Annotated in this window: 38 protein-coding genes, 3 tRNA genes, 1 other RNA gene, 2 pseudogenes and 1 riboswitch; of the genes and pseudogenes, 17 read left to right on the forward strand and 27 right to left on the reverse strand. The window is 31.8% G+C overall.

Features of this window, described 5'->3' with window-relative positions:
- From AC9UFV_RS04750 to AC9UFV_RS04770, 5 genes and pseudogenes are all read right to left on the reverse strand, one after another.
- Positions 1-67 (reverse strand): annotated as a pseudogene (locus AC9UFV_RS04750) (30S ribosomal protein S6); the annotation flags it as partial.
- A gap of 131 nt (positions 68-198) precedes the next feature.
- Positions 199-2,379, reverse strand: coding sequence for a TonB-dependent receptor (locus tag AC9UFV_RS04755; RefSeq protein WP_509573330.1), 2,181 nt, complete (start codon positions 2,377-2,379; stop codon positions 199-201).
- Between the two features lie 44 nt (positions 2,380-2,423).
- Positions 2,424-4,877 (reverse strand): replication restart helicase PriA, encoded by a 2,454-nt coding sequence (priA, locus tag AC9UFV_RS04760; RefSeq protein ID WP_509573332.1) that lies wholly within the window; start codon positions 4,875-4,877, stop codon positions 2,424-2,426.
- A 5-nt stretch (positions 4,878-4,882) separates the two neighbouring features.
- Positions 4,883-5,311, reverse strand: coding sequence for a DUF2147 domain-containing protein (locus AC9UFV_RS04765; RefSeq protein WP_509573335.1), 429 nt, complete (start codon positions 5,309-5,311; stop codon positions 4,883-4,885).
- Positions 5,312-5,399: 88 nt separating this feature from the next.
- Entirely contained in the window at positions 5,400-6,308 is a 909-nt protein-coding gene (locus AC9UFV_RS04770) for a YihY/virulence factor BrkB family protein (RefSeq protein WP_509573338.1), read from the reverse strand.
- A gap of 110 nt (positions 6,309-6,418) precedes the next feature.
- On the opposite strand from AC9UFV_RS04770, the gene AC9UFV_RS04775 reads away from it, so the two are divergent.
- Positions 6,419-6,916: a phosphoribosyltransferase domain-containing protein gene (locus AC9UFV_RS04775; protein WP_509573339.1), complete on the forward strand. Its 498-nt coding sequence runs from the start codon at positions 6,419-6,421 to the stop codon at positions 6,914-6,916.
- Here the strand turns inward: AC9UFV_RS04775 and AC9UFV_RS04780 are convergent.
- Positions 6,908-7,426, reverse strand: coding sequence for a shikimate kinase (locus AC9UFV_RS04780; RefSeq protein WP_509573341.1), 519 nt, complete (start codon positions 7,424-7,426; stop codon positions 6,908-6,910). The genes AC9UFV_RS04775 and AC9UFV_RS04780 overlap by 9 nt on opposite strands.
- Positions 7,427-7,555: 129 nt before the next feature.
- On the opposite strand from AC9UFV_RS04780, the gene AC9UFV_RS04785 reads away from it, so the two are divergent.
- The 3 genes from AC9UFV_RS04785 to AC9UFV_RS04795 all read left to right on the forward strand — a co-directional run bounded on the left by AC9UFV_RS04785 (position 7,556) and on the right by AC9UFV_RS04795 (position 7,862).
- Positions 7,556-7,628, forward strand: a tRNA-Lys gene (locus tag AC9UFV_RS04785).
- Between the two features lie 34 nt (positions 7,629-7,662).
- A tRNA-Lys gene (locus tag AC9UFV_RS04790) sits at positions 7,663-7,735 on the forward strand.
- A gap of 44 nt (positions 7,736-7,779) precedes the next feature.
- A tRNA-Leu gene (locus AC9UFV_RS04795) sits at positions 7,780-7,862 on the forward strand.
- A gap of 92 nt (positions 7,863-7,954) precedes the next feature.
- On the opposite strand, the gene AC9UFV_RS04800 is transcribed toward AC9UFV_RS04795, so the two are convergent.
- Both AC9UFV_RS04800 and AC9UFV_RS04805 read right to left on the reverse strand, forming a co-directional pair.
- Entirely contained in the window at positions 7,955-9,259 is a 1,305-nt protein-coding gene (locus tag AC9UFV_RS04800; protein ID WP_509573343.1) for an amidohydrolase family protein, read from the reverse strand.
- Between the two features lie 2 nt (positions 9,260-9,261).
- Complete coding sequence (locus tag AC9UFV_RS04805) at positions 9,262-12,252, reverse strand: amidohydrolase family protein (protein WP_509573345.1); 2,991 nt, start codon at positions 12,250-12,252, stop codon at positions 9,262-9,264.
- A 204-nt stretch (positions 12,253-12,456) separates the two neighbouring features.
- Between AC9UFV_RS04805 and AC9UFV_RS04810 the strand changes: the two genes are divergently transcribed.
- Genes AC9UFV_RS04810 through AC9UFV_RS04825 form a run of 4 tightly spaced genes read left to right on the forward strand, consistent with a single transcriptional unit; the run spans position 12,457 to position 16,172 of the window.
- The gene (locus AC9UFV_RS04810; RefSeq protein WP_509573347.1) at positions 12,457-13,356 is read left to right on the forward strand and encodes a MerR family transcriptional regulator; all 900 of its coding nucleotides are present in this window, start codon (positions 12,457-12,459) and stop codon (positions 13,354-13,356) included.
- 58 nt (positions 13,357-13,414) lie between these two features.
- Positions 13,415-14,875 (forward strand): bifunctional phytoene desaturase/3,4-desaturase, encoded by a 1,461-nt coding sequence (gene crtID, locus AC9UFV_RS04815; protein ID WP_509573350.1) that lies wholly within the window; start codon positions 13,415-13,417, stop codon positions 14,873-14,875.
- 2 nt (positions 14,876-14,877) lie between these two features.
- Complete coding sequence (locus tag AC9UFV_RS04820; protein ID WP_509573352.1) at positions 14,878-15,717, forward strand: phytoene/squalene synthase family protein; 840 nt, start codon at positions 14,878-14,880, stop codon at positions 15,715-15,717.
- Between the two features lie 11 nt (positions 15,718-15,728).
- Positions 15,729-16,172, forward strand: coding sequence for a sterol desaturase family protein (locus tag AC9UFV_RS04825; protein ID WP_509573354.1), 444 nt, complete (start codon positions 15,729-15,731; stop codon positions 16,170-16,172).
- Between the two features lie 51 nt (positions 16,173-16,223).
- Here the strand turns inward: AC9UFV_RS04825 and AC9UFV_RS04830 are convergent, their stop codons facing one another.
- The 5 genes from AC9UFV_RS04830 to AC9UFV_RS04850 form a co-directional block, all read right to left on the reverse strand.
- A complete protein-coding gene (locus AC9UFV_RS04830; RefSeq protein ID WP_509573356.1) occupies positions 16,224-16,760 on the reverse strand; it encodes a GFO_1091 family lipoprotein in 537 nt (178 codons plus the stop codon).
- Between the two features lie 2 nt (positions 16,761-16,762).
- On the reverse strand, positions 16,763-17,296 hold the full coding sequence (locus AC9UFV_RS04835) for a GFO_1090 family protein (protein ID WP_509573358.1): 534 nt from the start codon (positions 17,294-17,296) through the stop codon (positions 16,763-16,765).
- A 5-nt stretch (positions 17,297-17,301) separates the two neighbouring features.
- Complete coding sequence (locus tag AC9UFV_RS04840) at positions 17,302-17,751, reverse strand: PG0215 family putative anti-sigma factor (protein ID WP_509573360.1); 450 nt, start codon at positions 17,749-17,751, stop codon at positions 17,302-17,304.
- Positions 17,738-18,247 carry a GFO_1088 family ECF-type sigma factor gene (locus AC9UFV_RS04845; protein ID WP_509573362.1) on the reverse strand — a complete coding sequence of 170 codons (510 nt, stop codon included), beginning with the start codon at positions 18,245-18,247 and terminating at the stop codon, positions 17,738-17,740. Before AC9UFV_RS04845 ends, AC9UFV_RS04840 begins: the two co-directional genes overlap by 14 nt.
- Positions 18,248-18,417: 170 nt before the next feature.
- Positions 18,418-20,340 carry a TonB-dependent receptor plug domain-containing protein gene (locus AC9UFV_RS04850; protein WP_509573364.1) on the reverse strand — a complete coding sequence of 641 codons (1,923 nt, stop codon included), beginning with the start codon at positions 20,338-20,340 and terminating at the stop codon, positions 18,418-18,420.
- Between the two features lie 76 nt (positions 20,341-20,416).
- Positions 20,417-20,690, reverse strand: a riboswitch (cobalamin riboswitch).
- Positions 20,691-20,782: 92 nt separating this feature from the next.
- Here AC9UFV_RS04850 and AC9UFV_RS04855 point away from each other — a divergent pair.
- Positions 20,783-21,925: an ABC transporter substrate-binding protein gene (locus tag AC9UFV_RS04855; RefSeq protein WP_509573366.1), complete on the forward strand. Its 1,143-nt coding sequence runs from the start codon at positions 20,783-20,785 to the stop codon at positions 21,923-21,925.
- A gap of 1 nt (position 21,926) precedes the next feature.
- Positions 21,927-22,958, forward strand: coding sequence for an iron chelate uptake ABC transporter family permease subunit (locus AC9UFV_RS04860; RefSeq protein ID WP_509573368.1), 1,032 nt, complete (start codon positions 21,927-21,929; stop codon positions 22,956-22,958).
- Positions 22,959-23,077: 119 nt separating this feature from the next.
- Here AC9UFV_RS04860 and AC9UFV_RS04865 read toward each other — a convergent pair whose 3' ends face one another.
- A complete protein-coding gene (locus tag AC9UFV_RS04865) occupies positions 23,078-23,752 on the reverse strand; it encodes a TrmH family RNA methyltransferase (RefSeq protein WP_509573370.1) in 675 nt (224 codons plus the stop codon).
- Positions 23,753-23,910: 158 nt separating this feature from the next.
- On the opposite strand from AC9UFV_RS04865, the gene purB reads away from it, so the two are divergent.
- The 3 genes from purB (at position 23,911) to AC9UFV_RS04880 (ending at position 27,145) form a co-directional block, all read left to right on the forward strand.
- Positions 23,911-25,257 (forward strand): adenylosuccinate lyase, encoded by a 1,347-nt coding sequence (purB, locus tag AC9UFV_RS04870; RefSeq protein ID WP_509573373.1) that lies wholly within the window; start codon positions 23,911-23,913, stop codon positions 25,255-25,257.
- Between the two features lie 376 nt (positions 25,258-25,633).
- Positions 25,634-26,347 (forward strand): PrsW family glutamic-type intramembrane protease, encoded by a 714-nt coding sequence (locus AC9UFV_RS04875; RefSeq protein WP_509573375.1) that lies wholly within the window; start codon positions 25,634-25,636, stop codon positions 26,345-26,347.
- Between the two features lie 15 nt (positions 26,348-26,362).
- A complete protein-coding gene (locus tag AC9UFV_RS04880) occupies positions 26,363-27,145 on the forward strand; it encodes a hypothetical protein (RefSeq protein ID WP_509573377.1) in 783 nt (260 codons plus the stop codon).
- A gap of 39 nt (positions 27,146-27,184) precedes the next feature.
- Here the strand turns inward: AC9UFV_RS04880 and guaB are convergent, their stop codons facing one another.
- From guaB to AC9UFV_RS04895, 3 genes are all read right to left on the reverse strand, one after another.
- Positions 27,185-28,657: an IMP dehydrogenase gene (gene guaB, locus AC9UFV_RS04885; RefSeq protein ID WP_509573379.1), complete on the reverse strand. Its 1,473-nt coding sequence runs from the start codon at positions 28,655-28,657 to the stop codon at positions 27,185-27,187.
- A gap of 98 nt (positions 28,658-28,755) precedes the next feature.
- Complete coding sequence (locus tag AC9UFV_RS04890) at positions 28,756-29,619, reverse strand: hydroxymethylglutaryl-CoA lyase (protein ID WP_509573381.1); 864 nt, start codon at positions 29,617-29,619, stop codon at positions 28,756-28,758.
- Positions 29,620-29,671: 52 nt separating this feature from the next.
- Positions 29,672-30,697, reverse strand: a complete 1,026-nt coding sequence (locus AC9UFV_RS04895) for a quinone-dependent dihydroorotate dehydrogenase (protein WP_509573382.1) — start codon at positions 30,695-30,697, stop codon at positions 29,672-29,674.
- 138 nt (positions 30,698-30,835) lie between these two features.
- Here AC9UFV_RS04895 and AC9UFV_RS04900 point away from each other — a divergent pair, with 138 nt between their 5' ends.
- Complete coding sequence (locus AC9UFV_RS04900) at positions 30,836-33,331, forward strand: PIG-L family deacetylase (RefSeq protein WP_509573384.1); 2,496 nt, start codon at positions 30,836-30,838, stop codon at positions 33,329-33,331.
- A gap of 113 nt (positions 33,332-33,444) precedes the next feature.
- Positions 33,445-35,154: a sodium:solute symporter family protein gene (locus AC9UFV_RS04905; protein ID WP_509573386.1), complete on the forward strand. Its 1,710-nt coding sequence runs from the start codon at positions 33,445-33,447 to the stop codon at positions 35,152-35,154.
- A 7-nt stretch (positions 35,155-35,161) separates the two neighbouring features.
- Here AC9UFV_RS04905 and pdxH read toward each other — a convergent pair whose 3' ends face one another.
- From pdxH to AC9UFV_RS04935, 6 genes are all read right to left on the reverse strand, one after another.
- Positions 35,162-35,806 (reverse strand): pyridoxamine 5'-phosphate oxidase, encoded by a 645-nt coding sequence (gene pdxH, locus AC9UFV_RS04910; RefSeq protein WP_509573388.1) that lies wholly within the window; start codon positions 35,804-35,806, stop codon positions 35,162-35,164.
- 77 nt (positions 35,807-35,883) lie between these two features.
- On the reverse strand, positions 35,884-36,789 hold the full coding sequence (locus AC9UFV_RS04915; RefSeq protein WP_509573391.1) for a ribonuclease Z: 906 nt from the start codon (positions 36,787-36,789) through the stop codon (positions 35,884-35,886).
- Positions 36,790-36,873: 84 nt separating this feature from the next.
- Positions 36,874-37,206, reverse strand: coding sequence for a ribonuclease Z (locus AC9UFV_RS04920; protein WP_509573394.1), 333 nt, complete (start codon positions 37,204-37,206; stop codon positions 36,874-36,876).
- Positions 37,207-38,133, reverse strand: a complete 927-nt coding sequence (locus tag AC9UFV_RS04925; protein ID WP_509573396.1) for an aspartate carbamoyltransferase catalytic subunit — start codon at positions 38,131-38,133, stop codon at positions 37,207-37,209.
- A gap of 2 nt (positions 38,134-38,135) precedes the next feature.
- Positions 38,136-38,693, reverse strand: a complete 558-nt coding sequence (gene pyrR / locus AC9UFV_RS04930; protein WP_509573398.1) for a bifunctional pyr operon transcriptional regulator/uracil phosphoribosyltransferase PyrR — start codon at positions 38,691-38,693, stop codon at positions 38,136-38,138.
- A gap of 139 nt (positions 38,694-38,832) precedes the next feature.
- The gene (locus AC9UFV_RS04935) at positions 38,833-40,449 is read right to left on the reverse strand and encodes an ABC-F family ATP-binding cassette domain-containing protein (protein WP_509573400.1); all 1,617 of its coding nucleotides are present in this window, start codon (positions 40,447-40,449) and stop codon (positions 38,833-38,835) included.
- Positions 40,450-40,607: 158 nt separating this feature from the next.
- Between AC9UFV_RS04935 and AC9UFV_RS04940 the strand changes: the two genes are divergently transcribed.
- A complete protein-coding gene (locus AC9UFV_RS04940) occupies positions 40,608-42,011 on the forward strand; it encodes a TlpA family protein disulfide reductase (RefSeq protein ID WP_509573402.1) in 1,404 nt (467 codons plus the stop codon).
- Positions 42,012-42,076: 65 nt separating this feature from the next.
- Here AC9UFV_RS04940 and fsa read toward each other — a convergent pair whose 3' ends face one another.
- The 3 genes from fsa to ffs all read right to left on the reverse strand — a co-directional run bounded on the left by fsa (position 42,077) and on the right by ffs (position 43,873).
- Positions 42,077-42,733, reverse strand: a complete 657-nt coding sequence (gene fsa / locus AC9UFV_RS04945; RefSeq protein WP_509573404.1) for a fructose-6-phosphate aldolase — start codon at positions 42,731-42,733, stop codon at positions 42,077-42,079.
- A gap of 39 nt (positions 42,734-42,772) precedes the next feature.
- Positions 42,773-43,576: an SDR family oxidoreductase gene (locus tag AC9UFV_RS04950; protein ID WP_509573406.1), complete on the reverse strand. Its 804-nt coding sequence runs from the start codon at positions 43,574-43,576 to the stop codon at positions 42,773-42,775.
- Between the two features lie 199 nt (positions 43,577-43,775).
- An RNA gene (ffs, locus tag AC9UFV_RS04955) (signal recognition particle sRNA small type) lies at positions 43,776-43,873 on the reverse strand.
- Positions 43,874-43,958: 85 nt separating this feature from the next.
- On the opposite strand from ffs, the gene AC9UFV_RS04960 reads away from it, so the two are divergent.
- Complete coding sequence (locus tag AC9UFV_RS04960; RefSeq protein WP_509573409.1) at positions 43,959-45,008, forward strand: glutaminyl-peptide cyclotransferase; 1,050 nt, start codon at positions 43,959-43,961, stop codon at positions 45,006-45,008.
- Positions 45,009-45,072: 64 nt separating this feature from the next.
- Here the strand turns inward: AC9UFV_RS04960 and AC9UFV_RS04965 are convergent.
- A pseudogene (locus AC9UFV_RS04965) lies at positions 45,073-45,194 on the reverse strand (rhodopsin); the annotation flags it as partial.

Consider the following 45,194-nt stretch of genomic DNA (forward strand, 5'->3'; position numbering starts at 1 on the left):
CTGTTTCCTTTACCTGAACTTCAGATAAAACGGGATTTAAAATGAAAACAGTTTCATAATGATTCATAAAAATATATTTTATTGTTAAATTGGATGCAAAAGTAACTTATATTTTTGAATTGACAAACAAACTTCCTAAATTTCTTTATAGATCTACGAAGGTCAATGAAATAAGGATAAACTAAACTATTTTACTAATTAAAAGTGGTACTTTATATTAATTCCGTTCCAAAAATAGGCTTTGCTAGATCCTGGATTTACATCAGCTGACATTCCAGTAGGAAAACCATTTCCAGCATCAAAATCATTAATATTACCTCCTAAAAATAGGAATGTATAATTGGTTTGATTGGTTAAATTATTTCCAGCTAAGAAGAAATCTAAACTAACTTTTTTGTTGTTGCTGCTTATTTTATAACCTAATTTAGCATTTAGCAATCCGAAACCATTTACACTATTGGCATTTGCAAAATCAGAAAAAACCTCACTTAAATAATTAAATGTAGTGTTCATATATACTCCTTTTGGCGATTGAAAATCCAATCCTACTGAATATTTCTGCTTTGGCACCCCAACAACTTTTTTATTAGAAAAATCAGATAAAACTCCACCTACTCTTGTTGAAAAATCAGTGTATTTGAAATCAAAATAAGAAAAATTTACAAATGATGTTACTTTTGAAAGAATTGGATTTGATTTCATTTCGTGAACATATCCGATACTTGCCTCTAACCCTCTATTCAATTGATTTCCGGTATTTGCTGTATAAGCATAATTTCCACCTGCAGGATTTGGAGCACTTAATTGAGTTAGTTTATTATCGATATTCATATTAAAAAGTGAAAATTGATAATCAAATCTGGTATTAAACAATAATCCTTGAACTGAAAACTCGATCATTTTGGCTTTTTCTGCAACTAAGTCATCATTCGTCTTATTCAATGCTGCAATAAAAGAGGTTGCAGCTGTTGGTGCATTATAACCTTCACTATAACTAAGATTAAAAATTTGGTTTTTATATGTTTTTTGAATTGCAAAATGAGGATTATAGGAAGTCGTAAACGATTTACTAAACGAAGTATTTTTGGTATTTCCAATAATCAAACCTGGTAATGCCAATAAATCAACTCGGTCATAATCAATTTTATTTGCACTTAAACCTATAATTAATGATAAATCCAAATCTTTAAAATTGATTCGATCGTGAATGAATACGGATTGCTGATTGGTAGTGTATTTATAATAATTGCCAGGTGCAATTGGGGAAACTGTAAATGGATTATTTAAGTCGCCTGTAAATCTGAAATTAGATATCAACGACTTGCACTGTTGTATTTCTGTACCAAAATCCAATACATTTTCAATCGCATTTGAAATATCATTTGACTTTGTGAAAACAGAACGCAAGCCATAATTTGGAGAACTAAATTGTTCGGAAGCACCCGCAACCACCCTTTCAGATTCTGTTCCAGAATAAAAAAGTACAGTAGAATTTTTAAATGTATTGGTGAAATTATAATTATTTGTAACACCAAATCGAGAAGATTGCATATTCAAATGTGCGTTATTTCTAATGTAAGCATTGTTCCCAGGATCGTTATTTGCATAATAATAAGAATAAGGTATTTGCCCAGAAATACCTTCATGTGAATAATTATGACTAAAAAATACATTAACCGTTTGTCTGTCAGTAAATTTAAAATCTCCTTTATAGGTAATGAAATTTTTCAAACTCTGCCCGTTAGGTCTATATCCATCCGATTGCAAGTGACCAAAATTAACAAACATTGATGCATTATCAGTAACGTAGTCTAAACGAGTGTTGGTTTGAACCAAATTAAAAGATCCTGTAGTCGTATTTTGGGTTAAAGAAATTCCTTTTTCTTCTGAATTTTTTAGATAAAAACGCACTACTCCACCAACACCAGCGCCATAAATTGTTGAGGCAGGACCCTTGATCACATCAATTTTATCAACTATTGAAAAATCAACATCGTCTAATATAGTAACTCCCTCAGCGTTAGTTAACGGCATTTGATTATAATAAACTTTAATTCCCCAATTATTAAACTTTTGGTCGTTTCCGTAACCCCTAATCACAATTCGCTGACCGCCAACTTGTGTTCTTTTATCAACTTGAACACCAGCCATAACTCCTAAACTTTGTTCTAAGAAAGCAGGATTATTTCTATTTATTTCTTCTGACGTTAACAACTCTGTTGATTGACCATGGCGCTTGAATTCATTTCTTTCCTTCAATGTCTTTTGACGTGCCTTTACAATAATATTTTTTAATTGGTTAATTGAATCTTGCTTAGTTTGAGCGACCAAGCCTATTGAAAAAAAGCAAACCAACAACACTAGTATTTTAGTTTTCATATTTACTTTATTATTGTAATAGTGTTATTTATCATAAAATTAAACTAATAAAAATCAACATTAACAGTTACTCGGATAGATCTATAAGCAGCTACGGCTTCAATACTATTTAATATTTTTTGAAGTGTATTTTTTGTAGTTAGAATTGATATTGCCGAAGGAATTTTTACCATTATTGTTCGAATATATTCATTACGGATTCGGCTAATTGCTGGTTCCTCAGGACCTAATACCGGCATTGGCAAACTTTGTTGCATCACCTGATACAACCACATTGATCCCTCCTTTAATTTATCGTAATCGCGATGTTTCAAAGTAAGTTTAATTAATTTATAAAAGGGCGGATATTTATAAATTTCTCGTTCTAATAATTGCTCATTAAACATGGATTCGTAATCATTACGAGTTACTTGCTGAATTGTATTGTGCAGTGGTGTATACGTTTGAATTATCACTTTTCCTTGTTTTTCAGACCTTCCTGAACGACCAGAAACTTGTGCCATCATTTGGAAACTTCTTTCATAAGCCCTAAAATCAGGATGATAAAGTAGGTTGTCTGCGTTCATTATTCCTACCAAAGTAACATTGTCAAAATCCAAACCTTTTCCTAGCATTTGGGTTCCAACCAATATATCAATTTCTCGATTCTTAAAACTGTCAATTATTTTTTCAAATCCAAATTTGCCTCTCGTAGTGTCCTGATCCATTCTGCCAATCTTATGATTTGGAAAAAGGGCAACCAACTCTTGTTGAATTTGCTCTGTTCCAAAACCTTTTGTGGTTAAATTTACACTAGAACACGCGTTACAATTCGTAGGCTTTGCAATTGAATAACCACAATAATGACATCGCAACTGATTTTTATGTTTGTGGTAAGTCAAACTCACATCACATTGTTGGCATTGCGGGACGTGACCACAAGTTAAGCATTCTAATAACGGGGAATAGCCTCGGCGGTTTTGGAACAAAATTACTTGCTCGCCAAGTGTCAATTTTTTTGTAATTTCTTCTATTAATACTTCGCTAAAATGCCCCGACATTTTTTTTCTAAAATACTTATCTTTTAGATCTACCAATTCAATTTCAGGTAGTGTTACATTTCCGTATCTTTCAATTAGGGTAACTAATCCAAACTTGCCTGTTTTAGAATTATTATAAGATTCTACACTTGGCGTTGCCGATCCTAAAAGTACTTTAGCTTTATGTAGTCCAGCTAATACAATCGCGGCATCACGAGCGTGGTATCTTGGTGCAGGGTCAACTTGTTTATAAGTTTGTTCGTGTTCTTCGTCTACAATTACAAAACCTAAATTCTGAAATGGCAGAAATAATGCCGACCTCGCTCCTATAATTATTTGGGCTTTTTGTGATATTTCAAGCACTTGATTCCAAACCTCAACTCTTTCATTATTGCTATATTTAGAATGAAAAACAGCTACTTTATTTCCGAAATGAGTTCGTAACCTTCCAACTAATTGGGTAGTTAAAGCAATTTCTGGCAATAGATAGAGCACTTGACTTCCTTTTGCAAGATAATCCTCAATCAGCTTAATATAAATTTCTGTTTTACCACTTGCGGTTACACCGTGAAGCAAACATACTTCTTTATTTGATAATAATTCTTTTATGGAATTGAAGGCTATTTCCTGAGGTGAACTCAAATTTAATTCGCCTATATTAGTACCACCCTGAAAATTAACACGATCTTCTTGAAGGTAATATTCTTCAAAAATATTTTTATCAATTAGGGCTTTAATAATTCCCGAGGTGGATTGAGATGTTTCAGTTAGTTTTTTAACAGTTATAGGCTTCTTTTCAGTGGCTGTCATTTGAAAATAGGATAAGATAACTTCCTTTTGTTTTACGGCTCCTTTTAACGTTTCTAAAAGTTGCTGCAAACCTTTATCAGAATCAAAATCCTTATTTAAACGGACATAACGGACCAATTTTGGTTTGTATGATTCTTGCATTTCCTCTTGCAAAACTAATATGTTTTTGTCAATTAGTTTTGCAAGAATGGGGAAAACGCTCTTTTTATTTAAAATTGAAATAATATCTTGAACCTTAAGCGAACTCTGGTGTTGTAGCGCTTGATATATTAAATATTCATCGTCTGAAAGTTGAGATTCATCGACATGAATATTTTGTTTTTGTGAAATTACAGTTTCGCTTTCCAACAATAATGCACTTGGAATTGCACCACGAAAAACATCACCAATAGCGCACATATAATAAGATGCAATCCATTGCCAATGTTCAATTTGAGTTTGAGTTACTATAGGATTTTCATCAAGAATTTGATGAATTTCTTTGGCATCATATAAGGTAGGTGCATTTTGATGTAATTCAATAACTAATGCGGTGTAGATTTTACTTTTTCCAAATGGAACTGCAACTCGCATTCCTTTTTTTATAAAATGATATTCTGTTTCAGAAACACTATAAGTAAAAGTTTTGGCAAGAGAAAGTGGTAGAATTACTTCAACGAAAAATTGCATTTATTTTATTTTACACGTTCCCAGTATTGGGTTCTTCCTAATAGAGAAATTCCTAAATAACCTCGAACTTTAAGTTTATTTGGGCTTTCTAATTCGATATAACATTTATAAACTTTTCCAGATTTAGGGTCTAAAATTTTACCATCGTTATATTCTGACCCATCTTTTACCAATCCTTTAATAATTATTAAACCTAAAACAGGTTTGTTATGATCTTCTCCAGGACAATCTTTACAAGTGTTATTTCGATTTTTTGGATTTAAAATTTCCACAACTTTTCCATAAATTCTATTGTTGGATTCAAAGATTTCAACAACAGAAAGTGCTTTTCCGGATACCTCATCAATAGTATTCCATTTACCTATAACTCCACGACTTTGAGCATAGAAATTCACTGAAAACAAAACTAAAATAATAACTGCAAGTTTTTTCATAATTTAAAAGTTTTTAGCCCCGATAGCAGCGGTATCCCAAGCTTTTTAGCTTGGATTTAGCGGATAGCGGGAATAGCTTCAAAAGAAACTAATTGTTAATTTTATTATTTTTTAATTTACTAATTATAGAATTTAATTCAAATCCTAATAACAATATCATACAATTGATCCAAATATAAAACATCATAATCAATAATGTACCGATTGATCCATAAAGTTCGTTATATTTTGAAAATTTAACAACCCATATTCCAAAAAAATAGGAAGTTTTTATGACCAAAATAGTAGTAAACATTGAACCTATGGTAATTAAAGATTGTTTGTTTTTATTTTTTGTTCCAAATTTAAATAAAATTGAAATAGTAATCAATATCATCAAAATTACAAAAGCATATCGACTTAAAATAATTATTGGAATAGTATCACTTAAAACATCTTGAATAATTGTTTTTTGGATAAATACCTCAAAAACTACGATTGCGGCAACGGTGATTAAAAGTAAAAATGACAGCAATAATGATAGGCCCAGCGCAATTAAATATTGTTGAAAAAAACCTCTTTTTACTAAAACATGTCGGGATGATTCAAAACCTCCAAGAATGGCGTTGAGTCCGTTTGCCATTAAAAAAATTGAAAGAAAAAAACCTGTTGACAATAACCCTGATTGACTATTATTAAGAATATCGTTTATAATACTAAAAATGGCATCGTAGGTATTTGGCGGTACACCTTCTTTAACAAACTCTAAAAAGTCAGCTTGAAAACCATCAATAGGGATGAAAGGAATTAGGTTTAAAATGAATAATGCAAATGGAAAAAGAGCCATAAAGAAACTGAATGCAACGGAACTAGCGTGGTAGGAAAGTGCTCCTTCAAAAATTCCTACTGAGTACATTTTAATTAAGTCATAAAATGACAAACCGTGAAGCCACATAGGTTTAATGCGCTGCAGCACACGGATTATATTTCTTAATACAGGAATTTCTTCAAATTTCATTAATAATGTAATATTTACAGAATGCTAATTTAGAATTAATTTCGGTAATCTGAAAGCTTCTTAGTTTTGTAAATTATAAAAATAGTTTATTATCTTTGAAAAAAAATACCATGAGCCAAAACATCATCCTTAACAATCAAGAAATTAAGCATAAAATCACTCGTATTGCCTACCAAATTTACGAGACTTTTGTGGATGAAGAGGAAATTGTTATTGGCGGAATTGCTTCCAATGGATTCGTTTTTGCAAAGAAAATTGCAACTGAGTTGGAAAAAATTTCTACCATAAAAGTTGTTTTGTGCGAAGTTTTTATTAATAAGCAAAATGTAAACGCACCTATTACTACTTCCCTTTCTGTTGAACAATACCAAAACAAAGGATTGATTTTAGTTGACGACGTTTTAAATTCAGGAACGACTTTAATTTATGGAGTTAAGCATTTTTTGGAAGTTCCTTTGAAGAAATTAAAAACAGCTGTTTTAGTTGATCGCAACCACAAAAAATATCCTGTAAAAGCTGATTTTAAAGGAATTTCACTTTCTACATCTTTACAGGAACACGTTCAAGTAGTTTTTAATGATAAAGGAGATTGTGCTTATTTAAACTAAAATAGTTTCAATTTCTGATATTATTTCTTCTGGAGATTTCCCATCAACATTAATTTTATATTGCGCTTGATTATAGAAATAACTTCTATCGAATAGGTTTTTGGCTATAAATTCCATTATTTCTTCTGGGTTTTTATTGGCAATTAAAGGTCGTTCAGAGTTAGAATATAGCAATCGCTCATACAATGTTGGTATTGAAGCAGACAAATAGATAGAAATTACACCTCCGAATTTTAGAAATTCATGATTATTTGAATAACATGGAGTTCCACCGCCGAGACTTAGAACAAATGAATCTTGATTATTAATAAGATTAGCAAAAATTTGGTGTTCTAATTTTCTAAAATAGATTTCACCTTTCTCAGAAAATATATTTTTTATCGAAGATTTTTCATTTTTTTCGATAATTTCATCCAAATCTAGGTAGGAAATAGAGGTAGAATTAGCTAGTAATTTCGCTATAGTTGACTTCCCACAACCCATATAACCCAATAAAATGATTTTTTTCATAGCAATAATACCTTATAAACTAAGGCGTTAAGATTATTTTATTCAAAAAGTAAATTTATAAATAAAATAGCTTTGAAAAATAAATAATAACACCTTATATTTGCACCCGCATTGAAGGAATAGAAAAATGACTCGATAGCTCAGTCGGTAGAGCACATCACTTTTAATGATGGGGTCCTGGGTTCGAGCCCCAGTCGGGTCACAAAAAAGACCAATTTTTAATTCCTTCAAGCAATGACTCGATAGCTCAGTCGGTAGAGCACATCACTTTTAATGATGGGGTCCTGGGTTCGAGCCCCAGTCGGGTCACAAAAAAAGTTGTCCACCATTGGCGGATGACTTTTTTGTTTTATGGCCACGTGGAGAAACGGTAGACTTGCCATCTTGAGGGGGTGGTGCTCGTAAGGGCGTGTGGGTTCAAATCCCACCGTGGTCACAGATAATAATAAAAGCCCAAACTATTAGTTTGGGCTTTTTCTTTTGTCAAAAAGGAGTTTTTAAGTCTATTAGAGGTTCTTCGAATAACTCTTATTTCTGATTGTATTTTTCTTTGTACTTAGCGTTTAGCTTTGTTTGATGGGTTTCCAAATTCAACTTTCTACCTTGAATAAATATTTGAGTCAATTGATTAGTTCTCATATCTAAAGCGTCGCCTTCTGATATAAATAAAGTTGCATCTTTACCTTGTTCTAAAGTACCACAGAAATCATCAATTCCTAAAATTTTAGCAGTATTTGAGGTAATTAATTGCAATGCTTGTTCTTTATCTATTCCATATGCTGCGCAGGTTCCTGCTAGAAAAGGTAAGTTACGGGTTTGCATTCTCTCCATGCCCCCACTATTTTCTAATCCAACAACTATTCCTTTGCTTAATAATATTCGTGCCATTTTATAAGGTAAATCAACATCTTCATCTTCTCTATTTGGCATATCGTGTACATTTCTTAATAGCACACCAATAGCATTTTCCTTTAATAAATCAGCTGTTTTATAGGCATCGTATCCACCTACAATTACCATTTTCTTTATTCCAAATTGTTTTGCTAACTGCACCGCATCGATGATTTGTTTTTCTTCTTGAGCATGAATAAATAGAGTTTGATTTCCTGCAAATATTCCTTTCATTGCGTCAAAAATTAAGTTTTGTTCAGAAGGAACAGCAGCGGAATACGCTCTTGAATTTTCAAAAAACATTGTGATCTCTCCAATTTTTTTAACGTAATCCTTATTGGCTTCTATAGCCCCTGGCTCTGCCCACCAACCACTTCTTTTCATGGTTGGGGGAAAATTCATATGAATTCCATCATTTTCTTTAATTAGAGCGTCTTTCCAATTCCAAGCATCCAATTGAACAATAGAAGAAACTCCTGAAATTGTTCCTCCACGTGGAGTAATTTGAGCCATCAAAATTCCATTAGGACGAGCAGTTTCAATTACTTTAGAATCGGCTGCATAGGCAATAATACTTCTAACATGAGGATTCATATCTCCAATTTCTCTTTCATCATCTGACGATTTAACGGCATCTACTTCTACTAAACCAAGTGTTGAGTTTGGCGCAATAAAACCCGGATAAATGTGCTTTCCAGTTGCGTTAATTGTAATATCAAATGCTCCACTGGAAAGCTTCACTGTTTTAGCATCTTCAACTAAAATAATTTTACCATCTTTAAATCCAATGGCACTGTTTTCAATAACTTTTCCATTACCTAAATGAGCAAAACCATTCAATATCAATATTGATTTGGTTTGCTTAGTTGCAGGAATCTGTTGTCCATTTGTATTTGAAATAAATCCAAAAAACGCTACTATTATTATATATATCTTTTTCATTTTTATTCTTCTAAAGTATCACAATGGTCTTCTTTTCTCTCTTTTTTCTTTGGCTCTTGGGTATTAGAACCTTTATTTTTTTCAAGCATTAATTGCCCAATTAAAATGTTTCTTTCGTTGGTATTTGCTGATCTTTTAAGTTCATCAATTGCTAAATCGTAATAAACGGTTCCTTCAATTATTGTTTTTTCTGCTTTAGCATAAATTGATAAAGGATTGTCACTCCATAAAACCACATCGGCATCTTTACCCACTTTTATACTTCCCACTTTATCGTCTATATGCAATAATTTAGCAGGATTTAAGGTAACAAACTTCCATGCTTCTTCTTCCGGCACATTACCGTATTTAACCGCTTTACCAGCCTCTTGATTTAGTCTTCGGGACATTTCTGCATCATCTGAATTGAAAGCCACAACCAAACCTTGGTTGTGCATTATTGCGCCATTGTATGGAATTGCATCATTAACCTCAAACTTATAAGCCCACCAATCAGAGAAAGTAGATGCCCCAACTCCGTGCTCTTTCATTCTATCTGCTACTTTATAACCTTCCAAAATATGAGTGAAAGTATTGACTCTAAAATTAAACTTTTCAGCAACATTCATCATCATTAATATTTCTGATTGAACATACGAATGGCAAGTAATAAATCGTTCCTTATTAATAATTTCTGCAATATTTTGTAATTCTAAATCTACTCTTGGAGCCTTAGATTTATCTTTTTTCGGATTTGAATTGTAGGCCTTCCAGGTTAAATCATATTCTTTTGCACGTTGAAAATAATCAGTAAATACCTGTTCTACTCCCATTCTAGACTGAGGGAAACGATTAGAACTTCTACTTATATTAGATTGTTTTACATTTTCACCTAGTGCAAATTTTATAAATTTAGGTTGGTTTTTATATAACATTTCATCAGCTGATAATCCCCATTTCCATTTAACAATAGCTGAACAACCACCTATTGGATTGGCAGAACCATGCAGTAATTGCGAGGTAGTCACTCCACCTGCTAAATCTCTATAAATATTAATATCTTCAGAATTAACTACATCTTGAATTGTTACTTCGGCACTCGAATTATGTCCGCCTTCATTAACACCTTTTGATATAGCGATGTGAGAATGTTCGTCTATTATTCCACTCGTTAAATGTTTACCTTTTGCATCAATTTTAACTGCATTACTATCTTCAATATTTTTGCCTATTGCTGCAATTTTACCCTCTTTGACCAATACATCTGTATCTTCTAATATTCCCTCTTTTTCATTTGTCCAAACAGTAGCATTTTTAAATAATAAGGTTTGCTGAGATGGCTTTTTACTGTTTCCATAAGCAATATTTGGATACGTTACAGGTAATACTAAACTTGGTTTGTCAGCTTTAGAACTATCTTTTACAACAAGGAAAGGGGCTGTTTTGATTGCGGTCCAATTAACTTCTTTACCGTTAGACAAAATTGCTTTTCCAGATAATTTTTGAGCGTTTTCAATATAGCCACTTAATCTTGAAAAACGGTCGTTAATACTATCATTTGATTTTATTGAAGCTGTAATCCAATTTGCTGCAATAGTGAGTTTGGAATTAATCTTTTTAGAATTTACATCAGTTATTTCTGATTTAGGTGTCGCAATTTCTCCCTCGATTTTCCACTTGTAGGTATTAGTATCAACTGTTAAATCATAATTTCCGCGAATATCAATTGTTGTCATCTCATTGACTACAAACTTATTACCCTGAACCCAGTTTTCATATAATACCGTTTTATCATCAAAAATAGCTCCCGATGTAATAACGAAATTTGCAAAACTACCTTTATTCAAACTTCCAATCTCATTGCTTTTTCCCATTATTGAAGCTGGAATTGTAGTTAGTGCTTCTAATGCTTTAGTTTTGTCAAAACCGTATTTTATTGCTTTCAATAGGTTTACTCTAAAATCCTCTGTCTTTTTTAGTTTATCAGTTGTCAATGCGAATACTACATTGTTATCAGAAAGCACTTTTAAATTTGTAGGGGCTTGATTCCAAAATCTCAAATCACTTAAATCAATTTGATCTGATAAAAAAGAATTTGAAACATCATAAGCCTCAGGAAAATTAATTGGAATAATGAACTTTGAATTGGTGTTTTTAATTTCGTCAATTCTTTCAAACTCATTTCCTGCTCCCTTAAAAACATAATTTAGACGAAATTCTTTAGCTATTTTTGCTGCTCTAATACTATTTAACTTATCTTCAGTAGTAAAAATTTGAACTAAATTTTGATTGTTTATCAAAGCTTCTAATGAAGCATCTTTGGTTTTAGAATTTCCGTTCTTATACCAATTCATGTCTAAATACATTTGTCGCAGCAAAGCCATCATTCCCATTAACGAACTAGGATACGATTGATTGGTAGTCACGCTTCTGGTAAAACCAAAATGGTTTGATATTTTATTGGAAAGCAATCGAAGACTTTTATCAGAATTATTCAAGGCAATTAAAGTTCCTGTCCCGCGGGCAACTCCATCCTGAACATGGGTTCCCACAACTCCAAAACCGGCTTTCAGATATTCTTCTGCTTTGGTTTGATCGTAAGTAAAATTTTCAAATGCATTAACTTCCGATTTAATACTTTCGTTCCAATAGTAACCTATTCTTTTTGTATCATAGGAATCACCGTCTGATGCAGTGCTTTTTTTAGGTTTTTCAATTCCAAAACTAGTGTAAATATCAATAAAAGATGGGTAAACGTATTTACCATCCAAATTAACAATTTTACAATTTTTAGGAATTTGAAGATCAACTCCTGCACCAATTACTTTTCCGTTTTGAATAATTAAAGTCCCTTTTTCAATTACTTGTGTTGGCGTTACAAAAATTTTAGCGTTGGTAAATGCAGTAAAATTGTTGTTTTTATTTTGAACACTTTCGTTGTTTGGAAAATATTCTTGGGCATCAATTTTAACAATACCAAATAATAAAATGAGAAATAAAATAATTCTTTTCATAATCAATAAAAATTAATTTTTTTTTAAAAGTATACCTTTTTTTAGACTTTATAAAATATTAGTCAATTATTTCAATTTTTCATATTCTGTTTAGCAAATGAAAACTATCAAATTAAATTAACTATTTTAAAGTAATAATAATTGCATTTTTATAGATTAAATAAAAAATAATAACTACTTTTGTTTAACTTATTTAATAAAAGAATGAACAATGTAAAAAATGTGTTTAGTATTAAAGACCTTGAAAACCTTTCAGGGATAAAAGCACATACAATAAGAATATGGGAAAAACGATATAATATATTGGAGCCCATGCGTACCGATACCAATATTAGATTGTATGATTTACCCAATCTGCAAAAACTCCTTAATATTGTATTACTTCATGATTATGGTTATAAAATTTCCCGAATCGCAAAATACAATCCAGATGAAATTCCGGAAGTTGTAAACAACATTATATCTGAAAAAAGCGTAAAAAGTCATGCGATTTCTTATTTTAAAATGGCAATGATCAATTTTGATCAAACACTATTTTTCACAACATACGACGAATTGCTTTCTGAAAAATCTTTTAGAGAAGTGTTTTTTGAAGTATTTATTCCATTAATGAATGAAATTGGATTGCTTTGGCAAACCGATACTATAACTCCAGCTCACGAACATTTTATCACCTATTTGATCAAACAAAAGTTACTTATTCATACTGAAAAACAGCAATTATTAGAACCTAGAATTGAGGATCGAGTATTTGTACTTTACCTACCTTCAAATGAAATTCACGAATTGGGGTTAATGTACTTAAACTATGAAATATTGCACCATGGTTATCGAAGTATTTATCTAGGCGAAAGTATTCCTCTGGACAACCTGAAAGACTTAAAGAGTTATTTTAGTAACATAACCTATATTAGCTACTTAACGGTTGAACCAAACAAAGATGAAATAAATCCTTACATAGAAGCTTTAAATAAAGAGGTATTAAACGATAAAGATACGGAGTTATGGCTTATTGGCAGAATGGTAAATTTCATTGATGAAAAGCACATTACTCCAAAAACTAAGGTATTTAAATCAATAAGCGAACTAATAATAAATCTATAAATTTTACAACTCAAATTATAAATTCTTGAAAATCGTTTTTGTAATTTTGTAACTACATATGGGAAAAAACATTAAAATTATAGGTTCCGGTTTTTCATCACTAGCAGCCTCTTGTTATTTAGCTCAAAAAGGGCACAAAGTGACAGTATTTGAAAAGAACAATTCTATTGGCGGAAGAGCCAGACAATTTAAAAATGAAGGATTCACTTTTGATATGGGTCCAAGCTGGTACTGGATGCCAGATGTTTTTGAACGATTTTTTGGTGATTTCAATAAAAAACCTTCCGATTACTATGAGTTAATCAAATTATCACCGGCATACCGAGTATATTACGGAATTGATGATTTTATTGCAATAGCAGATAATTTAGAAGAAATAATCAACACATTTGAAGCAATTGAAAAAGGAAGCGGAAAAGTTCTTGCTAAATTTATGGCTGAAGCCAAAAGTAATTACGATATTGCTATTAAAGATCTAGTTTATCGTCCAGGAGTTTCTCCATTGGAATTAATAACTACTGAAACTGCTTTAAAAGTGGGACAATTCTTTAGCAATATCAGTAAAGATGTTCGTAAAAAGTTTAAAAACCAACGCCTAATTCAAATTTTAGAATTCCCAGTTTTATTTCTTGGAGCAAAACCATCAGATACACCATCATTTTATAGTTTTATGAATTATGCCGACTTTGGAATGGGAACTTGGCATCCTAAAACAGGTATGTACGATGTTATTCGAGGAATGGAAAGTTTGGCTTTGGAATTAGGAGTTAAGTTTGAAACCAATTCCAACATTGAGAAAATAATCGTTGAAAATAAAAAAGCAGTTGCCTTACAAATAAATGGAAAAAGAATCGATGCTGATATTATTTTAAGTGGCGCTGATTACCATCATACCGAAACTTTATTAGATCCAGAATACCGAGCGTATTCTGAAAAATATTGGGAAAGCAAAACTTTTGCACCTTCTTCCCTACTTTTTTATGTAGGTTTCAATAAGAAAATTAAAAATATTTCTCACCATGCTTTGTTTTTTGATGTGGATTTCAATCAACACGCGAAAGACATTTATGACGAACCAAAATGGCCGGAAAACCCTTTATTTTATGCTAATTTCCCTTCAATTACTGACAATACAGCTGCGCCTGAAGGAATGGAATCTGGTTTCTTCTTGATACCACTTGCGCCAGGAATTGAGGACACTCCAGAACTAAGAGAAGCTTATTTTGAAAAAATAATTTCAAGATTTGAGAAATTAACTAAGGAAAATATAAAAGAAAATATTATTTTTAAAGATTCTTTTTGCAAACTTGACTTTGAAGAAGTTTATAACTCATACAAAGGAAATGCTTATGGAATGGCAAATACATTAATGCAAACAGCATTTTTAAGACCCAAACTAAAAAGCAAAAAGGTTGAAAATATGTATTTTACCGGACAACTTACCGTTCCTGGACCTGGTGTTCCTCCAGCTTTAATTTCAGGAAAGTTAGTTGCCGAACTAATTGAAAAAAACCTATAGTTATGAAGAATCTTTTTGACCAAGTATCTTTTGATTGTAGCCGAAATGTTACAAAATCCTACAGCACCTCTTTTTCTTCAGCGGTGAAAATGCTTGCGCCAAATATTCGTCAAGACATTTACAATATTTATGGTTTTGTTCGTTTTGCTGATGAAATTGTGGACAGTTTTCACGATTACAATAAGGAAGAACTTTTATTACTATTTGAAAACGATTTAGAGCTAGCGCTGAAAAATAAAATTAGTCTGAATCCTATTTTAAATGCTTTTCAAAATACTGTGCACCAGTATGAAATTCCAAGAGAATTAATTGATGCTTTTATGAAAAGTATGAAATTGGATTTATCCAAAACAGAATATAAAACTGTTTCTGAATACAATGAATACATTTATGGTTCAGCAGACGTGGTTGGATTAATGTGTTTGAAAGTTTTTGTGAAAGGCGATCACTATAAATATGATTTACTGAAAGAATCAGCGATGAGATTAGGATCTGCATTTCAAAAAGTAAATTTTTTAAGAGATTTAAAAGCTGATTTTGAAGATTTAAATCGCACCTATTTCCCAAATACTGATTTATCTAAATTAGATGAAAAATCAAAACTAAAAATCATTGCCGAAATTGAATCCGATTTTGAAGCAGGTTACGAAGGTTTGATTTTACTTCCAATTGAAGCTAAATTCGGAGTTTACACTGCTTACTCTTACTATAAAAAATTACTTGCCAAACTAAAAAATACTCCCTCAGCAGAAATTAAAAATACTAGAATTCGAGTTTCAAATTATCAAAAATATGGGCTTTTCGCCAAATGTTACTTTTCATACAAATTAAATATTATTTAAATTAATCTATTATGTGGATTTATATTGTTGTCTTTTTCGCTACTTTTTTCTTTATGGAATTTATGGCTTGGTTTAGTCACAAATACATAATGCACGGATTTTTGTGGGTTTTACATGCAGATCACCATAAAAAGGACCACGATTCTTGGTTTGAAAGAAACGACTTGTTTTTTATTTTCTATGCTGTTGTCAGCATGGGGTTTTTCTTCCTTTGGAGATATGAAATCTTCGATTTAGGATTAGCAATTGGTTTAGGTATTTTTGCGTACGGTTTGGCTTATTTTATAGTTCACGACATTTTTATCCACCAGAGATTTAAATTATTTAGAAATGCGAATAACGTTTATTCTAGAGCGGTGAGAAGAGCGCATAAAATGCATCACAAACATACAGGAAAAGAAGATGGTGAATGTTTTGGTATGTTACTAGTGCCTTTTAAATACTTCAAAAAATAAAAAAAAGCGTTCCAAATAGGAACGCTTTTTTGTTATAACCAAATCAAAATATTACTTTGCAATCAATTGCTGTAAAGGTTTTAATTGTTCCAAATTTACATTAGCATTTTTTAAAACCGACATCAAGGTAAAAATACCAGTGGGATTCATATCTTTTCCCAAAACTCTTACTATAGCAAATCCATTTTCCTTATTATTTGCATAAAATACGAATTCATCAATATGTTCAGTATCACCAATAAAACTAACAGAAGCGCCATTTTTTCCTGAACCAAATTTCATTAATTGTTGGTATTTTTCTTCTTTCAAGATTTCACCAACTTTAACTTTCTCTGTTTCAAATTCAGACTTATTACTTTTATCTAATTTAAAAGCCAAAATGTTTACTTTTTCAAATGATTTTAAAGCTGCATTTTCTTCTGAAGTTAATTTTATACTATCTATATTCAACATTTTTGGAGATAAATCTAAAACTACGAAGTTCTTGTTGTCTGTTTTTTCCACGAAATACTTTTGTAAAGAGGGTTCGTTATTACAACTTGAAATTAAAAAACTCACAATTGCTATAAGAAAAAAAATACGCTTCATAACTATTGTTTTTTACCTTTAGTAGCTTTTTTTAACTCATCACCCCCAGGAAGTCTCATTTTGTCAGTCAAAACTGAGATTTCATTCAAATCAAAATCACCGGTTAAAGACATTAAAACGGTTTCATTTCCCTTTGAAGTACCTTCCATAAACATCAAAAGCTCTTTAATTTGTGAGTCTTTAGTGCCTGATTTTACCCAAATTTTAATGTTTTTTCCACCATCGTTAATTCTCATTAATTCTTCTAACCCTGACGTTTTCATGTATTTATCAGCAGTAGTTTTCATTTCAGAAGTTACTCTAGTGCTAGTGGTAGTAAATACTTTTAAATTATCTAACTTTTTTATTAAATTCAAATATTGCTGCGAAGCTTTATCCTTATTTTCCATTTTAACACTTCCCATCATTTCAAACATTTTTTTGTTTACAACAACTGAAGTTACATCATCTTGACCGTCAAATTTATCAAATGCTGCTTGACCATAAAAAGCGGCTGGCAATACACTAAACATCAATAATAATACTAATTTTTTCATGATTTCTATTTATTTTGTTTAAAAATTAATTCTTTTGAGTTTTGAAACTCGTTAATATAAGACACACTTTCAATTCCTACATTTACATTTTTAGACAACATCGAAAGTGCTTTTTGTGTAGCTTCGAAAGCAGCTTCTGGACTATCATAGGTGCCTAAATCATGCGGTTCTTGTGAATGATGTAAATAAGTAAAAGTGCTAATTCCAAGTAAAACTACAACCGAAGCTGCAATTGATAACCACGCAACATTGTGTTTTTTAGCTTGTAGCGGTACCGTTTGCTTAAACTCCTGTGCTTTCGCTTCTGAGAAATAACCAAATAAAGGTTTGTATTGTTCCAAATGCTGCGCAACATCTGATGAAGAAAAGTAATTTTTCAATTCTATTTCTTCTGAAACACTGGTTTCTCCTTGAAAATATTTTTCTAAAATAGTTTCTATTCTATTTAATTCCATAATCATTTGTTTTTAGCATAAACGCTCTTATCGATTTCCTTGCTCTTGACAAAGCAACTCGTATCGCCGTTTCGTTCATATCCATTATTTTGGCAATCTCTTCAAATTCATATTCTTCAATATCTCGCATTTGAATGATGAGTTTTTGTTGTTCTGGCAATTCGTTTATTGCTTTTTCAACCCAATTCAAACTATCTTTTACTTCCAATTGGTTTTCTAAACTTGGCTCTCTATCAATATAATTATCATGAACCAATTTTAAATTTCCCGATCGCTTCGCTTTCAACTGATCCAAACAATAATTTTTGGTCATTGTCATCGAAAAAGCTTCAATATTTTTATACGAATCTAGGTTCTCTTTGTTATTCCATAATTTCAAAATCACCTCTTGTGTTGCATCCTCTGCTTCTTCAGTGCTTACCAATATTCGTTTGGAAAGACGAAAAAGTTTGTCTTTAAATGGCGTAATTAATTTTACAAAATCATTTTGATTCATTGACTTGTTTTGAGGCTGTTATATAATGAAGACGATAAAGTATAAATTATGTTACAAGATATAACATTAAAATATACAATTAAAATGAAAATGAAAAATGCAAATAATATCTATTTAATTGGATATTTTGAATTATCTATTAGAATATAGCAAATTACCTACTATTTCTACTAAAATAATATATTTATACCAATTTTAAAATTTCTACCGCGAGTGCTATAGCCTATATTTTCGGTGAAATTAGCATTTAAAATGTTGTTTACGCTCGCAAATAAATTGAATCTATTTTTAATGATTTTAAAATTTGTCATCGCATTAAGCAATCGATACGAATCCAATTGAACTGGTACTGTTTGATAGGTCCCGCCGTCAAAAAACAGGTCTTTTCGGGAATCAACGTATTGATAAGATAAATTGAAAGATGCCTTATCAGAATAATCATAATCGATAGAAACATTTGCCTTGTGCTTTGGAATCAACCTTTTCAAAGGCTCTTCAACTTCTGTAAAGGTGTAATTGGCCTTTAATTTTAAATTATTTGTAGCAACATAAGAAAACATCGACTCAATTCCCTTAGCATTATTGGAACCATCTATATTAATATAATTGGAAGCCCAAGTTATTGGATTGGTAAAAAAACCAATTGAATTGTTTTCTTCTCTATAAAAACAAACGGTATTGAATTGAATTTTTTTATTTAACAAATCTTTTTCAAACCCAAGTTCTATAGTATTGTTCTTTTCAGGTGTTAATGCTAAATTTCCGTAAGGCGAAAATAATTGGTACAAACTCGGAGTAATATGAGCAGTGCTATAAGATGCAATTAATTTTAAATCAATGTTCGATAATGAATACGACGGATTAAAGTTATAAACCGAATAGTTGTTATAAATAGAATGTTTGTCATAACGGGCACCAGCATTGATATTCAAACCAAAATCCGAATTATAAACTGCGGTAACATAAGTATCAAACCAATTGAATTTTGCGTTTTGCTTCGCTATTAATTCTGTTTGAGAATCCATTTCGTTGAATTGAAATTGGGTTCCAAAGATTAGAAAAAACTGATTAGAGAAATTGTATTTATTGAAGGCGTCGATAGCAACAGACTTGGAAATATAACTACTATTATCAATAGAATTCGACCAAGTATTCAATGAAGTATAATTTCTTTCATTTATTGAAAAACCCGAATTTAAAACCAATTCTCCATTTTTGTATTTGTACTTTGGTGAAAATCCAAATCGGAATTGCTGTGTTTTAGCAACATTTAAAGGTGTGTCAGCAGAAGTGAAATTATCATAAAATCCATCGTAGTTGTTTTTAATCTTATCAAAATTGGTAAAGAAATCAAATGAGAATTTAGTATTTGGCTTAAAGCCAATTTTCATTAAAGCTGAAATCTTAGAAAATTGATCGGGTTCAAAATCGATGCCTTCTGCTTCCGATATCCCTTTGGTTTCAACGCTATTAAACATTGCTAAATAATTAATTTTTCCAATAGTCCCATTCAAACTTACCCCTTGATTGAAATCTTGAGGACGGTAATTCACTTTATCGGCGATGGTTTGCGTTCCTAAACTAAAATAAGTATTTCCTGTTAATTCCTTTTTACTGGCTTTTTTCAAAGTAATATTGATTACTCCAGTAGCAGCACCCGAACCATAAAGTGTACTCGCAGCGCCTTTCATAACCTCAATACTTTCAACTTGCTCAGCAGAAATATATCGTAAATCGTATTCTAAATTCACTCCCGAAGCATCGGTGACAGGAATTCCGTCAATAATCATTAGCGTTTGATGATTGCGACCGCCACGAATGTATGTTCCTAAATTTTTACCTCCGCTACTTTGATTTCCGTTAATTTCTACTCCTACAACTGTACTCAAAATAGAAGCAATGGATTGTCCTGGTTTTTTTGTTAATTCATCAGCTGTAATTTTCACAATTACCTTACCTGATTTTTCTTTAGCTAAAGCAAATTTCGAATCGGATATTACCACTTCTTTCAATTGATTTTCAAGTTCTTGGGCATAAGTAGTCATACAAAACAACAATGCAAATACACCAAAGTGAATTACTTTTTTCTTCATTTTCAGTAAAATAATCTTAATAAATGGGGAGAAAAGTATAGAATTTACCATACCCAAACCTTTTTTCCCGAAAGTTTGATACTCGACGTAATAGGCAGGTCTCCTGGCTTGCGTCCTGTTGTTGACCTTCCCATTCCATTTTAGATTTTTAATTTTTGATTTAAGATTGAAAAAATCTATAATCTAAATTCAAAATCTACAATTAAAACAGTGGTTTTGTAGATAACAACAAGCTGATTAGCTTACAGTTGCGGGAACAGCACAGGATTTATGATTTAAATCATTCACCTGTTTCCCTTTTAATGCTATTTTAAAATTTAAAACAGCAACCTTAATACGCTACAAATATAAGGTTTTGATTCGGTTATCATAATATTATTTTAGATTTAAGTAAATAAAACAAACATAACTTTTACATTTGTACCACAATTCAAATTATTCTATGAAACGCAATTTTTTATACTCTTTCACAACTTTGTTATTGCTATTCATCTTTGGATGCAGACAAAATGATGCAAATGAGAAAACTAAAAATTCGGCTGTTGCCAATAGCGTAAAGTATGCTAAAGGACTAGAATTGTATCATTGCAAAGGGTTTACAGTAATGAAAGTAACCAAACCCTGGCCCGAAGCCACCAAAGGATTTACCTATATTTTAAAAAGAAGGAACGGAATTATTCCTGATAGCTTGAAAGAATTTCCAGTAATTTCAGTGCCAATTCAATCAATTGTGGTGACCTCAACCACTCATATTCCAGCACTTGAAATGCTAGATGTTGAAAATACCTTAATCGGATTTCCAAGTACCAATTTTATTTCATCTTCCAAAACTAGAAATCGAGTTGATGCTGGAAAAATTCGGGAAGTGGGCGTTAATGAAAGTTTGAACACCGAAGTTTTAATCGATATGATGCCGGATGCGATTGTAACTTTTGGTATCAACAATAACAATACTACTATTGATAATTTGAAGAAAAGTGGTTTAAATGTTTTAATCAATGGTGATTGGACAGAGCAATCTCCGTTAGGAAAAGCCGAATGGATTAAGTTTTTCGGAGCTTTGTACAATTTAGATACTAAAGCTAATTTCATTTTCACCTCCATTGAAAATAATTACAATAAAGCATTGACTTTAGCTGATAAAACTACTATAATTCCAACGGTTATAAGTGGTGCGATGTACCAAGATCAATGGTATGTTCCGCAAGGACAAAGTTGGGCTTCGTTATTTTTAAGAGATGCCAAAGCGAACTATTTATGGAAAGAAACTAAAGGATTTGGAAGTTTGAGTTTGCCATTTGAAAAGGTATTTGAAAAAGGACAAAATGCTGAGTTTTGGATTGCTCCAGGTGATTTTTCTTCGCTAAAGCAAATGAGTGAAAGCAGTTCTCACTATACTGAATTTGCAAGTTTTAAAAATAAAAAAGTATATTCGTATGCAATAAATAAAGGTCCAAAAGGGGGAATTGTTTATTTCGAATTGGCTTCTGCCCGCCCCGATTTGGTTTTAAAGGATTTGATAAAAATATTTCACCCCGAATTACTACCAAACTATAACCCATATTTCTTTAAAAAGTTAGAATAAATTGAATACTAAATACAATACAACCCTTCTATTTTCTATCCTAATAACTGGGGTGGTATTCTTGTTTTTAATCAATATTAGTTTGGGGTCGATAAACATTCCATTGAAGGATGTTTACACTAGTTTGCTTCATGGATCGTGCAGTAAAGAGTCTTGGAATTACATTATTTTAAACTACAGGCTACCTAAAGCTATAGTTGCAATTTTAATAGGTATAGGATTATCTATCAGTGGTTTATTAATGCAAACATTATTTAGAAATCCACTAGCTGGACCTTACGTGTTGGGATTGAGTTCTGGAGCAAGTTTAGGTGTAGCGACTGTTATCTTAGGAGCTTCTTTATTACCTATTTCACTATCTGAATTTTTCCTTTCCTCATTCGGAATTATTATTGCTTCTAGCTTAGGAAGTTTCTTTGTCTTGGTTTCTGTTTTAGTAATTGCTAAACGACTTCGCGACACTATGGCTATATTAATCGTAGGATTGATGTTTGGAAGTTTAACTAGCGCTATTGTTGGTAGCTTAACCTATTTTAGTTCGGCGGAGCAACTTCAGAAATTTACCTTTTGGTCGCTTGGAAATCTTGGGAACCTAACTTGGAATTCAATTGGAATATTAACTAGTTGTGTTGCTTTAGGGATTTTACTCAGCGTGCTTAGCATCAAACCTTTGAACGCATTACTATTAGGAGAAAATTATGCTAGAAGCTTAGGAATCAACTATAAAAAAACCAAGTACATTATACTATTTGCAACAAGCATATTAGCAGGGAGTATTACCGCTTTTGTTGGGCCTATTGCATTCGTAGGCCTTGCGGTGCCACATATTTCGAAATTGGTTTTTCAAACTAGTAACCATAAGATTCTTTTTTGGAGTACTTTACTTTTTGGAGCTATTGTTATGCTTATTTGCGACAGCATTACTCAAATTCCAGGCACTGACATCATTTTACCTATTAATGCTATCACTTCAATTTTTGGAGCGCCTATTGTGATTTGGTTGTTAGTTAGAAAAAGAAAAATGATGGGTTGATTTTAATTGTTTAGTTGTTTAACCGCAAGGTTCGGAAAGAAAATTAATTATCTATTAGTCTATTATCTTTTAATCACCACAAAAGACACAAAGAAATCTATATAACAATTATCTATTTATCAATTATCTAATAATCTATTCGTTTCACTGTAATAACGCGCCTCAATTCTCTTAATATCTTTAATGGTATTTTTCGCCCATTGCAAACGCTTTTCAATAATTTCATCTTCAGATAATTGCCATTGAATATTGGATTTTCTTAAGCGTTCTGTTAGGTTTTGAATGATTATCGCAGCAGAAACGGAAATATTAAGACTTTCAGTAAATCCTACCATAGGTATTTTTAGAAATCCGTCAGCCCTTTTCAAAATCTCCTCCGATAATCCGTCGCGTTCGGTTCCAAAAAAGAGTGCGCTTGGCTTAGAAATATCAAAGTCTTCTAATAAACAATCGTCCTCGTGTGGTGTGGTTGCTATAATTTGATAACCCCGAGACTGTAAGTTATCCAAGCAACCCGTAATACTATCAAACGCATTGATATCAACCCATTTTTGAGCTCCCATTGCAATTTCTTTATCGATTCGTTTACCAAATCGCTGTTCAATTACATGTAACTCTTGAATTCCAAAAACTTCACAACTTCGCATAACAGCACTGGTATTGTGCATTTGAAAAACATCTTCTACCGCCACTGTGAAATGACGTGTTCTGTTTTTGAGAACGTTTAAAAAACGCTCTTTGCGGTTCTCTGTAAGTATGTTTTCTAAATATTCTAAATAAGCAATATCAACCATTAATAATATATTTTTGGTAAATTTAGAAACAAATTTGACTTAATAAAACTTTTTTACTCATTGTAATCAATTCGTTACGAAATCAAAAACGGTATTATTATTAGCCAATTATATTCAAACATTTCTGTATCTTTGCTCTTTCAAAAAACAACACAACAATGACTACTTTAAACGAATTAAATGCTGTTTCACCAATTGACGGAAGATACAGAAGTAAGACCTTTTCGTTAGCTCCTTTTTTTTCTGAGGAGGCTTTAATTAAATACCGAGTATTAATTGAAATTGAGTACTTTATCGCTTTATGTGAAATTCCTTTACCGCAGTTAAAAGAAATCGATAAAGGGGTGTTTGATAGTCTTAGAAATCTGTATAAAAACTTTTCTACACAAGACGCTCTTTGGATCAAAGAAACTGAAAAAACAACTAATCATGATGTGAAAGCGGTTGAATATTTTATTAAAGACGCATTTGAAAAACTAGGTTTATCCTCTTACAAAGAATTTATCCATTTTGGATTGACCTCACAAGATATCAATAATACAGCAATTCCATTATCTACAAAAGAAGCATTCGAAAGTGTTTATTTACCTTCTTTAATCGCATTAATCTCAAAATTAAAAGAGTTAAGTGTCGAATGGAAAGACGTCCCAATGTTAGCGAAAACCCATGGACAACCAGCCTCTCCAACTCGTTTAGGTAAAGAAGTTGGCGTTTTTGTAGAGAGATTAGAAGAACAAATGCGTTTGTTGTTTAATATCCCTTTTGCTGCTAAATTTGGTGGCGCAACTGGAAATTACAACGCCCACCATGTAGCTTATCCGCAAATTGATTGGAAACAATTTGGTACTCATTTTGTGGAAGAAAACTTGGGATTACACCATTCTTTTCCTACAACTCAAATAGAACATTACGATCATTTCGCAGCATTTTTCGATGCTTTAAAGCGAATTAATACTATTATAATTGACTTAGATAGAGATATTTGGACTTATGTTTCTATGGAATATTTCAAGCAAAAAATAAAAGCAGGTGAAATTGGTTCTTCGGCGATGCCACATAAAGTAAACCCGATTGATTTTGAAAACTCAGAAGGAAATTTAGGAATGGCAAATGCTATTTTTGAGCACCTTTCGGCAAAATTACCTTTATCAAGATTACAACGAGATTTAACTGATAGTACCGTTTTAAGGAATATTGGTGTGCCAATGGGACATACTTTAATTGCATTTGAAGCTACTTTAAAAGGATTGAACAAATTGCTGTTAAACGAGCCAAAATTTCACGAAGATTTAGAAAAAAACTGGGCTGTAGTTGCTGAAGCAATTCAAACAATCCTAAGAAGAGAAGGATATCCTAACCCATACGAAGCATTAAAGGGATTAACTAGAACTAATGAAACTATTGATAAAAATGCAATTCATAATTTTATTGACACTCTAGAAGTATCAGATGAAATAAAAGCAGAATTATTGCAAATTACTCCAAGTAACTTTGTAGGAATTTAGTAAACATAAACATCATAACAAAACCCGCTAAGAAATTATTTTTAGCGGGTTTTAGGTTTATAATAATTGCTAAAATAATCTGTAAAACTCTACCATGAATGATATAATAAACGACTGCGGTAATTTATAAAATAATTATCTTGATAAAGATAAGTAATAGTGGAATTCTTTATACTATACAAGTAATTACATTTCAGAAATAATTAGAAATGATGTTAAATTAAATTAAATTTTTATATTTGAAATATCTAAATTTAGATTATTATAAAAATGGAGACCAGAGACCATATAAAAACGGGGCAAAATCTGAAAAGCCAAAAGAGAAAGAATAAACTCGATTAAATTAATAACAACTAACCAATTTAATATTTAAATTATGACTCTATTAATTGCATCAATAACACCTGTAATGATTTTTCTTTATTTAATTTTCAGAATAGATAAAAATAAAGAGCCAATTAGTTTATTAACCAAATGTTTTTTTGGTGGTTTTTTATCAATCATTTTGACACTCATTATAGATGTGCCAATGACTTATATTGGCAGTTCATTTAACACTCCTTTTTCAAAATCCTTTTTTGACGCCTTTTTTGTTGCAGGTTTACCAGAAGAATTATCAAAATTTATCATATTATATTGGTTGGTTTGGAAGAGTGAATTTTTTGATGAGCATTATGATAGTATTGTTTATGCGGTATTTGTAGGGCTAGGATTTGCTTTGGTAGAGAACATCTTATATGTTTTTAATGGTGGATTAAGCACCGCTTTCTTTAGAGCTATTTTGTCTGTTCCAGGTCATGGTTTTTTTGCGGTAATAATGGGTTATTTCCTTTCAATTGCAAAATTGAGCCATCAAGGTGAGCAAAGAAAATACTTATTATTAAGCATTTTGATACCTGTTTTATTTCATGGAACTTATGATTTTATATTAATGTATGCGTCAAATATAGGAGAATCTGATTTCGGAATTACAATATTACTACTTATAATATTTACTGTTTTTGTAATTTATTTATGGAGATATGGTTTGAAAAAGATAAAAATTACAGTTGCAAAAAATCATGCTATTGAAGAGGAAGCAATAAATTAATTTATTATTTAAATTATGGATATAGATTCTGCTGAAAAAACACCAAAAAGAGTCACATTTAAAAAAATAATATCAATTCTTATTGTATTTTCAATTTTTATCTTATTTACTATTTATTCATGGCTTTGTTCCTGGAATATAGCATTAGGATATATTGGTTTAGCAATTATTATAATTGGCGCAGTACTTTGGCGAAAAAAGACCATCAATTACTTATTCTCATCTTGGGTGATTTTATTCCTATTAACGTTATTTTTGTTTATTCCATCTCTTAAATGTTATAATGAAAAAACGATTGATTATATGCATAGAATTGATAAAGGAGAAAACTTAACTTTCAAAGAAAAAGTCAGTATTTATGGTTTAAACATATTCATGAGTATTGCGGCTTACCCTATTTATCCTGAAGTTTCAAAAGAAAGCTTTTATTTATTATTTAAATCTGATACAGGTGAAAGAACTTTTGAGAGTGATTTTTTTATGAAATCTCAAGAAATAAAAAAGGGTTTTAATAATAAAACCAAAGAAGTTAAATGGAGTTCTTCAAAATACAATATGGGAAATCCTGAAAGCCGATACGCTTTAGCGCTTAATCCTTGTTATTTATCCTATACAGAAACAAATACCTACAAAGAATATACAGTTTCTGTTAAAGTTGAATATCCAAAAAAGACATCAGCGGTTTTATTAAAGCAACCAATTAAAATAGTTGTTGAAGAAGGTTTATTTAATTACCTTCAAAAAGAAAAATGGTTACATCCTTACACAGCTATTTGGAAAACAACAATTTTAAAATAATTTATAAAGAAAAAAGTCGCAAATTAGCGACTTTTTTCTTTATCTAGAATAATTTGGAGCTTCCTTAGTAATCGTAACATTGTGCGGATGGCTTTCATTAATTCCGCTAGCTGTAATTCTAACAAATCGACCCGTATCTTGTAATGTAGGAATATCTTTTGAACCACAATAACCCATTCCAGCTCTTAAACCTCCAATAAATTGTTGCATGCTTTCGTTTAATTCTCCTTTATAAGGTACACGTCCTACAATTCCTTCCGGTACTAATTTTTTCACATCGTCTTCAACATCTTGGAAATATCGATCTTTTGATCCTTCTTGCATGGCTTCAACAGAACCCATTCCGCGATAAGATTTGAATTTACGACCTTCAAAAATAATGGTTTCTCCAGGTGATTCTTTTGTTCCTGCTAATAATGATCCTAGCATTACACAATCGGCTCCAGCAGCTATTGCCTTTGGAATATCACCTGTATAACGAATACCACCATCAGCAATTACTGGAACTCCTGATCCTTTTATAGCTGCAGCAACTTCTAAAACTGCAGAAAATTGTGGAAATCCAACGCCTGCAACGATTCGAGTCGTACAAATAGAACCAGGACCAATACCTACTTTTACTCCGTCGGCGCCATTTTCAACTAAGTATTTTGCTGCTTCTGGGGTAGCTATATTTCCAACAATTACATCTAATTTTGGGAATTTTGCTTTTACTTCTTTCAATACATTTACAACCCCTTGAGTGTGACCGTGAGCAGTATCTATAATTATAGCGTCAACACCAGCATTTACTAAAGCTTCTGCTCTTTGAACAGCATCGCCAGTAACTCCAATGGCAGCAGCTACTCGCAAACGACCGAAAGAATCTTTATTGGCAATTGGTTTTTGTGTTAATTTAGTAATATCTCTAAAAGTGATAAGGCCTACTAATTTATAATCGGAGTTTACCACTGGTAATTTTTCAATTTTATTTCCTTGCAACACTACTTCTGCTTGCTCAAGGGATGTTCCCTCGGCAACGGTAACCAAATTTTCTGAAGTCATTACTTCAATAATAGGTCGTGTATTGTTTTTCTCAAAACGCAAATCACGATTGGTTACAATTCCTTTTAAAGTTTTATTTTCATCTACAATTGGTATCCCACCAATACCAAATTCTTTCATAGCATTTTTCGCATCTGAAACAGTTGATGTTAACGGCAATGTTACTGGATCGATAATCATTCCTGATTCTGCACGTTTTACTTTTCTAACTTTCGCAGCTTGTTGCTCAATCGTCATGTTTTTGTGTAAAACTCCTATTCCACCTTCTTGAGCCATTGCAATTGCCATAGCACTTTCAGTTACAGTATCCATTGCAGCAGATACTATAGGTACATTTAAAGTAATGTTACGAGAAAATTTTGTTTGAATACTAACTTCTCTTGGGAGAACATTAGAATAATTAGGAACTAATAATACGTCATCGTAAGTTAATCCTTCACCAATAATTTTTGTGTTGTGTGCGATCATTGCAATTTGTAGTTGAATTGCGTGCAAAGATAGTAAATAATATTAGATATGTCAAATATTAAGATTCCTGTGCTATAGTTTGAATTGCTTCAAATGAATTAATGAAATTCACCAAACAATTTTGTTGCTTCATTGTAGGCACTTTCAAAACTCATCGGACTAGTATTGGTTTGCTCCTTATTTGAAGTAAAAAACGAAAGCAATTTTTCTGTTGGCATATTTCCTGTAAGGGTGTCTTTTGCCATTGGACAACCACCAAAACCCTGAATAGCTCCATCAAATCGGCGGCAACCTGCATTATAAGCGGCGTCCACTTTTTCATACCATTTTTCAGGTGTAGTATGAAGGTGCGCACCAAATTCAATATTAGGATATTTAGGAATTAAATTGGAGAATAAATACTGAATTACTTCTGGAGTTGAACTTCCTATTGTATCAGATAGTGAAAGGATTTTTACACCGCGATTGGCTAAATTTTCTGTCCAATTACCCACAATATCAACATTCCAAGGATCTCCATACGGATTTCCAAATCCCATAGATAAATAAGCAACGACTTCCTTATTCGTTTTATCAGCAATTTCTAGAATTTCGTTCAAAGTCACCAATGATTCTTCGATTGTTTTATGAGTATTCCTCATTTGGAAATTTTCAGATATCGAAAAAGGGAAACCTAAATACTGAATTTCTTTGTGTTCAGAAGCGGCAATTGCACCTTGAGTATTGGCAATAATAGCGAGTAATTTACTATTGGTTTGTGATAAATCCAGTTGCGCTAATACATCGGCAGTATCTTGCATTTGAGGAATGGCTTTTGCAGATACAAAACTCCCAAAATCAATGGTATCAAACCCAACACGAAGCAAAGATTGAATATAAGCTACCTTCCTTGCAGTTGGAATAAACGATTTTATTCCTTGCATAGCATCACGAGGGCATTCTATTATTTTAATTGGATCCATTGGTTCAAATATAGAGAAAATGCAGCAATTCAGTAAGAAGAATCACAATAAATTAACGCGAAACAGATTCTAATATTTTTTTGTTTATGGCTTTCACCAATGCTGGTCCTTCGTAAATAAAACCGGTATAAAGTTGGATCAAACTAGCTCCAGCATCTAATTTATCAATTGCATCTTGTGCGGAATGAATTCCTCCAACTCCAATAATTGGGAAAGACTTATTGCTTTTTTCAGATAAAAAACGGATTACTTCAGTTGATCTTGAAGTTAAAGGTTTACCAGACAATCCTCCCACTTCGGCTTTATTTACAGATTGCAATCCTTCTCTAGAAATGGTGGTGTTGGTAGCAATTACACCGGCAATTTTAGTTGTGTTCACAATGTCGATAATATCCAATAATTGTTCGTCAGTCAAATCGGGTGCAATTTTTAGTAGAATTGGCTTTTGTTTTGGTCGAGCTGAGTTTAAGTCTTGCAAGGTTTGTAATAATTTCGTCAAAGGTTCTTTTTCTTGAAGTTCTCTTAAATTAGGTGTGTTAGGAGAGCTTACATTTACCACAAAATAATCTACAAAATCATAAAGTGCATCAAAACAAATTACATAATCTACAACCGCGTTTTCATTTGCCGTAAGCTTATTTTTACCAATATTACCACCTATTAAAACTCCTTTATTCTTCTTTAGTTTTTTAATTGCTGCATCAACACCTTTATTGTTGAAACCCATCCTATTGATAATTGCGCCGTCTTGTTTTAAGCGGAATAATCTCTTTTTAGGATTCCCATCTTGCGGTTTAGGGGTTAATGTTCCTATTTCTATAAAACCGAATCCAAAATTCGATAATTCGTTATATAGTACTGCATCTTTGTCGAAACCAGCAGCTAATCCTATGCGGTTTTTAAATTTTAAACCAAACACTTCCGTTTCTAATCTTTTGTCATCAACTACATAAATAGCTCTAAAAATAGCTGAAACACCTGGTATTTTTGAAAGAAAGCGAATAGCTGAAAAGGTAAAATAATGTACTTTTTCAGGATCAAACCAAAAAAGTAAAGGACGAATTAAAAGTTTGTACATGATTGTGCTGTTGTGAGCTACAAAAGTAAAGAATAGTTTTAATTAAATTAAATCTACTTACAATAAATTGAGAAATTTCTATATATAAAAGTATTAAAATTATTACATTTGAAGCTAAAGCAAATAATGATTACAATAATGAAAAAACCGAGTTCAATTCTACTAATAATTTTCTTCAGTTTTATACAAATATCATTTGGACAACAACCCGTAAAACCTAATTCTGCAGTCATTTACAACCAAATTGAAAAGCTAAATTTCTTAGGATCAGTTTTGTATATTGCAGCACATCCCGACGATGAAAACACCCGATTAATTTCTTATTTATCAAATGAGAAAAAGGCCAGAACCGGATATTTATCATTAACACGTGGCGATGGAGGACAGAATTTAATTGGTCCTGAATTACGGGAGCAGTTGGGTGTTATTAGAACTCAAGAATTACTTGAAGCAAGAAAAATAGATGGAGGAGAACAATTTTTTTCTCGCGCTAATGATTTTGGTTACTCAAAAAACCCTGACGAAACTCTGCAAATTTGGGATAAAGACCAAGTTTTAAGCGATGTGGTTTGGGCAATTAGAAAATTCCAACCCGATGTGATTATCAATCGTTTTGATCATCGTTCTCCAGGAACAACACACGGACACCACACTGCTTCTGCCCTATTGAGTGTTGAAAGTTTCGATTTAGCAAACAATATAAATGTATTTCCAAGTCAATTAAAATGGGTAAAACCTTGGCAACCAAAAAGACAATTTTTTAATACATCCTGGTGGTTTTATGGTAGTAAAGAAAAATTTGACGCAGCTGATAAAACCAATTTATCTTCTTTACAAATAGGTGTTTACTTTCCATCAATCGGAAAATCAAATCAAGAAATTGCGGCATTAAGTAGAAGTCGTCATGAATCGCAAGGATTTGGAAGTACTGGAAGTCGTGGTGAAGAAATGGAATATTTAGAATTTCTTAAAGGAACTTCGTTAAATGATAAAAACAATATTTTTGATGGAATAGACACCACTTGGAATCGAGTGAAAGGCGGTTCTGCTGTTGGAGAATTAATACAAAAAATAGTAAGAGAATACGATTTCAAAAACCCAGGATTAAGCATTCCAAATTTGGTGAAAGCCTATTCAATGGTTCAATTATTAGATGATGAACATTGGAAAACAATTAAATCAGATGAACTTAAAATGGTAATAGCTGCTTGTTCTGGTTTGTACCTTGAAGGTTCGGCTGAAAATCAAACAGCAACTCCAAATAGTACTTTAAATATAAAAATTGAAGCAATTAACAGGAGTACAAATTCAATGATTCTTAAGAGTATTGTTTCCATGCCAGAAGGAAAAAATACGAATATAAATAACGAATTAAAAAATAATATTTCTATAAATAATAAACTTGAAATTAAATTACCAGAAACAGTAAACTATACCAATCCTTATTGGTTAAACGAAAAAGGAACAGTTGGAATGTATACCGTAAACGAACAACAAAACATTGGATTTGCAGATATAATTAGAGAAGTTAAATTGGTGTTTAATATTGAAATTAATGGCGTTAGAATCCCTTTTGAGCGAAATGTAATTTATAAATACAATGATCCAACCAAAGGGGAAATTTACAATCCGTTGGATATTGTTCCTGAAATAACAACATCCATAATAGAAAAAGTTGTCTTATTTAATTCGGGTAAATCAAAAACGATTGGAGTTAAGATTAAAGCAGGGAAAGAGGCTACAAATGGAATTTTGAAATTGGATCTTCCTGCAAATTGGAAAGTAAACCCGAACGAAATCTCATTTGCCTTGAGCAAAAAAGGGGAAGAACAAATTGTAAATTTCGAAGTATTCCCTCCAAAAAATGCAGATGAAATTACAGCAAAAGCAGTAGCAATTTTAAATGGAAAATCATTTGATAAAGAGGAAATTAATATTAATTATGAGCATATTTCAAAGCAACAAATACTGAGAACCTCGGAGTCAAAATTCATTAAATTGGATATCAAAACTGGTAATCAAAAAATAGCTTATATAATGGGAGCTGGTGATGAAGTTCCGAAAAGCTTGAAGCAAATGGGTTATGATGTGAAAGAAATTAATCCGAGCGAAATCACGAAAGAAAAACTAGCCTATTTTGATGTTTTAATTACAGGGATTAGGGCTTACAATACCGTTAAAGAACTGAAATTCAAACAAGAAATGCTTTTTGATTTTGTAAATGAAGGAAAAACAATGATCGTTCAATACAATACAACTGATGAATTAGTGACGAAAAATATTGCACCGTTTCCTTTGAAAATATCAAGAGATCGTGTGACAGAAGAAAATGCAGAAATTCGTTTTTTAGCTCCCAAGCATCCTGTTTTAAATTATCCGAACAAAATAACTCCAAAAGATTTTGAAGGCTGGACACAAGAACAAGGATTGTATTATCCGAATGAGTTTGATACTGCTTTCACTCCTATTTTATCTTCAAATGACAAAGGAGAAACTCCTAAAAACGGCGCATTATTGATTGCTAAATACGGGAAAGGGCATTATATTTATACTGGGTTGAGCTTTTTTAGAGAATTACCGGAAGGGGTTTCAGGGGCTTATCGATTGATTTCTAACTTAATATCATTAAAGTAGCGATGAGTGAAAATGAAAATAAATTGTGGAAGAAAAACTATACTTGGGTGTTAATTGCAAATGCGCTTTACATCTTATTTTACTTTATTATTATGCAAATTTTTTCCTAGTATATGCAACAAATTGACTGGATAATACTCGTAATCACATTGCTTTTCATCGTTATTTATGGCGTTTGGAAAACTAAAGGCAGTACAGGAAATGTTAAAGATTATATTTTAGGAAACAATGAAACTCCTTGGTGGACAGTTGGACTTTCGGTAATGGCAACCCAAGCTAGCGCTATTACTTTCCTTTCTACGCCTGGCCAAGCCTACCATGACGGAATGGGTTTTGTTCAGTTTTATTTTGGTTTACCAATAGCAATGGTGGTTATTTGTATGACTTTCATTCCAATTTATCACCGATTAAAAGTATTTACCGCCTACGAATATTTAGAACAACGTTTTGACTTAAAAACGCGTTCATTAGCATCTATACTATTTTTGGTACAACGTGGTTTAGGAACAGGAATTACCATTTATGCTCCGTCAATTATTCTATCAACAATATTAGGTTGGAATTTAACCCAACTGAATATCATCATCGGTTCATTAGTGATTATCTACACCTTTTCGGGAGGTACAAAAGCGGTAAACGTGACGCAAAAACACCAAATGTTTGTAATTATGTTTGGAATGATTTTAACTTTTTTCTTAATCTTATATTTATTACCAAACGATATGACTTTTGTAAATGCGCTTCATATTGCTGGTGCAAATGACAAAATGAATATAGTAGATTTCTCATTTGACCCTGAAACTCGATATACTTTTTGGAGTGGAATTACCGGAGGATTTTTCCTAGCTCTCTCCTATTTTGGTACCGATCAATCTCAAGTAGGTCGATATTTGTCGGGGAAATCAATAAAAGAAAGCCAAATGGGATTGATTATGAATGGATTTCTAAAAGTTCCAATGCAGTTTTTTATTTTGCTAATTGGGGTTATGGTTTTTGTGTTTTTTCAATTCAATCCCGTCCCTTTAAATTTCAATCCAAACAATAAAATCGTAATTGAAAAGTCTATTTACAAAGAAGAATATCAGAATTTAGAAAAACAACTTGCGGATTTATCTGAAGAAAAAAAGGAGTTCAACTTGTTGTATATTGATCATTTGAATCAGAATTACGACAATCCGATTCTGAGAAAAAAACTTACAGCTTTATCCAATAAAGAAAATGATTTAAGAGAACAGGCAAAGGAATTAATTTCAAAAGCAGATCCAAAAGCAGAAACAAACGATAAAGATTATGTGTTTATCAATTTCATTTTAAATTATTTACCGAAAGGATTAATCGGACTTTTATTAGCGGTAATTTTATCTGCCGCCATGTCATCAACTGCTTCCGGTTTAACTGCATTGGCATCAACAACGGCGATTGACATTTATAAACGAAATTTAAAAGAAGAAAAATCGGATAAACATTATGTAAATGCTACAAAAGTTTTTACAGTATTTTGGGGGATTGTAGCAATTCTTTTTGCTTGTATTGGAACTTTGTTTGAAAATTTAATTCAGCTCGTAAATATTATTGGATCTATTTTCTACGGAACCGTTTTGGGAATTTTCTTAGTTGGTTTTTATATCAAATACATTCGTGCTAAAGCCATTTTCTGGGGAGCTATTATCACACAATTAATGATATTCTATATCTTCTACTTGGATATTGTTAGTTTCTTATGGTTGAATTTTATTGGCGCAATAATGACAATTATAATCGCAACTTTACTTCAGTACTTACTATTTAGTGGTAAAAACGAAACTATTGAAAGTATTGAATAATCTTAATTTAGGGTGATAAACGATCCTTTTTCCAAGAAAAATCTTCTTGTAATTGGTATCTAATTCGGTCATGAAGTCGGTTTGGACGACCCTGCCAAAATTCAACTTCAACAGGTTTAATTTGGAATCCTCCCCAAAATTCTGGTCGAATGATTTCTTTGTCTTGGTAATCCAATTCCAATTGTTTTAATTTATCTTCTAATATAGCTCGTGAAGGAATCACCTCACTTTGATTAGAAACTATGGCACCTAATTTACTTCCGTCAGGTCTAGATTCAAAATAACCATCGGAAATATTGGTTGGTGTTTTTTCTGCAATTCCTTTAATAATAACCTGTCTCTCCATTGAATGCCAGAAAAATGACAGACAAACATTAGGGTTATTAGTGATTGCTTTTCCTTTTTCAGAGTTATAATTGGTATAAAAAATAAATCCTTCTTCGGAGTATTTTTTTAATAATACAACCCTCGATTTAGGAAACCCATCCAATCCAATTGTCGAAACAGTCATTGCGTTTACCTCTTCTATTCCTCCAAAATCTTCCACTTCATGAAACCATTTATGAAACAAATTAATTGGATCTTCTGGAATTGAAGTCTCCAAAAGAGCGCTCTTTTCATATGATTTTCGGTAATCGCTTAAATCTTCCATTGAATATATTTTAGATTTTAGATTTTAGATTTTAGATTTTGATTCTAAAATAACGAATCTAAAATAATTGATTTATTTTAAAACTCAAAACTTTTTCCATCATCCGCTAAAAGGATCTCAGGAAAAATTGTTTCTGCTTCTTCTTTAAACAAATTGATATTATCGTATCGAGTAGAATAATGCCCTAATATCAACTGTTTCACATTGGCTTTTATAGCAATTTTAGCTGCTTGTTTGGCGGTACAATGCATTGTTTTATTGGCCAATTGCTCTTCTGATTCTAGAAATGTAGATTCATGATACAATACATCCGCATTTTTAATTATAGGAATAATATCTTCATTATAAGCGGTGTCAGAACAAAAAGCATAACTTTTAGTTGGAATTGGGTCAAAGGTCAATTTTTCATTCTCAATTACCCGGCCGTCGTCTAAAGTAATGTCTTTACCATTTTTTATTTTCTGATAATAACAAGTATCTATTTCGAAATTTTGAACCGCATCCATATTCAATTTACGATCTCCAACTTTCTCTTGGAATAAGAATCCATTGGTATAAACTCTATGTTTTAAAGGAATTGTTTTTACAAATACTTTGTCGTCTTCGAAAATAATTTCACTTTTATCTGAATTCAATTCATGAAAATACAAACCATAATTTGTCCATGAATTGGATAATTTTAATTGTAATTTAATTACTTCTTCAATTCCTTTAGGTCCATATATATGTAAATCGTTGGTTCTATTCAACAACATAAAAGTAGAAACCAAACCAACCAAACCATAAAAATGATCGCCATGCAAATGAGAAATAAATATGTGATTGATTTTAGAAAAACGGATTTTATTTTTTCTTAATTGAACCTGCGTTCCTTCCCCACAATCAATTAGAAACAGACGATTTCTGATTTCTAAAACTTGCGAAGTTGGATTTGTAATTGTTCGTGGTGTTGCGGCATAGCAACCAAGTACAGTTAGATTCAATTTATTAGTTATTGGTTTATTTGGTTATTCGTGAAAAGTTATTTGTTTTCGATTAAACAAATAACCGAATAAACAATTTCACTTTTAAAATCCTAAATCTCTTTCGATTTCGTCCATATCAATAATGTCTTGGGCTTCTAAAACCGATGGAACTACAACTAATGATTTAGGTACAGCATTAAAATCGATGTTTTCAGCAACAATGACAAACGATTTTTTTCCTTTACAATGCATTTTAGACAACTCCGTAAAAGCTTTAATGGATTGAATTGTTGTAGATTTATCGTGAGTTACATCCAAAATTAAATTCTGATGCTTATAACTTTCGTGTTGGTTGGTGATATTATCTAAAAATAATTGGAAATCACCCTGAGTGTCTTTTAAAACTGTGGTGTGTCCTTTTACAAGTGCTTTCATTTATTGAATTTTTGATGCCAATAAATAAATTACCGCCATTCTAACTGCCACTCCATTTTCCACTTGATTTAATATCAACGATTGATTAGAATCGGCTACTTCAGAAGTAATTTCAACTCCCCGATTTATTGGTCCAGGATGCATTATTACAATTTCTTTATTTAAAGAATCAAGTAAGGTTTTATCTAATCCGTATTGTTGTGAGTATTCTCTTGTTGAAGGGAAAAAATTCACATCCATACGTTCGTTTTGAACTCTTAACATATTTGCTACATCACACCATTCCAATGCTTTCCGTAAATTTGGCTCAACTTTTACTCCAAGAGACTCAATGTGTCTTGGAATAAGCGTTTTTGGTCCGCAAACTTTCACTTCAGCACCTTGCATTTGCAAAGCATAGATATTTGAAAGTGCTACACGAGAGTGCAAAATATCGCCTACAATTACAACTTTTTTACCTGCGACTTCTCCCAATTTTTCTCGAATTGAATAACTGTCTAAAAGAGCCTGTGTTGGATGTTCGTGCGCCCCATCTCCGGCGTTAATAATACTCGCTTTTACATTTTGAGATAAAAAGTGAGCTGCACCAGGATTAGCATGTCGCATTACCACCATATCCACTTTCATAGAAAGGATATTGTTAACGGTATCTACTAGGGTTTCTCCTTTTTTTACTGAGGATTGCGCAGCAGAAAAACTAATTACATCAGCTGAAAGTCGTTTTTGAGCTAATTCAAATGATAATTTAGTTCTGGTACTATTTTCGAAAAATATATTAGCAATTGTAATGTCTCGTAATGAAGGAACTTTCTTAATTGGGCGATTGATTACTTCTTTAAAATGATCGGCGGTTTCAAAAATAAGGTCAATATCATTTTTGTTGATATTTTTAATTCCTAATAAATGATTTACACTTAATTCGCTCATTTTTATACTATTTGTTTACTATTTGTTGGTATTAAATATACTGCATCTTCGCCATCTTGCTCGTACCAGCATACCTTTACTTTTTCATCATTAATCGCGTCTACTTGGCGACCACGATAATCAGGTTGAATCGGTAAATCACGGCTAAATCTACGATCAATTAATGTTAGAAGCTCAATAGAAGCTGGTCTTCCAAAAGATTGTACAGCCGTTAATGCTGCGCGAATACTTCTTCCGGTGTACAAAACATCATCTATAAAAATTACTTTTTTATTTTCAACTAAAAAATCAATTTGGGTTTTATTTGCTTCTAATTGTTTGTCGTTTCTTCTGAAATCATCTCTAAAAAAGGTAATATCCAAATACCCTAAAAGGATGTTAGAAATTTTATATTCATTTTCTAAAAGTGATTTTAATCTTTCTGCCAAAAAAGTCCCACGAGGTTGAATACCAATAAGAATAGTATCTGAAAAATCTAAATGTTTTTCAATCAATTGACAAGCCAAACGATGAAGAATGATATTGACTTCTTTGGAAGTAAGCAATATTTTTTGACTCATATTGAAGATTTTTGTTTGGTTATGCAAATATATAATTTTTTTACAGATTTTAACATCGATTGAATAAGAACTGAAAAATATTTTATTTCATTTATTTTCAAAAAAAACTCCCGATTTCTCGAGAGTTTAATATTATAAATTAAGAATACATTTTGATTCTCAACTCTTTAATGCTATCATTTTCCAAATATTCATCAAAAGTCATGTATCGATCAATTGCTCCTTTTGGAGTTAATTCAACCACTCTGTTACCTACGGTTTGCGAAAATTCATGATCATGAGTTGTGAAAATAACAGAACCTTTGAAATTTTTAAGCGAATTATTAAACGCCGTTATAGACTCCAAATCCAAGTGATTTGTAGGTTCGTCTATCATCAAAACATTTGCACGTTCCATCATCATTCGCGAAAGCATGCATCTCACTTTTTCTCCTCCTGATAAAACACGGCTAGTTTTTAACGCTTCTTCTCCTGAGAAAATCATTTTTCCAAGGAAACCACGAATATTAACCTCATCACGTTCTTCTTCTGTTTTTACCCATTGGCGCAACCAATCTACTAATGTATAATCGTTTTCAAAAAACGAGTGATTGTCAACAGGTAAATAAGCCTGATTTGTTGTAACTCCCCAGTCAAAAGTTCCAGAATCTGCTTTTTGTAAACCATTTAATATATCGTAGAATGCAGTTGTTGCACGTGAATCTTTTGAAAACAAAATAATCTTGTCCCCTTTTGCCATATTTAAATCTACTCCAGTAAATAAAACTTCGCCATCTACAGAAGCACTTAAATTTTGTACATTTAATATTTGATCTCCTGCTTCTCTTTCTTGATCGAAAATAATTGCAGGATAGCGACGGCTTGAAGGTCGGATTTCAGCTATATTTAATTTAGAAATCATCTTCTTTCTAGAAGTTGCTTGTTTAGATTTTGCTACATTCGCACTAAAACGACGAATAAACTCTTCCAACTCTTGCTTCTTTTCTTCGGCCTTCTTATTTTGTTGTGCACGTTGCTTTGCAGCTAATTGGCTTGATTCATACCAAAAAGTATAATTACCAGAATAGTGGTTAATTTTTCCAAAATCAATATCTGAAATATGAGTACAAACAGCGTCTAGAAAGTGACGGTCGTGAGAAACTACAATTACAGTATTGTCATAATTAGCTAGGAAATTCTCTAACCAAGCGATGGTTTCAAAATCCAAATCGTTGGTAGGCTCATCCATAATTAACAAATCAGGATTTCCAAAAAGTGCTTGTGCTAGAAGGACACGAACTTTCAATTTTCCTTCTAAATCAGACATTAAGGTGTAATGACTGTCTTCGGTAATTCCTAAATTCGATAACAATGAAGCGGCATCCGAATCGGCGTTCCAACCATTCATTTCTTCAAATTGAACTTGTAACTCCCCTATTCTGTCAGCGTTTTTATCATTGTAATCAGCATACAATTCATCCATTTCTTTCTTAACAGCATACAAAACTTTGTTTCCCATCATTACAGTTTCTAAGACTGTAAAATCATCAAACATGTTGTGATTCTGATTTAAAACAGACATTCTTTTACCGGCTTCTAGGTGAACATGTCCGGCTGTAGGATCCATTTCACCTGAAATTATCTTTAAAAAAGTTGATTTTCCAGCACCATTTGCTCCAATAACACCGTAAACATTACCGTGTGTAAAAACCGTATTTACTTCGTCGAACAAAATTCTTTTACCAAACTGTACTGATAAATTATTGATAGTTAACATTGATATTCTTTATTTTAATTTTTGCAAAAGTAGAAAAAATCCCTCAATTTCAGCCAATTCATTGTTTGAAATAAGAGTAATACTTTAATTTAACTTACTATTAACACCTAAATTGAATTGGTCTAAATATTTTTGTATGTATTGCAATGAATTTTAATATGCCTAATTCTCCCTTATTAAGAATTTTTTCGACGCTATTTTTTCTTTCTTTAATTTCTTGTAATAAAGATTTTAAGAAGGACGACTATAGAGCTTATTTTGGTGGAGAAGTACTAAATCCAACCAATAGATTTATTTATTTCTCTAAAGATGGAGTTGTAATTGATACTATTCCACTTCAAAAAGACAATACTTTCTTCGTTCAATTCGATTCATTGGCACCAGGAATGTACACGTTTAAGCACGATCCGGAATACCAATATGTTTTTTTTGATAAAAACGACAGTATCATGGTTCGTTTAAATTCAAACAATTTTGATGAATCAATTATTTTTTGTGGTCGTGGAGATGCAAAAAATAATTTTTTAATGGAGACTTATTTAAAAGACGAAGCTGAAAAGGAAAAAATGTTTGATGTTTTTGATTATGATTTTGCAAAGTTTAATGCTAACATAGATTCTACCTACAATAAAAACAAAAAAAGCTATTTATCGCACAAGAAAGATATCAATTGGAGTAAGGAGTTTGATTTATTTGCGAAAGCTGAATTGGATTTTAATTATTATTCGAAAAAAGAATTGTATCCAATTATTCACAAACTTAGAACAGACGAAGATGTTTACGAAAAGTTACCTGCGAAATATTACAGTTACAGAAAAAACATCGACTTTAACAATGTAGAATTATCGACATTTTCTCCATTTGTAGTTTATTTATCTCATTTATTAAATAATTTAGGTTCTGTAAAATATCACAACCATTTTTCGGATGTAGATTTAGCATTAACTACCAATATCAATAAATTAAATATTGCTGATACTTTAATTAGGAATGAAAAAGTAAAAAATAGTATTCTCAATAATATTGCTTTCTCCTATTTACTAGAAGATCAAAATATGGTGAATAATCAGAAGTTTTTAAATATTTATAGAAAATACTCTACTGACAATAGTAGTAAAAACGAAATTCTAAAAATTGAAAACGCCATTAAACTTCTTAATGTTGGAAATCAATTACCAGAAGTAAACTTAGTAAACAAAGACGGAATTACTGTTTCGTCTAAGTCTATTATGAATAAGAAGACAGTATTATTTTTCTGGACTAAAGAAGCCTTAACTCATTTAGCTGCAGCACATAAGAAAGTATTAGCATTTAAATTACAACATCCTGAATACCAATATATCGCAGTAAATTTAGATGAAGATCAAAAAAACTGGGTTGATTTATTGACCAATTATAAGTTTGATGGAGTTCAAGAATACCGTTGTGCCAATTTTGAAGATGTGAAAAATAAATGGGCAATTACCAAAATTCACAGAACGTTGATTTTAGATGGAAATGGAAAAATAAAAGATGCATTTACCAATCTATTTGAAGTGAAATTTGCTGATAAACTGAAATAAGATAACTTACAAATAAAAAAGCGGTACTGATGATCGGTACCGCTTTTTTTATGCATTTTAATACTTTATTTGTTACCTTTTTCGAAGTCGGCAATAAACTGAGCTAAACCAATATCAGTTAAAGGATGTTTTAACAATCCAACGATAGCTGAAAGTGGTCCAGTCATTACATCAGCACCAATTTTAGCACAATTTACAATGTGCATAGTATGACGAACAGAAGCGGCTAATATTTGCGTTTCAAAACCATAATTATCATAAATCAATCGGATTTCCTCTATTAAACCTAAACCATCGGTTGAAATATCGTCTAATCTGCCTACGAAAGGGGAAACATAGGTTGCTCCTGCTTTTGCGGCTAAAATAGCTTGACCTGCAGAAAAAACTAAAGTAACATTGGTTTTAATCCCTTTATCAGAAAAGTATTTACAAGCCATTATTCCCTCTTTTGTCATTGGTAATTTCACGACAATTTGCGGGTGTAAATCAACTAATTCTTCACCTTCACGAATCATTCCATCATAATCAACTGCGTTTACTTCGGCACTAACATCGCCATCAACACTTTTACAAATGTCAACGTAATGTTTAAGGATATTGTTTTTTCCTGTAATTCCTTCTTTTGCCATTAAAGATGGGTTGGTTGTTACTCCATCCAAAACTCCAAGAGCTTGGGCGGCTTTAATTTCATTAAGGTTTGCTGTATCAATAAAAAACTTCATAATTGAGTATATTAAGTTAGGATGTTATTTTCTGCTAAATTACAATTTATAATGATTCATTAAAATTTTTTCAAAGACTTTATCGGGTAAAATCCTCTTCAAAACGATGGAGAATTTCTGAATGAAACTTCCCACCTTATAATGTATTTTTAGATTGGGTGAATTGATGATTTCTAATATAGCTTCTGCCATTTCGATAGGATTATTTCCGCTATCAACTTGGTCGTTCATCATTTTTAGTGTGGCACCGTAGGATTTTTCATAATCTGATCCTTTTATTACGGGAGCGTGAAATCGTCCAGCAGCGATATTAGTAGCATAATCTCCTGGAGCAACATTAGTAATATTGATTCCAAAAGGTTTAACTTCCATATTCATTGATTCGGTGATTAATTCTAAAGCCCCTTTTGATGCAGAATATATTCCACGATACGGCAATCCCATGTATCCTGCAATGGAGGTAATATTGATAATTAAACCCGATTTTTGAGCACGCATTTGTGGTAAAACAGCCTTCATCACTTCAATTGGGCCAAAGAAATTGGTTTCGAAATTATTTTTTATTTCTTGAGATGGTATTTCTTCGATTGGACCTGTAATTCCAACACCAGCATTATTGATAAGTATATCAATAGTTCCAGAAAGTTCAATTACTTTTTTTACTGCATTTTGGATTGAATCGGTAATTCGAACGTCTAATTCTAATAATGGAAATGCAGAATTTCTAATATTGTCAGGGTTTCTACTCGTTCCATAAACGACAAAACCTTTGTAATGCAAAAACTCGGCGATAGATTTTCCTATTCCTGAAGAAGCCCCTGTTATTAAAACTACTTTATTCATAAACGAATTGTTTTAGAATGTAAATATAGTTAATTCTGATATTTGGAAAACTGAAAGTTCAAAATTAGTCCCGATTGCAGTGAAAATCCCACGCTTTTTTTTGCGTGGATTGCAGCGAAAAGCGGGTCTGAAAGCGAGAGAAACTAGGGACGATTTACTCCAAAAAAAAATCCTCCGAAAGGAAGACTATTTGAATAAAAAAAGGCAAGCGACCTACATCGCATCGCTCAACCACTTACCCTTGCTACGTTCCCATCCTGGGGGATTTTGCAGGAGCAGATCGTGTAGGACTTGCCGTTGCAAATATACAATTAATTTGTATTTTTGCAACTCAATTATATAAACTTTTGTGTTGTAACTTTCCCCACAAATAAAACTCATTATGAAAAAATATAACCTTCTCTCAATCATTTTATTAGGCTCTCTTTTTGTTAGTTGCAACGGTTCAAAATCGGCAACTGAAAAATATTTTAGTTTTGACGAAAGCAAATTTAAAAGTGAATACAGCAATGATGACAGTCTTTCACTGCGTTTATTGAATGGTGAAAATAAAAAAATCGACAGTATTGTTTACTTTGTAAATGACAAAAATATTGGTTCGAAAAAGAATTTGGAGAACCTAACATTTAGCTTAAAAGATCAGAAATTAGGGTATAAAAATTTAAAGGCCTTAGTTTATTTTGAGGGTGAAAATCAGGAAATAACTTCTCGTATAGAATTGGTTTCAAATGTGAATCCGAAGTTATTGAACTATAAAATTGTGAATACTTATCCTCACGATACTTCTTCTTTTACGGAAGGTTTGGAATTTTATAGAGATACTTTATTTGAAGGAACTGGACTTCGTAAATTTTCGAAATTATTAAAAACAGATTACAAAACAGGAAAAATTTATAAATCGGCGAAATTGGACGATATGTATTTTGGTGAGGGAATAACTATCATAAATAACAAATTGTATCAATTGACTTGGGAGGAAAAAAAGGGATTTATTTACAATATAGATACTTGGAAAGTGGAAAAAACATTTGATTATGACAAGCCAATTGAGGGTTGGGGAATGACGAATGACGGAAAAGTAATTTATCAATCGGATGGAACAGAGAAAATTTGGAAGATGAATCCTACAAATCAAAAAATGATTGATTATGTGAATGTTTACTCTGGAAGCAGTAAGATCAAAAGCGTTAATGAATTGGAATACATCAACGGAAAAATTTACTGTAATATTTGGCAAAAAGACGCTATTGCTGTTGTAAATCCTGAGAATGGTAAAGTAGAAGCGATTATTAATTTGGCTGGCTTACGCAAATTTATAAAATATCCTGAAGCGGAAGTTTTGAATGGAATTGCTTATAATCCAAAAACGAAAACCATTTTTGTTACAGGAAAAAAATGGGAAAAACTATTTGAAATTTCAGTATCTGAGTAAATAATCAAAGCATAAAAAAACCGCCTTGTTTTCACAAGGCGGTATATGTAATTGAGGAACCTAATTAATCGTTTTGAGATTTTTGAGCTAAGTTGTAAATTACAAGACCAAATCCAATTTTGTTAATTGCATCAGCGATGTTGTAAGCTACGTCTACACTTCCTTTTCCTAGGATGTCTGTATACC

The organism is Flavobacterium sp. (assembly GCF_044349645.1).
Classification (GTDB): Bacteria; Bacteroidota; Bacteroidia; order Flavobacteriales; family Flavobacteriaceae; genus Flavobacterium.

Coding starts and splice junctions, on each gene's coding strand:
- AC9UFV_RS04960 (WP_509573409.1), top strand. CDS start 43,959: ATGAAAAAATATAACCTTCTCTCAATCATTTTATTAGGCTCTCTTTTT.
- AC9UFV_RS04825 (WP_509573354.1), top strand. CDS start 15,729: ATGTGGATTTATATTGTTGTCTTTTTCGCTACTTTTTTCTTTATGGAA.
- AC9UFV_RS04840 (WP_509573360.1), bottom strand. CDS start 17,751: ATGGAATTAAATAGAATAGAAACTATTTTAGAAAAATATTTTCAAGGA.
- AC9UFV_RS04775 (WP_509573339.1), top strand. CDS start 6,419: ATGAGCCAAAACATCATCCTTAACAATCAAGAAATTAAGCATAAAATC.
- AC9UFV_RS04810 (WP_509573347.1), top strand. CDS start 12,457: ATGAACAATGTAAAAAATGTGTTTAGTATTAAAGACCTTGAAAACCTT.
- AC9UFV_RS04865 (WP_509573370.1), bottom strand. CDS start 23,752: ATGGTTGATATTGCTTATTTAGAATATTTAGAAAACATACTTACAGAG.
- AC9UFV_RS04905 (WP_509573386.1), top strand. CDS start 33,445: ATGCAACAAATTGACTGGATAATACTCGTAATCACATTGCTTTTCATC.
- AC9UFV_RS04755 (WP_509573330.1), bottom strand. CDS start 2,379: ATGAAAACTAAAATACTAGTGTTGTTGGTTTGCTTTTTTTCAATAGGC.
- AC9UFV_RS04925 (WP_509573396.1), bottom strand. CDS start 38,133: ATGAGCGAATTAAGTGTAAATCATTTATTAGGAATTAAAAATATCAAC.
- AC9UFV_RS04855 (WP_509573366.1), top strand. CDS start 20,783: ATGAAACGCAATTTTTTATACTCTTTCACAACTTTGTTATTGCTATTC.
- pdxH (WP_509573388.1), bottom strand. CDS start 35,806: ATGGAAGATTTAAGCGATTACCGAAAATCATATGAAAAGAGCGCTCTT.
- AC9UFV_RS04765 (WP_509573335.1), bottom strand. CDS start 5,311: ATGAAAAAACTTGCAGTTATTATTTTAGTTTTGTTTTCAGTGAATTTC.
- AC9UFV_RS04875 (WP_509573375.1), top strand. CDS start 25,634: ATGACTCTATTAATTGCATCAATAACACCTGTAATGATTTTTCTTTAT.
- AC9UFV_RS04805 (WP_509573345.1), bottom strand. CDS start 12,252: ATGAAAAGAATTATTTTATTTCTCATTTTATTATTTGGTATTGTTAAA.
- AC9UFV_RS04950 (WP_509573406.1), bottom strand. CDS start 43,576: ATGAATAAAGTAGTTTTAATAACAGGGGCTTCTTCAGGAATAGGAAAA.
- AC9UFV_RS04880 (WP_509573377.1), top strand. CDS start 26,363: ATGGATATAGATTCTGCTGAAAAAACACCAAAAAGAGTCACATTTAAA.
- AC9UFV_RS04820 (WP_509573352.1), top strand. CDS start 14,878: ATGAAGAATCTTTTTGACCAAGTATCTTTTGATTGTAGCCGAAATGTT.
- priA (WP_509573332.1), bottom strand. CDS start 4,877: ATGCAATTTTTCGTTGAAGTAATTCTACCACTTTCTCTTGCCAAAACT.
- AC9UFV_RS04920 (WP_509573394.1), bottom strand. CDS start 37,206: ATGAAAGCACTTGTAAAAGGACACACCACAGTTTTAAAAGACACTCAG.
- AC9UFV_RS04940 (WP_509573402.1), top strand. CDS start 40,608: ATGCCTAATTCTCCCTTATTAAGAATTTTTTCGACGCTATTTTTTCTT.
- pyrR (WP_509573398.1), bottom strand. CDS start 38,693: ATGAGTCAAAAAATATTGCTTACTTCCAAAGAAGTCAATATCATTCTT.
- fsa (WP_509573404.1), bottom strand. CDS start 42,733: ATGAAGTTTTTTATTGATACAGCAAACCTTAATGAAATTAAAGCCGCC.
- AC9UFV_RS04770 (WP_509573338.1), bottom strand. CDS start 6,308: ATGAAATTTGAAGAAATTCCTGTATTAAGAAATATAATCCGTGTGCTG.
- AC9UFV_RS04850 (WP_509573364.1), bottom strand. CDS start 20,340: ATGAAGAAAAAAGTAATTCACTTTGGTGTATTTGCATTGTTGTTTTGT.
- AC9UFV_RS04800 (WP_509573343.1), bottom strand. CDS start 9,259: ATGAAAAAGATATATATAATAATAGTAGCGTTTTTTGGATTTATTTCA.
- AC9UFV_RS04780 (WP_509573341.1), bottom strand. CDS start 7,426: ATGAAAAAAATCATTTTATTGGGTTATATGGGTTGTGGGAAGTCAACT.
- purB (WP_509573373.1), top strand. CDS start 23,911: ATGACTACTTTAAACGAATTAAATGCTGTTTCACCAATTGACGGAAGA.
- AC9UFV_RS04890 (WP_509573381.1), bottom strand. CDS start 29,619: ATGGATCCAATTAAAATAATAGAATGCCCTCGTGATGCTATGCAAGGA.
- AC9UFV_RS04895 (WP_509573382.1), bottom strand. CDS start 30,697: ATGTACAAACTTTTAATTCGTCCTTTACTTTTTTGGTTTGATCCTGAA.
- AC9UFV_RS04845 (WP_509573362.1), bottom strand. CDS start 18,247: ATGAATCAAAATGATTTTGTAAAATTAATTACGCCATTTAAAGACAAA.
- AC9UFV_RS04835 (WP_509573358.1), bottom strand. CDS start 17,296: ATGAAAAAATTAGTATTATTATTGATGTTTAGTGTATTGCCAGCCGCT.
- guaB (WP_509573379.1), bottom strand. CDS start 28,657: ATGATCGCACACAACACAAAAATTATTGGTGAAGGATTAACTTACGAT.
- AC9UFV_RS04935 (WP_509573400.1), bottom strand. CDS start 40,449: ATGTTAACTATCAATAATTTATCAGTACAGTTTGGTAAAAGAATTTTG.
- AC9UFV_RS04830 (WP_509573356.1), bottom strand. CDS start 16,760: ATGAAGCGTATTTTTTTTCTTATAGCAATTGTGAGTTTTTTAATTTCA.
- AC9UFV_RS04900 (WP_509573384.1), top strand. CDS start 30,836: ATGAAAAAACCGAGTTCAATTCTACTAATAATTTTCTTCAGTTTTATA.
- crtID (WP_509573350.1), top strand. CDS start 13,415: ATGGGAAAAAACATTAAAATTATAGGTTCCGGTTTTTCATCACTAGCA.